Origin of the sequence: Coxiella endosymbiont of Dermacentor marginatus (assembly GCF_907164955.1) — a bacterium.
Classification (GTDB): Bacteria; Pseudomonadota; Gammaproteobacteria; order Coxiellales; family Coxiellaceae; genus Coxiella.
Window position 1 is genome coordinate 1 of record NZ_OU015521.1, and the last position, 57,671, is coordinate 57,671.

Consider the following 57,671-nt stretch of genomic DNA (forward strand, 5'->3'; position numbering starts at 1 on the left):
AAGTCTATAATAGTCCTTTTGATCAGTCAACCAAATAAAATGATGAGTTAAAGAATTCGATGTGATAACTGTGAATCTATCACATCGAACTAATCAGTCAAAATTTTAGGGTGATCAAAATGGAATATAAATTTTTGCTATAACATTTTCAGCTTCAATATGTCTAATTAAACAGATGCTTCAGGTCGAGAAGACAAGTACGATTGTTAAAATTTAAAGTTTGTAATCTACAGCGTGTGGAATAATACCGTACTAACAAGAGAGATCATGCACCCACTCCAAATTTTAGTAAAGATGCCCGATATCTGAATATATTACAGTACCTTATCGATCATAATAGTCTATTTTAAAACTATTCGTAAAAATCTCCCGAACGAGTTGAGATTCAATGATCTGAGCTTTACAATATAAAGCTTTTTCCATACTTTACTTAATCTTACTTACCTAAAATATTCGCGAACTCGTTGTAGATCTTCTGCTGTATCAACGCCGGGTAAGCATTTTTCTTTTATAACTACCATATGAATACGGCCACCGTGCCATAAGATACGCAATTGCTCTAAAGCTTCAAGATTTTCTGCAGGACAGCTATCCCAAGAAAGATATTCTCCTAAAAATCCAGCTCGATAAGCGTAAATACCGACGTGACGAAAATGAGAGCTGTTTAATTTAATACTCTCTTTACTATTATCTTTACTATTAAAGGTAAAACGATTCCATGGAATAGGGGCATGACTAAAATAAAGAGCATAGTTACGACGATTCAGAACCACTTTAGTGGTATTAGAATTAAATAAATCGTCGATATCCGTAATTGGTGTACAAAGAGATGCTACTTTTACATTATCATGTTCACAAAGATCCTCTGCTAGTTTTCTAATAGCTACTGGGGTAATTAATGGCTCGTCACCTTGTAAGCAAACTACAATTTCATCATCCTCTAAACCCAAGGCAACAACAGCCTCTGCAACACGTTCAGTTCCGGACTGATGATCAGAAGAAGTCATACAAACCGTTGCTCCGAAGTCTTTTACTACTTTACTTATACGGTTATCGTCAGTTGCAATAACGACATCTTCTGCACCACTTTTCAAAGCACAGTCGTAAACGCGCTGAATCATCGACTTACCAGCAATATCTGCTAATACTTTACCCGGTAACCGGCTGGAATTATAATGAACCGGTATGATGACTCGGAATTCCATCTTATCTCTCATTTTCTGTTAATAAATGGGCTTTGTCAGCTAACATTACTGGGATGCCTGCTTGAATAGGATAGGCTATTTTATCAAATCGGCAATGGAGTTCTTCCAACTCTTTCTTATATACCAATTTACCTTTGCAAAGCGGGCAAGCCAATATTTCTAATAGTCTTTTATCCATCAATAACTCCAACCCCTAAAAAGCTATGGGAAACAATTTATCATTTTTAAACTAAGAATCAATAGGTTTTAATCAGTAGCTTTTTCTTATATTACAATTAAGAGGATGGTATTTACGTAGTCATATAAAGAACGCTAAATTGAGTGATTATAATAATATGAAAAAGCAAAAAGAACGATAACTATAAAAAGATGAGGATCTAGAGAAAAGAAAAAATTCAAAAATCATTCGATTTACATATGAATAGTAATATCATACTTTTTACTTAAAACATCTGAGTTTTTTCTGCTTCCGAAAGATCCTGATAAAATCAACTACTAAAATGAAAAAACTAAATCACTAGTGAGTGGCTTTAAAAATTTTAATAAATTTAGAATTCTAATATACTCGTAGTAAATACAGATTCAATTACTTGGTGATTTATTTTATTCTTTGTTAAATTTTAATAGCCAAAATCATGTCTTTAAAATAATACAAATTTTCTTTCCATTTAATGAGTAAGATACGCTTAAGAAAAAATTGATGGTTATGATATGATGACTCAGAGATTCGCGGCATAATCACTGAATGATTTATTTTACTATAAATAGGAATTGCGAAGAAGAAATTTTTGTTAAGAGTCACACATAAAAAAGCATAACAGAAATAAATAATAAATACGTAATTAGTGCCTGATTAATACATGTTTGAGTTGATAAATTAAAAATCTTTACCTCTTTACTAAACTAAAAAAATTATCAATTAGTATTCCTAAAAAAGCGCGAAAAAGCGCGAACGATATGGGGGCTAAAGACTCAATTTCTTCCTTTCTCCCGATATTTATATTTTCAAAGTTTGAAATCCCGCCGCTTACCCTAACATATAACTTGAGTTAAAACAAGAGACAGTAGTATGGATTACTTTTACTATTTCTTTCTGAGTTATTACTTTTCTGATTCGAGTAATTACATTTTTTAATAAAATCTTTTGAGTGCTTGAAGGTCGCCAAGCTATTCCGATCGTTCTCATAGGTTTAGGTGAATTAAAAGGCAAGTAACAAATATTATCACTGGGATAACAAGATAATTTAGGCATCAAAGTCATACCCACATTAGCAGCTACCATATGCCTTAGAGTTTCCAAACTAGTCGCTTGGAAACTCTTTGTTTCTGAAGTAGTTAACCGACGAAAAACTGATAAGGCTTGATCACGCAAACAATGACCTTCCTCGAGTAAAAGCAAGGTCTTATTTTCCAAATCAGATAACGTAAGCATTTTATGCTTAGCTAATGTATGATGACGAGGTAAAGCCAAGAAGAACTCTTCTTCAAATAAGGGTAAGATTTCTAAATCTTCTTCTTCGATTAAGGGAATTGCCAATAGAACAGCATTTAATTTCCCTTGAATTAATTTCTCTATCAAAGTAGTAGTTTTTTCTTCTCTAAGATAGAGAATAAGATCTGGAAATGTCTTTATCAAATCTGGAATAATATGCGGTAAAAGATAAGGGCCTACAGTAGGAATGATACCCAAATGCAGCTCACCTCTAAAAGGATTCTTTGCTTGAGCTGCAATCTCTTGCATAGCAGTTACCTGCAGTATAATGCTACGTGCTTTTTCAGTAATCTTCTCACCCATTTCTGTTAAGAAAACTTTTTTATTGGTTCGCTCGATTAATTGAATACCTAGATTTTCTTCTAATTTTTTTATTTGCATACTCAGGGCTGGTTGGCTCACGAAACATGCTTTTGCTGCTTTGCCAAAATGGCAGTGGGCTGCTAAAGCAATCAAATATTCTAAATCTCGAAGATTCATAAATAGATTTTACTAATTTATCATACATTTTTCTAATCAAAATAAATGTTCAAACGATTTACAATTATTAATCAACTTAAAAATCGCTCTAAGTTAATTATTATTTTTCCTAAGATCGAAGATGAAACAGCAAGATACTCTAAAGTTTCTCTGCAAATATGGATCGATTGTTTTATTCCATATTTAAACTTTGGAAACAGAAAATTCTCATACGTAAGAATATGTTATGACTAGATTATCTCTATAATTTTTTTCATCATTATTTAAGAAAATACTTAAAAATATCTTCAAATTATTTCTAGTTTTTCTACTACTTTTTTGAATTTTTTTATCTAAGAAATAAAAATTCGAATCAAATTTTAAAGAATATTTTTCTAAAATCTTTTATTTTCCCTAAGAAAAATGAGGATATTTTGATAATTACAAATTTTTATAAGAGAGTATAATACTTCTCGCTAAGTTTTCGAGAAATATTGAGAATTATTTATTCTTCTATAGCCTCAATTGTATCCGTCAAAATTCTTTTCTTATTAAAGGATACATTCAAGATTTGCTAACTTATTTTTTTAATAGTTTTCTGACTGTTCTTTGCCTTTCTAAGAGCGAGCAGATTTGGGTTTTATCATTTTGATTCTGTCTAATTTACTTAATTTATGTGAATTAGACGCATTTGGTTTCAAAAATTAAACTTATCGGGACGGTAGGATTTGAACCTACGACCACTTGCACCCCATGCAAGCGCGCTACCAGGCTGCGCTACGCCCCGAATGAAAAGTAAAATTCGTATTATAAAATCATTAGCTTAATTTACAATGGAATTTTAAAAAAATGATGTTGTTTATACCTTTTCTTAGAGTTATTGAATTTCATTAAAAAAGTGTTTCTTTGACATCTCTGCTTTGTAGAGTATACAGGCATGTTTTAAAAAATTAATTTTCGTATAATCAACGCTTTTTTAAATTTATATTTAATTTTATTTTGATAGCAAGGTTTTCAAAGAAAGGGATGACGACTAAGCCATCTCTAAAACCATCATAGCTTTCTCAAATTCAGAAATCGCTTGATGGGATAGTACGACGGCTTTTTATGGATTTGTAGTTTTAGTGTCCTTGTTTATCTTTGGAAGCGTTGGCAGTTAGTTTCTGCTTAGTATCTTCGATGATATAAATTTTTAAAGAATAGAGAGCAAACTCACTTTTTTAGAATTCCTTGTAGTTTAACATTTTTCTCCACTCTGGATTTGAGTTTGTGGCCGGCACGAAATGTCACAACACGCCGTGCCGTAATAGAAATTGCCTCGCCAGTTTTAGGATTGCGCCCAGGACGTTGTTTTTTATCACGCAGATTAAAATTACCAAATCCTGATAATTTTACAGACTCTCCTCTTTCTAATGAAAAACGGATATCTTCAAAGAACAATTCAACTAATTCTTTCGCCTCTCGCTTGTTTAAGTGCACTAAATTAAACAAGTATCCTGTCAAGTCAGTTTTCGTAAGCGCCATCGGCTTTTATGCCCTCAATTTGGCATTGAACTTACGCTCAAGATCAGCGATTATGCGTTCAATGATCTGTTTAATGTCTTTGTCTATTAGAGTGCGCGATGGGTCTTGAAAGATTAATCCCAAAGCAACACTTTTTTTTCCAAATTCAATATGTTCATTGCTTTCGTATATATCAAAAATTTCACTCATGATCAATAAATGTCCGGCACTTTGAGCAATTTCTTCTTCGATTTGCGACGCTTCAACGTCTCGATCTACTACAATGGCAAGATCACGACGGGCAGCAGGAAATTTAGAGTTAGGTTGATAGTGGGGCAATTTTTTCTTCGTAATAGTCTTAAGTTCCACTTCAAAAAGATAAGGAGTACCCCATAGGTCTAACTTCTCTACCAGCATAGGATGTAAGGCACCCATATAACCAATACAAGTCTTTTTAAAGTACAAAGCAGCACATCGACCTGGGTGTAAGGCAGGATGCTCCGCACATATAAAACGAAAATCTTTTTTAGAGCAGCTAAGAGATAATAGAATACTGACATCTCCTTTCAAGTCATAAAAATCGACTGAACGTTCTTTTTCTCCCCATTGCAAGCTATGAACATCTCCTACAATTAATCCAGCTGCTTTAACTGGCTGATTCCATTTTCCCTCACTTTTAATAAAACAGTTACCGATTTCAAATAGTCTTACACGCTGAATTTGACGAGATTGATTGTATCTCGCTGTAGTAACAAGCCCAGGCCATAAACTGTTACGCATGACATTCATATCGTTCGTAATCGGATTAGAAAGGGTAAGAGATTCTACATTGGGATTAAGCTGACTTTGCAATTTATCATCGACAAAACTATAATTCATAACCTCATTATACCCCCGATCGACCATTAAACAGCGAATTCGGACTAGGTTTACTTCCGTCTCTGACAGAGGGGGTAGAGTCATTTTACAGTTCAAAATGGTTTGAGGAATACGCTCATAGTTATATAATCGTGCTATCTCCTCAATTAAATCTATTTCTTGAGTGATATCAAAACGATAACTGGGCACTGTCACTTGCCAACCATTTACTTTTAACTGAAGGACCATTCCTAAAGAACTTAAAATTTGATGAACTTCTTTATCAGAAATTTCTACACCTAATAATTTCTTAATTTGTTCACGACGTAAATCAACTGTTTTAATAGTAGGAAAAGTTTCTTTAATGAGTTGATCTTCGATAGGACCAGGTTTTCCGCCAGTAATTGCTAATAATAATTCCGTTGCACGTTCTATTGCTAGTTTTTGCAGTTTGAAATCAACACCACGTTCAAATCGATACGAGGAATCCGTATTTAAACCATAATATCGTGCCGTCAAAGCAATATTGCTTGGTGTAAAATACGCACTTCCCAAAAAGATATTGTTTGTTTTTTCATTAACGACTGAATTAGCACCCTCTATAACTCCAGCAATAGCATGTACTTGATTTTCATCTACAATGACTAAGGTATTATTATTTAAAGTGATTTCTGTTCCGTTGATTAAGACAATTTTTTCTCCGGAATTTGCATAGCGCACACAAATCTCACCAGATAATTGATTCAAATCAAATGCGTGTATAGGCTGGCCCCATTCCAACATTACATAATTCATAACATCTATAATGGGATGGATAGAATATAATCCACTGCGACGCAAGCGTTCTCGCATCAAAAGCGGTGTTTGAGCATTTCTATCAATATTACAGATAATCCGACTGACATAATGCGGACAAGCTTCTTTTGCTTGTATATAAATAGGAAAAATAGCATCGATAGTCGACTCAAAGCTGGCTACTTTGGGTGTTTTTACAGAAAGCCGTTTAATAGCGCCTATTTCATTAGCGATTCCTCGAACACTAGCACAATCACCTCGATTAGGTGTTAAATCAATATCAAAAATAGAATCTTTTAATTGTAAATAATCGTGTAAATCTTTTCCAACAGGGGCATTAGAGGGAAGCTCCATGATGGATCCGCTTTGATATTCAAACAATCCTAATTCCCATTCTGAACATAACATTCCATATGAAACTACACCCTGCAATTTGGTTTTTTTAATCTTCAGATCGCCTACTCGGCCGCCAATTAAGGCAACAGGAACTTTCAGACCAGCACGCACATTAGTTGCTTCACACACAATTTCTAAGATCTCAGTTTTTCCTACATTCACCTGACAAAGAGACAATCGATCTACATCGGCATTTTTCTTTGTAGATAGTATTTCTCCTACCACTACTTTTTTAAAAGAGTGAGCGACAGGATCAATAGAATGAACCTCCAAACCAAATAAAGTAAGTTGTTCTGCTAAGTGCTTAGTGTTAACTGGGGGATTTATCCATTCGCGAAGCCAAGTTTCACTTAATTTCATAAATTAAAACTGCCTCAAAAAACGCAAATCATTTTCAAAAAAGAGACGTAAATCGGGCACCCCATAGCGCAACATAGCTAATCGATCTAAACCAACACCAAAAGCAAAACCGTTATATTCATCAGGATTAATATTTACATTACGTAATACATTTGGATGAACCATACCGCAACCCAAGACTTCTAGCCAGCTTTTGGTAGTTGGTTGATAAATATTAATTTCAGCAGAAGGTTTGGTAAAAGGGAAATATGAAGGACGAAAGCACAAACGAAATTTAGTTTCAAAAAAACAATTTAAAAATTGTTGCAACAAACCCTTTAGATCCGCAAAAGTACATTGTTTATCTACTACCAATCCTTCCGCTTGATGAAACATAGGTGTATGAGTAGGATCAAAATCACGGCGATATGCCCGCCCTAACGCAATTAATCGAATTGGTGCGCATTTTTTCTTCATTTGACGTATTTGTACATTGGAAGTATGCGTTCGTAATAACTGGTTATCTGAAAAATAAAAAGTATCTACCATTGTCCGCGCAGGATGCTTAGAAGGAATATTTAATGCTTCAAAATTATGATACTCGTCCTCAACTTCTGGGCCATCGACAACCTGAAAACCTAGAGAAGTAAATAAGTTGGTTACTCGTTCAGAAACATGAGTAATAGGGTGGATAGTACCAAGACTGTCATAACGACCTCGAAGGGTAACATCAATTTTTTCTTGCGTTAACTTTTCATGCAAGACTTTTTCACGCAGCTGTACAAATTTTTTATTGAGTAAAATCTGAATTTCATGCTTAATTTCATTAATCGCTTTTCCAAATTTTGATCGCTCTTTGAAAGAAAATATCTCTAACGATTTTAGTAAGTCAGTTACTTTTCCCCTTTTACCAAGATAACTAACGCGAATTTTTTCCAGAGTGGATTCATCGGGCGCTTCTTCGATGAATTTTCTAGCGGTTTGCAATAAAGATCCTAACTGAGCCTGCATAATTCGCGTATTATGATGTGTTTAATGTAAGCTTGGCTTTCCCAGCTAATTTTCCAAAAGCAACTTTATCATTGACTGCTAAATCCGCCAATACTTTACGATCAATAAGAATTACTGCTTTATTTAATCCATTAATCAGACTATTATAGGAAAGACCGTGTTCTCGTGCACCAGCATTGATACGCATAATCCATAAAGAACGAAATTGACGCTTTCGCTGTTTGCGATCACGATAAGCGTATTGGGCTGCTTTAATTACGGCTTGTTTCGCCACACGATAGATACGACTGCGAGCACCATAATAGCCTTTTGCTTTGCGTAATATTTTTTTATGACGAGCCCTTGCGGTAACACCTCGCTTTACTCTTGGCATGTTATTTCTCCACTACAAACTCAAAAACTCCTCTCCATCTAATTCTTTCTCCAGAAAAAAGGATAGGAGACCATATGAAGAATTTAACCAAACCTTAAATTCCCAACATTTTTTTAATTACTCTAATATCGCTTTTAGCGATCCGATGCAGTTTTCGTAATCGACGTTTCCGTTTTTGCGATTTTTTAGTCAAAATATGATTATGATTAGCTGCAGCTTGCTTGATAGCATCCTGTCCTGTTTTTTTAAACCGTTTCGTAACTCCACGATTAGTCTTTAATTTCGGCATGACTTCCACCACTCTTTGTTTTATTACTCTCATCCCTTACCTTTCATAATCACCATCGTCATTTGACGACCTTCTAGCTTTGGTTCTTGTTCAATAACAATGTTTTCTAAGTCCCGCTTGACACGATTTAGCAATTCCAATCCTAATTCCCGATGTTGCATCTCTCGTCCCCTAAAACGCAGACTCACTTTTACCTTATCTCTACGCTCTAAAAAGGCTGCGATTTTACGTAACTTAACTTGATAATCTCCTGCATCCGTTCCGGGGCGAAATTTCACTTCTTTAAGCTGCATCAACCGTTGTTTTTTCTTTTGAGTTGCTTTCCTCTTGCTTTGTTCAAACTGGTACTTACCAAAATCCATAATACGACAGACAGGTGGTCTATCTGTTGGAGAAACCTCAACTAAATCCAACTCCGCCTCTTCAGAAAGGGCTAATGCTCGCTCAATTCTCATGATTCCCATCTGCTCACCCTTATCATCAATTAATCGCACTTCTGGGACACAGATTTGCTTATTGACGCGTGTTCGTTTCGATCTGATATGTTATCTCCTCAAATAGTTAGTGAATTCTACTGATGAACTTCTACTGCGCTGATTAATTTTCGTTTTTAATAGACGATAAAACTCTTCCAATGTGAGACTAATTAGTTTCCCATCATTCTCTAATACACGTACTGCTAGTGTTTTATCAGCAACTTCGCGATCACCAATGATAACTTGATAAGGCACACGCGCAATAGTGTGTTCGCGAATTTTAAAGCCGATCTTCTTATTTCTCAAGTCTGATGTGGACCTAATTCCTAAATTTTGAAGATTTTCTACGATTTCCTCAACATAATCAGCCTGCCGATCTGTAATGTTCATGATAACCACTTGAATAGGTGCTAGCCAGAGGGGCAATTTCCCAGAACACTCTTCTAATAAAATTCCTAAAAAGCGCTCAAACGAACCTAAAATGGCGCGATGGATCATTACAGGAGTTTTTTTAAACCCTTCTATGTCAATGTAATGCGCGCCCAATCGTTCTGGCATCGAAAAATCAACTTGTACTGTTCCGCATTGCCATACTCGCCTTAAGCAATCTTGCAAAGAAAATTCAATTTTAGGTCCATAGAAAGCGCCTTCACCTGATAAGATCTCCCAATTTACATCTTTTTTTTCCAATGCCTCTATCAAGGCTTTTTCGGCCTTAGCCCATTCTTCATCACTTCCAACTCGTTCTTTGGGCCGAGTAGAAAGTTTATAACTGACTGCATCAAAACCAAAATTAGCATATACTTCATGCAACTGATCGATAAAAGTCAATACTTCTTCTTGAATTTGTCCTTCCGTACAGAAAATATGTCCATCATCTTGAATGAAACCTCGCAGCCGCATTAAAGCATGCAGAGTACCTGACGACTCATTACGATGACAGGTACCAAATTCAGAGTAGCGAATGGGTAAATCACGATAGCTTTTTATACCTTGATTAAATATTTGAACGTGGGCTGGGCAGCTCATTGGTTTAATCACATATTGCTGTGGTTCTAGAGTCAAGCTAAAAATGCCGTCGCCAAATTTTTCTAGATGACCTGATTTATCCCATAATTTCGATTCAATTAGTTGAGGTGTGTTAACTTCTTGATAGTTGCACTTATGAGTGAGATTACGAATGTATTCTTGCATTTGAAGTATAATGCTCCACCCTTTAGGATGCCAAAATATATTACCAGGCGATTCTGGTTGAAAATGAAATAAATCCATTTTCTTTCCAAGTGCACGGTGATCCCGCTTTTCAGCTTCTTTAAGATAATGCAAATGACTTTTTAAGGCTTTGGCGTCCGCCCATGCCGTTCCATAAATGCGCTGCAACATTTCGTTTTTACTATTACCTCGCCAATACGCGCCTGCCAATTTTGTTAATTTAAAAGCTTTCAATAAACCTGTGCATGGTACATGCGGGCCACGACAAAGATCAATAAAATTACCTTGCTGATACGCTATTAATGTTTCCTCTTCTGGAATATCACGAATAATTTCAACTTTATACTTTTCACCCATTTTTTCGAAAATAGCTAAGGCTGCCTCGCGATCTAATATTTTTCCTTCAATCTTAAAATTGGCTTTAGTGATCTCACGCATTTTTTTCTCAATTTTTTTAAGATCTTCCTGGGTAAAAGAACGTCCGAAAGCAAAATCGTAATAAAATCCATCTTCAATTACAGGACCAATAGTGACCTGAGCCTTCGGAAATAATTCTTTAACAGCATGAGCTAAAAGATGTGCTGTAGAATGGCGAATAATTTCTAATCCTTGGGGATCTTTGTTAGTAATAATTTTAAGAGCAGTATCTTTTTCAATTACATAGGAAATATCTACCAAACGATCATCGACTTTTGCTGCCAAGGCAGCCCTAGCAAGTCCTGCACTAATAGACTCAGCGACTTTTTTAACAGTTACAGGTTCAGAAAATTCTCTTATTTTCCCATCTGGAAGTTTGATCGCTGGCATAATGGAACCCTTACAGTAAAGCACAAAAGATAATAACATCCTGCTGTTTTTTTAACAATTTAGGCATGCAAAGTATTAACTTTTTCCTAAAGTACATTTTTTCTTTTCTTAAATTTATGGGTTTTTCTAAAATTTAGAGAATACTTTATTAAAAAAGCCCATTTTTAGCTAATTTAAAAAAAATTAGCTTTCAACATTCATCACATTAAATTTGAATTAATTCAAATTTCAACAAGTTTATACTGAGACCATTACATGTATCTGAGATAAACGTGATGCGACACGTTTATTTATGTCATGCAATACCTTCTTCCCCAAGCTCTAGTAGAAGAAGCAAAGAATGACATCATGGGAAGCTCTATTTAATTTTAATTAAACTGAAAAGAAGAAAAACATTTAGGAAAAAAAAAGAATGTCTGAAAATAATTACTAAGCTCAGGAAATGATAAAAATAAAAAAATTTTTATTAAAATTCCCAAGAGAACATCAAGTCTCTTAGCAAAGTATCTGACGAAGAATGGCATCACTTAAAGAACTTTAAAGAATAGGCTGAAAGAAGTTTAAAAGTGAATCTTTGAATTCTTTGTTGATCGCTTTTTACAATATCACCTGAAAAAGACAGCTTCAAAATAAAATCTTAACAATAACCAATATTGTGAATATTGCTTCTATCCTTGCGAAAAATTAGGAAATTAATTTAATATACTCAATGGTATCTTATTTATCTTGACTGATATCAACAACGCTTTAAGTAGAATGATGGTTAATTACGCATCAGCTCAAGCAAAGATTTTTTATCCTGTGTTCAATTGTATTGTTGCATTGACAATATTATTAGCTGACATAAAGCAAATACTGATGAAATTTGGAAATAAAACTTGGAGCAACTAATGATCTTCAAAAATCCAGAAATTAATTCAGAAGCAATTTTTTGAATTTTTGGCTACACTGTGTTCTGTAGTATTTCCTCTTAATCAAAGAGGTCCACTAAGGTTCATCTGATTTAGGGTAGCAATATGCATCTTAATTTTAACTAGCTGTACTGATAAATTTTCCTTAACTAATAAAGGAAAATTTATCAGTAAGTTATATATGCACTATTTTTATCTCACAATGTTAAAAATCAGTAGATGCTTGTTCTTTTACATCTTGATAATTAATGCCTGCTTTAAAGCTGAAGCTTTAATAAGTGTCTCCTCATATTCTGCAAGAGGGTCAGAGTCTAACACAATTGCACCACCCGACTGAAATGTAACCATATAATTTTTAACAATATATGTTCGAATGAGAATTGAAGTATCCATACCTCCATCAAAACCAATATAACCCACACTGCCACAATAAGGGCCTCGCCGTGTAGGTTCTAGCTTTTCAATTACTTCCATAGATCTTATTTTAGGAGCACCTGTTACTGAACCTCCTGGAAAAGCAGCACATAACAGATTAACAGCATGAAAATTATCTTTTAATTTTCCTTCAATGATAGATACTAAATGATGTACTGTCTCATAACTTTCTACCTCACAGTACGCAGGTACTTTAATTGAATCGATAAAACACACCTTTGATAAATCATTTCGCATGAGATCTACAATCATCGTATTTTCCGCACGGTCTTTACTGCTTGTTGCTAACGTTTGGGCTAATGCAAAATCTTCTTTTGTATCTTTAGAACGTCTAATTGTGCCTTTTATAGGCCTTGTTTCTACTTTTCGGTTATGTAATTTTAAAAACCGCTCTGGAGAGCTCGAAATAATGGTTGTATCATTAAAACGAACATAAGCACCAAACGGTGCGGGATTTAATGCCCGGATTCGTTGATAAAGTATAAATTCAGAATTTTTTGGAAAACCGCCTTGAAATCTTTGCGATAAATTAACCTCAAATATATCACCGTCTAAAATATAACGACGACACTTTTCTATCGCCTCTATGTAAGTTTTTTGAGTAAAGCAGTTACTAATATCATTTTCTTTTATTAAAGGTTTCGCTGTTAACGATGGTATTTTAATATTTTTAATTTTTTGTAAACACCAAACAAGACGTAATTTTGAACGACGCAGCCTTCTTTCCTTATTTTTCTCAGGTAATCCTGAAGAAACAATCCATGCTTGTTGTTTCACATGATCAAAGGCAATAATTAAATCATAAAATCCCACCGCCATACGAGGATACTGCATATCATCTTGAGAATAATTGGGTAAATTTTCCAAATCCCTGATTAAATCGTAGCTAAAAAAACCAGCCACCCCGCCTTGAAAAGGCGGTAAATTAAGATTCAAGGAAAGCGAGAATGATTCTAATTTATTATACAATAAGGTGAAAATGTTTTTCGTCACCATCATCACTTGACCATTAAAATAAATATTACTATCTCGATAAATAAGTGTAGCAAACGGATCTATGGCAATATAGCTATATCTACCAAACTTCGAATTAAACTTCATACTGTCTAAAAAGACAAAATAGTCCAGTTTACTAAAAACTACAGCATAATCTAATGGATCTCGATAGGGGATGGAAACCCAATAAGGCTGCTTAATATTTAACATTTTCTTTCTCCATAACCATTAATATTTCTATTTATTGTATTGCAAAATTTTTTTTGAAATAGCTAAATATATTTTTCCTATCATATTATGTAAAATATTTTTCAGTTATGATTTTGCTTATCGACAATTATGATTCCTTCATTTATAATCTGGGACGATATTTTGAGATATTAGGTCATTCAATATTAATATGTCGTCATGATAAAATCACCCTTTCTGAAGTAGAAGCACTTAAGCCTTCTCACATTGTGATTTCTCCTGGCCCCGGGACACCAGATCAAACAGGCATTTCAATCGATATTATCAAAAACTTTTCACATCAGATCCCACTTTTAGGAGTATGTCTGGGACACCAAGCCATCGGGTATACCTTTGGCGCACAGATATGCCGTGCTCATTATCCCATGCATGGAAAAGCCAGTCAGATTTATCACAATCAACAATCTTTCTTTTTCAAAATCCCTAATCCTTTTTTTGCAGGCCGATATCATTCACTTATCATCAATAAAGACACGTTACCTAATTGTTTCGAAATTACAGCAGAAAGCCGAGAAGGCGAGATTATGGCAATTTGTCATCGAGTTTACCCTATATTCGGTGTACAATTTCATCCAGAATCTATTTTGACAGATCAAGGACTACAATTACTTAGTAATTTCATCAAAATAACTTATGAAAATCCTAGTAAACAATAATATTGTCGCAACAAATTCTCCAATCATTCATAGTAATGATCGAGGATTTTTATTAGGGGATGGTTTATTTGAAACTATTAAAGTTGAAAATGGACATTTTCTGTTCTTTCAGGAACATTACTATCGTCTTATGACATCTGCTTTAAAATTAGAAATTCCTTTTAAATTTTCGTTATTTGAACTTAAAAACCGATGTAAACGACTATTAGAAGTTAATTCATTCCCAAAAACAGCTTCCCTTCGCATCACCTTGACTCGTGGTATTTCCCAAAGAGGCATTCAGATACCTCTTAATCCATCCCCTACTTTAATGATCACAATTACACCTTATAATCCATCTAACTCAACGTCTTCATCTACTCCTACTCTATACATTACAAATATTAAACGAAATGAATTCTCTTTTTTAAGTCGATTAAAGACGTTAAGTTGTTTAGAATTTATATTGGCCAGGCAACAAGCTATAAAAGTAGGGTATCAGGAAGGTTTAATGCTTAATACAAAAGGTGCCGTCACTGAAACAAGTATTGGAAATTTATTCACTGTAATTAACCAAAAAATATTCACTCCTCGAGTTGAGGACGGCATTTTATCAGGCATTACGCGAGGTATAATCATCAAAATTGCTATTCAAATAGGAAATCCCATAATAGAGAAAACTTTATATCCAGAAGACCTTTTAAAGGCTACTGAAATATTTCAAACCAACAGCCTCGTTGAAATTCAATCCTTTTCCAAAATTAATGAACATGCACTTCTATCAAAGCAAAAGGCGATTACAGTCAATCGCTTTTTTGATCAATATCGCGCCTATAAAGAGAGGCATATGAGAACTCAATTAGATTAAAAATACTAACATGCTAAAGGACTCATATTTCTCTTTCTATAAAGGAAAGTTTATTTGTTATTAAACCATTTTGGGATTCTAAAAAGCTAATGGAACCAATACTAAAAAATATCATCTATCAACTCTATAACTTTCAGTTTCTGATTACTAAAAGAAATATAGCTTAATCTTTAATACTTTCCATGCATCTTTAATAAAATTTAAAAATCTGTAAAAATATTAATGAAGTTTTCTACTTCACGATGCTAATGAATTCTTTGCTATAATCCTTATATACATCTTTTATAAATGTATCAATTAAATTTTAATATGATCTCTCTATAAAAAATTACCATCTTTTATATAAATCCAATATACAATGCCATTTAAAAAAGAAATTTTGTATGAAAGTAACTTGATCTCGTTCTAAAAATTTATCATTCTATCTCGAATACAAGCATGTCTTGTGCTAATGACTGTGAAAAACCTATATTAATTTTAATTAATTAAAATTAATTAAATCATCTAATTAGATGAAGAAAATGAAGAATGCTCTAAAACTCTATTTTAAAACCCTATTTAGGGTGGGGGTGTTGTACGGGTCTACTTGCTATAACTTCAGGATAAGACATTTTAAAGAAATGTCGATACTAAAAGAAAATGCAAAACTTAACAACTATATGGAATTACTTGTAGGTGGTCAGGATCTAGTTACATGAAGCTTTTTTAAATACAACAAATATAAGAAAATTCTTTCTATTTTAATAAGGGTATTTGATCAGAATTGTATAGGATTTCACCATAATATTCTTATATACTCGTAGAAAAAAAACCAGATTACATTTCTGTTATTATCAAGATAGGAAAGACTAACTAATCTGGTAGGCACGATTGGTATCGAACCAACGACCCCCACCATGTCAAGGTGGTACTCTACCGCTGAGCTACGTGCCTATACGTGCCTAAGTTTTACAAAACTTAGCATTAGAAGCAAATTTGTGCAAATACTATCCTCTTTTGCTATTCTTTTTATGGGAAGAACCACACGATGGCATAAGTGATGATTCGGTGGAAAGTTTAAAAATTTTATTAAAGATCAGACATAATCAAAGCATAAAAAAGCATTTTGAGCACCCGATAAAATGACTACCAGAAATTAGCACTATTTTTATGTGAAGCAAGTATAAAATATAAGCACTCAGCCACAATACGTTACGATTAGCATGACATTTTATCTTTGAACAAAACTAAAAAAGAATATTAAGGTAAGTGCTTTCTTTTTGAATACCAAGATTGTCCAAACTATCTTAAATTTATCAAAAAATTTAACCACGTAATTTTTGAAGCTTAGGTGAATTTGGATAACTAATTTTAAATAACCGATAGCTGGAATCTGCCATTTTTGGCAGATCTAATGCACGGTAAGCTTGAACCATAATTATAAAACCTTGAGTTACCTCTTCTGGTGAATCTTGAAAATTTTGTACTACATAGGTAGCATGGTTAGCGGCCGCTACATAAGCATGTCGTTTCAGATAAAATTGGGCAATCATAATTTCGCGTTGCGCTATTAAATTTTGGATATGTTTCATACGCATCAGCGCATCAGGAGCATAAGGACTTTTAGGAAACACGTCTATAAGAGTAGCAAAAGCCTTATAGGATTGTTGCAAAATGCTTATATCAAGAGAGGCAGGATTTACGCCCACTAATTTTTGTATCCAAGATAATTCTGAGCCAAAATTAATAATCCCTCGCATGTAATAAGCATAATCCGCATAATGACCTCGTGGATAAAGACAAACATAACGATCGGCTGCAACATTTGCCGAAGCAATATCTCTACTTTTGTAATAGGCATAAATTATATCAAGCTGAGCTTGTTGAGTATAAAAGTCAAAGGGATAAATAACATCTAACGCTTCAAAATTTTTAATAGCTTCTGCATAATTTTTTTTCGTTAGAGCTCTTTCACCAGCTGTAAATAATTCGGTTGAAGTTTTTCCACGATATACTTGATAAGGATCGATATAAAGATCGACGTATTTTCCTGCACAACCAGTTAAAATGCAGAAATAGAGAAAAATAAAAATAAAAAACAACTTTTTCATGAGTTTTTTTCTACTGATCATTATTTTAAGATATAATTATTATAGAACAACTAATTCTAGAACGAAATTGTGGTTTTTATCTCTCTTGCCCATTTATCTAAGATTTTAAAACATAGAGAGTAGTTAGTTAAGATAAAGGATGTAGAATCTGATATCATCTTCCTATGAATTCCCAAAAAATTTCTTTAAAGGGTATTATCCCAGCCAAATTAGCAGGGACACGTTTGGATCAAGCTCTGGCTAAATTGTTTCTAGATTATTCTCGCTCGCAACTACAAAATTGGATTCGAGCTGGACATGTTCGCATCAATGGTACTAAAAAGATATTCACCCGTGAAAAAGTGCAAGTCAATCAATCGGTTGAAATAACCGCTTATCTTGAACCAAGTAAACGATGGGTTGCTCAAGCACTGCCTTTAAACATACTTTACGAAGACGAAATGTTACTTGTTATTAATAAACCAGCTGGGCTTACAGTTCATCCTGGTGCTGGTATGCCTCACTTCACACTGATCAATGCCCTCTTCCATCACGATCCACAACTTACCATCCTACCTCGCGCAGGAATCATTCATCGATTGGATAAAAACACTTCAGGACTTCTGGTAGTTGCTCGTAATTTAATATCCTACCATATACTAACCAAAGCTATAAAAGCGCATAAAATTATTCGAGAATATGAAGCTATTGCAAAAGGTGTGTTAACTTCCGGTCGCACAATCAACGCTCCCATAGGGCGTCATCCGACATGTCGTACTCGTATGGCTATTGTTGAAAATGCTCGAGAAGCAATCACCCATTTTTACGTTCTTCAGCGCTATCGGGCACACACACATATCCGCATTCGGTTAGAAACTGGTCGCACACATCAAATCCGCGTTCATATGGCTCACATTCATCATCCTCTTGTTGGAGATCCAGTTTATGGCAACCATATCAATACTCCTACTTTTCTTTCAAATTCACTTAAAATCGCTCTAAAATCTTTTCACCGTCAAGCTCTTCATGCAGCTACTTTGCACCTATCTCATCCTTTAACTCAGAAAATGATGGAGTGGCATGCCCCATTACCTAAGGATATTCTAAATTTACTAAAATCTTTAGGAGAAGATAATACTCATGTCAACTAACTTTATATTTTCTGATTAGCGCTGCCACTAGTTATACCAGACAGGCAACTAACTTAGCTACTCGTGTAAAAATAGCCTCATAATCATTCAAGCTAATCGGAAAAAAATTGATCAATTTCTTATATTTCTAATTATATTCTATTTCATATGGCTTAATTAATTCGTAAAAACTAAATCATTTCTCTTAATTAAACTTTTCTTAATTTCCTCAGTATAGTCGATTCTACTTACTGCCTTCGCTAGACGACTTTGTATCGTTCTATCGGTTGATTTCTTACTTTTTTAAATCATAAATATCAGAGATTGAAAGTTACCGTTATTCATTTATTTTAAGTATCATTAGGATAAATTGTACTTTAATGTCATTTAAACTCTGCTTGACAATTTTTTAATTTGGTTTGTGCCTGTTTCATTAGCTCTCTTGAGCTTTGATTAAAGAAAGGGTTTCGATTTTACGTGTTATCGATTACCAAAAGTCCTGTATCCTGCGTTAACTGCTTATTTTAACATATTAACTGACTAGCTATCTTTAATCTCATATAACTTTGATATCAATCGTATTTACGAAAGTTAATTTCATACTTATTTTTGACAGTAATCTTTTTTTTATTCCTATTGTTTAAATAAAAATAGCAAATTAACTGAACCTAACTGGACGGAAACGATTTATATGGATTAATTCTTCAGAAGGAGATAAACTCATGTGCCTATTGAAATTTCCTATCCTAAAAAAAGTGGTAAGTATGAAAAATGCATTAAGAGTTATTCTTTGTGGAATTGTCATGGCACTTTTTCTTCTTTCTTATAGCGGTTATGCACATTTAGCTTCTGACATCAATGGAAAAGTATTGACCAGCCTTTCGTCTATGTTGAGTAACACCATCCCTGGTGTCGTCAGTATTGCTATAGAAAAATTTATTTCAAACCCAGTTGATCCATTTCAACCAGAAACCGAGCAAGATCCAATATTTATGAAAGTTCCCGGTGTTGGATCAGGTGTTATTATCGACGCTCAAAAGGGTTATATTGTTACAAATGCTCACGTAATTAAAGACCAAAAAATTATGTTAGTAACCCTTAAAGATGGTCGTCGCTACCGAGCTAAAATTGTGGGAAAAGATGAAGGATTTGATCTATCTGTGATTCAAATTAATGCAAAACATTTGACTCAACTACCTTTTGGTAATTCTAACAAACTAAAAGTAGGAGATTTTGTGATATCAATCGGTAGTCCCTTCGGCTTAACTCAAACAGTTACTGCTGGTATCGTCAGTGCTTTAGATCGTCAAGAACCTTGTATCAATAATTTTCAAAGTTTTATTCAAACAGATGCCCCAATTAATCCTGGAAATTCAGGTGGAGCGCTGATTAATCTACAAGGTCAATTAGTTGGTATCAATACGGCGATTATCACACCTTCTGCTGGAAATGTTGGTATTAGCTTCGCCATTCCAAGTAATATGGTCAAAAGTGTAGTCGAACAATTGACTAAATATGGAACAGTGGAACATGGTATATTAGGTGTGAGCGCCCAAAATATTACTCCTGTACTAGCTGATGCCCTGAATCTAAAAAATACCGACGGTGCTCTAGTAACTAAAGTCGTTCCTGGTAGTCCTGCTGAGAAAGCTGGTCTTCAAGTAGAAGATATTATTGAATCTATTAATCAGAGCACTATTCATACGTCTGAACAATTACATAATATACTAGGATTAGTACGTCCTGGAACGACCGTTCATTTAATCATTCTGCGTAATCATAAGGTCAAAAGATTGACCGCCACAGTGGCTAATAATCCTAAAGAGATGTTCATCGAACATAAGATTCCTTTCCTGTTGGGCATGCGTTTGCAGAAATTTAGCGACCTCGAACCAGACGGTACGTTTTTAAACAGTGTTTTAGTCACTGGCATCAATGATGATAGTGAGGGTGCATTGGCTGGTTTACAGCCTGGAGATATTATTTTGAGTGCTAATGGACAAGTAACTTCTACAGTAAATGAATTAATCAGAATTGCAGAGAAAAAACCTAAACAATTACTACTAAAAGTAGTGCGAGGTTCCGGGCAATTATTTTTAGTGATTCAAACAAAACGCGGCAGCAACAATTGGTGAAAGAACATGTGAAACCTTTATGCCCAATCATTAGAATGGAGTGGCAGGAGATATTGCCAGTTCACAGCTACGAAAACAAATACTTGACGATTAATAATCAGACCAGACATTAAGCCTAAAATGATGAGATTAGGTTATCAAAATAGCTTTCATTCGAAGTACATTCGTTAAAGTCAGCTCCATTATTAATTAGATAACCGAAAATAATAAGATAATTTAGCCCGTAGTTGTAGACTTAGAATTAAGTCAGTTTTTATTTCAACAAGATTTAAAAATGCGTAAAAACAAAGCTTAATTTTGTAAGACAAACACACTCTATAACAACAAAGTTATATATAGAAATAAAGCAAACTCTTTAAAAAATAATCAAATAATCTATTGCAATGATATAATTTTAACGTGCCTTCATAGTAACAAGTCCGCTTTTTAAAGATAGAAAATTTATCTTAAGCAATTGTGTGAACCCTGGATAAAATTCGTAACGTTGGTTAATCAGCATGAATGAACATCAATTTATACTTTGCTAAGTTAGCAAGCTGACTTACTCAGTAAATAAAATTAGATTAACTAGGCACTATTTATCTAGACTTTTTTCGGAAAAAATCTTAAAGCTAAAATCAATATGTTGCTTTTATTCCGATAAATCAATAGAGAAATTTGATACGGTTTTAAAAACCTTAAGAATTTTTCAAATTTTGTAAGCCTACAATGGTTATTAAGTTTTCGTTAAAAACGATAAGACTTTTCCAGTACCAGTAAATAGACATGCATCTTTACAGAAAGTTAAGCATTATTGAAGGATTAAAAAAGACGACTAAATTATTATCGTTGAGATAGTAACAATAGAAAAATGAACATTATTCAATGAATTTCTCTAAAATCTCTATTTAAGCAAACGGTCCTGAACTTGTTGCCACACCTGTTTTTTCCAAAATTTAAAAAAACATTATCAATGATGACTACTTATTCCACAGAGCGTACAGGCGCTAACATAAAATTAATTGATTCAAATCACCATTCCATTATTGTGTGAGGGAAAGTAGTAGCGGTTAAAAGAACGATAATATCATATTCCAAAGCTTTCAAAGGCGAAAATTCTATTTAATTCAGATTAAAATCTGAATCCAATCCTTAGGTCAGTTAACTAATCAAATATGTGATAAAGTCGAACAATCTGTTCACATCTGTTCTGGAGTTGGACAACAACATCCATTTTCAAAGTGAGTGGCGTCATAACACGAGCAATGAATTTTTGAACTAACTTATCATCACACTAAATCAAAGGGTCAAAAATATCCAAGATTATTTTGAAACAATGTTTTAATCAAATCGGATAAACACCAAAATACTGTAAATAGAGGGTTACAGCACTAATCAGCATACTCCGTATTTAGTTAGATTTTAACAATGGTGGTACTAATATTAAGCATTAAAGATATATTTAAGCAGCCGTTTCAAAAAAGCAATATTAAACTTTCCGTCAGTAAAATTAAAGGAATTTCTATTCATTACTCCATTACTGCTAAAACTAAACTTCATTATAGTCAATAAATTTCAATAACATCATTGTTAAAATAATGATGTTCATCTTATTCGTGTTAAGAACATCAGAGGAAGAAAAATTAGGCAGTAACAGTTTGGATTAAAGATCGTATCTTCATAGTTACTAACATATCGCTTAGCATAAATAACACCATCAAAATTCTATTGAAGCTGAAAAATGCCAACCAATTGTTAATTACTGATAAGAGATGAAGATTATCATCTTCTTCGATATTTTTTACTAATATGTCAGCTTATGTGCAATCAGATCACCAGGATTTCCAATTTTTCATTCACCTTAAAGATGCTTGTACTAATTTCAGCCTTTAGGATAGAAACTAACTTAGCAAGTGATTTGAAATGCTCATTACGTAACAAAGACACTCGTCCGTACTTGAGCATAGATGAGGAAATTAATCAAAAGTGATGTGATTTTTTCTGGGAAAATCCCACCTTCAGTAAAAATTACTATAGCTTGTCTCTTCGAGTAGCAACACATTTAGTCTTATATACATGGAAAGAAACGCGACGAATTTCTGCTCCCAATTGTGCTAGCTTTTCTTCGATACATTCGTAACCTCGATCAATATGATAAATTTGATCTACTACAGTATTGCCTTGTGCCGTAAGACCAGCTAAAACTAAACCAGCTGAAGCACGTAAATCTGTCGCTATAACAGAAGCGCCTGTTAATTTTTCTTTTCCGCTGATAAAAGCTTTTCTGCCTTGCACTTTAATATTAGCTCCCATTCGTCGCAGTTCATCTACGTGCATAAATCGATTTTCAAAAACAGTTTCTGTTATAACAGCATTACCTTTTGCAATCACATTAAGTGACATAAATTGGGCCTGCATATCGGTTGGCATTCCAGGATAAGGAGCCGTAGTAATATCGACTGCTTTAGGTCTTTGCTCTTCCATATCAAGATCTACCCAATCGTCACCAATTTTAATCCTTGCACCTGCCTCATGTAGCTTTTCTAAGATAATTCCTAAGGTTTTTGGTAGGACATCTTTAATTCTGATATGACCTCGGGTCATTGCTGTAGCAACTAAGTAAGTTCCTGCTTCAATTCGATCAGGTAGAATGTGATAACATCCTCCAGATAAACGATCAATACCATCAATAGTGATGGTATCTGTTCCAGCTCCTGAAATATGCGCGCCCATTTTATTTAAAAAATTGGCCAGATCTTGAACTTCTGGCTCGCAAGCTGCGTTATAGATAATAGTTTGGCCTTCCGCTAAGCTTGCTGCCATAATAAGATTTTCTGTTCCCGTCACTGTAATTTTTCCTAAATTCAATTTTGTACCTTTTAAACGTCCATCTACACTGGCTCGAATAAAGCCATTCGATAACTCTACATTAGCACCCAACACCTGCATCCCATCAATATGAACATCTACAGGTCGAGAGCCAATGGCACATCCTCCGGGCAAAGAGATTTCTGCTTCTCCAAATCGAGCTAATAAAGGTCCTAGAACAAGAATGGATGCACGCATCGTTTTTACTAATTCATAAGAAGCATGCACATTCTGAATAGCCGAACAATTCACTTCAACACTCATCTGTTTATCAATAGTAATTTTTGCCCCCATCCGGCTTAATAACTCAAGCATAGTAGTCACATCGTTGAGATAGGGAATATTACTTAAAGTAATTGGCTCTTCAATTAATAGCGTGGCTGCTAAAATTGGTAAGACAGTATTTTTTGCTCCCGATATCCGAATAGCCCCGTTTAAAGGTATACCGCCCATAATAATTAATTTTTCCATAGTTATTCAATCCCTAGAATCTCTGTCATTCCATAAATGGCAGAGATTACACGCAATGAATGGAGGACCTTAACAAATTATATGGATTTATTAAGTCTTTTTACATGGTGTAACCATGTGTCATAATAGTCAACCCAGCACTATATTACATTGATCTACAGATTGAAAATCAACGAGGAGAATATTTTCCTCTTTTTGGATCCAGTGATCACTAATTTTCCGTAAAGCCAATTCTATTTCAAAATTGATTGCACTGTTAACCTTAAATACATTTGACGTCATTGAAATCTCCGATTTATGGGTAATCAAGTTCCAGTAAGATGACTAGCCCTTTCTGAGCAAGCACTTCTGAAAATTGGGAGTGATAACTTTGTATTAAACTAACTCCCTCAATACTGAAATCGTAGATCTTCCATTGGCCTCTATCGTTAACTAAATTATAGCTAATTAGAAACTTGCCACTCATTCTGATCAATAATAATACTTTCTACAATCACCTCCTTTTGATTAGTTGTTTCAGATCGAGCTGGATAAAACTTAATTTGATCCTCATCATAAGTAATGAATACTATTGAATAAATTGAAACAATCAATTTTTTAAATTCCCGAATAAACAATTTTCGTTGCTTAATAGTAGTCTTTTGCTAATAATAGCGTCCGATAACAGATCCAGATACTCGATCCACATCAATGTAAAGAATTAATTGTTGATTAACAATCTGACTGATTTAATTGCGGATTATTTTTTAGCTGAAGTAAAATCGCGATAGAATACCAAAACAATGAAAATAATATTTTTTATTAACTTAATATTTTTAATTAATTTTTTTAAAAAAATCACAGTAAATTCCTTAAATTAAAAAATTAAAAAGGTTTATTTTTAAGATTTTATAGATAAATTAGCCAATTAAATTTTTCAAGATTAGTGCAGAATGAGTAGTTTTGATCCAATCATCATTTTTTAAATTTACAGATCCAAAGCCTGGCGTTAATTCAATACAATTTTCCCCTAACAATCCTTAGTTGATATTGTCGCCGATGTATCAGAAGGTAAATTATTTATCTTTTCATTAAGTTGCATGACAACTAAAGCTCGAAAATTATTTCTATTTAATACAATTTCCAAGAGATCTTAGTCCACTCAATTTAAATCCTAAAATTATTAATGCAAAAAACCCAGATATCACAAAGAGGCTAGCTATACATTCAATCATTCAAGTATTCAAACTCCCCGTCAGTCATAAAACTATTAAAATAAAATCTAAAGCTAACACTATCATGGACAAATAAACTACTGTTTTTATTGTTGCTCGACTTATTCTAACAGCATTAGATTTCAAATCATATCCTTGATAAACTGCAATCCAAGTAACAATCAGTGAGAAAACTATGCTCTTAAATCACACTATTTAAAATATCCCCAAAAAAAACTTGCAGTTGCTTGCCATATTCGACCAAAAAACATTATTACTCAGCCCAAGTTAATTAAGAGCTACTATATAGCTACTATAAATAGCTGTCAGATTAAATAAAAGTGTCAAAAGTGGTGAAGCACACATAACCCCGTCCAAAATCGTGGTGTAATCGGGCGTCAAAGCGGATCTACTCTCATTGTTTCCATACTCCAATTGTTAATTAGTAGTCTACATAAGTTCAATCTCAGTTGTTAAAGCCGATCAGATCGACCGACAAACAATAAAGCTATGATAACTGGACCTAATGCTCGAATGATGATTAAAGCTAATAATAGTCCTAATTCTTGCAAGTCACTACATTTTAGTGAAACAAGATAGTCTTGTAGAGAAAAAAACCATATCAATGAATAAAGCGGACGACAAAATAATAATTAAAGATAATACATCCCAAATAATATAATTAAATAGCGAGTTAACGGCCAAATTCTTAACCAACGAGGGCGCTGCAAAATCACTTGCAATAAAAAAATCCAGATTGTCCGATACTACTGACAATATTCAAAGCCTAAAGCGACTCAAAAATTGAATTTGGATAATCACAACAATAAGTCCTATCGATAGTTGAATGCAGAATAACGAAATTGAACTGGGCCATCTGAAAAACCGCTCACAAATTTTTATATTTGAGAGTCTTGCGTGGTTTTCATTATTTGTAGAGCTCCACTGCCGATAATTTTTCCGCCCGCAATTATATCAATATAATCTGCGATGGTAGTTACTTCCATAAAATCACGTGAGACAAGGATACTAGTTATGTACCTAAGGAATTCATGAATTAATTTTGACAAAATACTACGGTTAATCGGAGCTTGACCCGAAAAAGGTGCATCATATAGTATCAATGCAGGATCTAATAAATCACTTAATTTAAGGCTCATCGAATTATACTTTCGGATAACTGATTGACGAAGAGAGGAACAGCCCCACATAATCCTACTGACTCTAATCTCATTAAAACTAAATCTCGAATCATGTCATTATAATCGCAATAAAGTTGTTTTACTTACTGATGCTCGACCCTATGATCTATAATTGTTGTTACTTTTTTACGAGCTATCTTGGAATTTATTTTGTTAAAGATGAGATTATTCTGTCTTGAATCACTTAAATTCTGCGCAAAAAAAGCTCATAGTGACCACATTATAACCTTGCCTTATAATACCAGGAACTCATATAGTGATTCATTAGTATTTTTATGAGCGAGAGTGAGAAATTTTACACGCTTGGAAAAGCCGTCATTGCTAAGGAATTGCGAGCAATCCAATCCTTACAAGAGCGTATTAACGAAGCTTTTGCTACAGCATGCAAGACTATCCTAGCTTGTAAAGGACGAATGGTTGTCTTAGGAATTGGCAAATCAGGTCACATTGCTCGAAAAATTGCAGCCACTCTCACTAGTACAGGCACGCCTTCATTTTATGTTCATCCAGGAGAAGCTAGTCATGGGGATATTGGTATGATTACTGCAGAAGATATTACCCTTGCGATTTCTTATTCAGGTGAAACCTCTGAAATTATTAATATTTTACCTATAATCAAAAGATTAGGGATCTCTCTTATTGCTTTCACTGGAAAACTTCAATCCAGTTTAGCCCGCATTTCTGATATTGTTATCGACGTAAGTGTCCAGCAAGAAGCTTGTCCTCTAGGTTTGGCACCTACTTCGAGCACCACGGCAATGCTGGTTATGGGAGATGCTTTAGCAATTACACTTCTTGAAACTCGCGGTTTCACGACAGACGATTTTGCTCGAATTCATCCTGGAGGTTCCTTAGGAAGACGTCTTTTGCTTCATATAGATAAACTTATGTATACCAGAGAACATATGCCTTCAGTAAAGTTAGATTGTATGTTAGATGAAGCTTTGGTTGAAATTACCAAAAAAAGCTTGGGAATGACCACTGTTATTGATAATAACGGTCTTTTAGTGGGAGTTTTTACAGATGGTGATCTGCGTCGGGCAATAGATAAAGGTTACAATATTCATCAGATACCAATCAAGGAAGTTATGTCAAACGGGGTTACTATCCGTCCAAAACTTTTAGCAACTGAAGCACTCAAAGTCATGCACGAACATAAAATCACTTCGCTTGTTGTTACAGATGAAGAACAACATCCTCTTGGCGTCATTCATATGCATGATCTTTTACGCGCAGGAATCATTTAGATTCATATGAAAGAAATATTACTCAATAAATTTCGCCAAATTAAGCTCTTGATACTTGATGTAGATGGAGTGCTTACAGATGGTCGACTTTGGTATAGCGCTGATGGAGAGATATTAAAAATCTTTCATGCCCAAGACGGACTTGGAATCAAACGCTTACTACAAGCAGGTGTTGAAATAGCAATTATAAGCAGTCGAGAAAATCAAGAAGCTGTTTTTCAACGAGCAAACGAGTTGGGAATTTCTCACGTCTTTCAAGGTGAGCACGATAAGTGTATTCCTTATGAGAAACTGCTTTTGCAATTGAAACTGAATCAAAAGGAAGTTGCTTATGTGGGAGATGACCTGCCTGATTTACCCGTAATGCAAAGGGTAGGTGTGGCGATTGCGGTTGCGAATGCGGTACCCTTAGTTCTCTCATCAGCACATTGGAGCACAAAAAAATGCGGTGGGGAAGGAGCTGTCCGGGAAGTCTGTGATTTGATTATACCCCCAATTTAGTCTACTGTGAATAAAAATTTTGGATTTGGCTTGATTTTAATTATTCTTACTTGCCTTACTATACTACTCATATTATGTAATTTTCCTTGTCACGAAAAACTCCAAAGGCCACAACTAGACCGTCGACCAAATGCTATTATGTATAAGGTCAATTACTATCAGTATAATGACAAAGGTGATTTGTATAGTCATTTAGTTTCCCCATGTGTTGTGCACTTCATCTATAAAAATTCTTCTCATTTTACTATGCCTCATTACTTCATTTACACTTCTCAACATGTGCCTTGGGTCATTAGCGCTGATCATGGTAAAAGTCAAAATGCAATTGAATGGATTTATTTATGGGGCCATGTCAAAATTCATAAGCTGCTTCAAGAAACGAAAGTAGAAACTACAATTACTACCAAAGATATCACTATCTTTCCTCATTGCTCCTTTGCTCGAACTGATCAGCCTGTTACCATTGTCTGTTCTAATTCAATAATAACAGCCATAGGTATGATCATTGATCTGAAAAATGGTGTAATTCATTTACTTTCATATGCTCAGGGTATTGATAAAACGAATATCAATCGAGCCGGAAAAATATTAAAGAGATAACAAAGAAGGCGGGTCTGAGCATGAAAAGTACAAAGTAGCCCTATTTATTTTATTAGGCAGGGCCTGATCTCCTCTCAGTGTTCCAGATTAAATACCGACTACGTAATGAAAATCACAGTGATTCTATATAACTTGTACTATATTAAATACCGACTACGTAATGAAAATCACAGTGATTCTATATAACTTGTACTATTCACAATGCATACGTACAATCGTTACAGGTTAAGATAAACCCTTTGCAATGGTTTTTAATTCTAGAGTAGTTCTGTAAAATCAATCTCATCACCTCTCATCCCTTCTTATGGCGCCAATTGAACGATTCTCCATTTTTGATTCTGTTTTAAATAACAAAAACGGTTATGAAGACGATGTTTTTGTCCAATCCAAAACTCCATTCGAGTCGGAACTAAACGAAAACCACCCCAAAATTTAGGACAATGTATTTCCTCAGAAAATTTTTTCCGATACTTTTTGTGTAGGTTAAGTAAATACCTTCGATTAGGAATTTCTTGGCTTTGTTCTGAAATCCATGCGCTAATTTGACTTTCGTATGGACGAGTTTTAAAATAGGTTTCTGATTCTTTTCGTGTTAGCTTTTTAACATGTCCTTCTCCACGTACTTGCTTATAGATTTTTGGCCCGTGTTAGCTTTTTAACATGTCCTTCTCCACGTACTTGCTTATAGATTTTTGGCCAATAAAACACCCAAGCTGCATAAGGATTTTCTGATAAATCACTAACCTTTCGACTATAATAATTTGTAAAAATAAGAAAACCACCTTTAGTAATTCCTTTATATAACACAATGCGTGCAGTAGGCTTTCCTTTTAAGTTAGTGGTGGCTAAAGTCATAGCTGCCGCTAGATCGTGCACTTCTTCTCGAATAGCCTCGCCGTACCATAACTTAAATTGTTCTAAAGGGTCTTCTAGGAGATCTTGTTGGAACATTCAACACTCCTAGTGATTAAGGGCATCTATTATGAAATAATCTCTTCTAATTTGCCACTTGCTTTTATTTAAGAGGATTACTGGTACAGTAATGAGTAAGAAATATCGAAATTTTCTAGTGAGGTCGATCGATAATATTTGGAATTAATTCTGAGAGCATAAAGGACTCTATTATGACCAACAAAAATTTATAGAAAAGATTTTCAATTTCGTAAACCAACCCCTTTTTTTATGAATAAATAGGTGATGCCAAATAAAATAATAACAAAAGTCGACATCAAAAAATAAGAAAGAGTAAGTCGGCTACTCATAACACCCAAAAAACCATATCGAAAATTATCGACAATATAGCTAATAGGATTGAGATAAGAAATATATTGCCATATAGATGGTAATAAGCTAATCGAATAAAAAACACCACCTAAGTAAGTTAATGGGGTTAAAATGAAAGTAGGTACAATTGAAATATCATCAAAACTTTTTGCATAAATAGCATTAATTAAACCAGCCAGTGAAAAAATACTGGATGCTAAAAAAGCTGCTATTAAAACGGTAATCAGTGAATGAATATGCAAATGTGTGAAAAAAAGTGCAACGATGGACACAATCATCCCCACAATAATCCCTCTTACAAGACCACTGCTCATAAAACCTAAAAGAATAGTTAGGCTAGAAATTGGAGAAACTAAGATCTCTTCAATATGTCTTTGAAATTTCGCTCCAAAAAAAGCCGATACCACGCTAGCATAAGAGCTGGTAATTATGTTCATCATAATAAGACCAGGAGCAATAAATTGAATGTATTTATATCCTTCTATAAATCCTACTTTGGTTCCGACGACTCGACCAAAAATAACAAAATAGAGGATGCTCGTTATTGCAGGCGGTAATAAAGTTTGGGACCAAATTCGCATAATACGCTTTAATTCTGCAACGACAATTGTTTGATAAGCTATTCGCTCTTTTTTGAAACCCATTATTTTTCTGCCGTCAATTTGACAAATAATTCTTCCAATCGGTTAGCTTTATTTCGCATACTGTTTACTTCAATTGCGTATTGTTTTAAGTTCTCAAATAAAGCACTTAAGCTTCGTTCTTTAGGAACTTCAACTTCTAGAGTTCGAGAGTCTTTTATCCAAAACGAATAACCTTCTATCGAAGGTATGATTTCTAGCGGCTGATCCAGATAAAGAATAAATCGTTCCGCATCAAGTTTAGTTAAAATATCTGACATAGAGGTATTTTCAATAATTTCTCCATTATTAATAATGGCAATATTGCGACATAAATATTCAGCTTCTTCAAGATAATGAGTTGTTAAAATGATTGTTATTTTCTGTTGATTTAATTCTTTCAAAAATTTCCACATAGAACGCCGAATTTCAATATCTACACCCGCTGTTGGCTCATCTAAAATTAATATGCGTGGCTTAGGAATAAGAGCTCGTGCGATCATCAATCGACGCTTGAGTCCTCCTGAGAGCTGACGAGCCATAATATTGCGTTTTTCCCATAGCCCTAGTTGTCTTAAATATTTTTCTGCTTGGAATATCGCTTCTTTACGAGCAATACCATAATAACCTGCTTGTTGAAGCACGATATCCATCACCGATTGAAAAATGTTAAAATTAAACTCTTGTGGAACAACTCCAATACAAGTCTTAGCTGCTGCAAAGTCTTTATCAATATCATTACCACAAACAACTACTTTTCCACTGGTTTTATTTATCAGGGAAGTAATAATTCCTATTATGGTTGATTTTCCAGCACTGTTAGGACCAAGTAGAGCAAAAAAATCGCCTTCATTTACCGAAAAATTAACACCTTTTAATGCTTGAAAGCACTTTGCATAAGTCTTTTTTAAATCTTCTATGATAAGTGCTTTCAAGTATAAGCGTGCTGTTCTTTTGATTTAGCAATTCGAACCACCAATGATCGTCCTTTTAAATCTTTACCATGTGCATTTAACGCTTTAATGGCTTGTTTTGCACTGGTATAGGTTATAAATGCATATCCTTTGGAATGACCTGTACGGAAATTCCTTATTATTTTAATTGCTTCAATAGTACCAAAACGGGAAAAATAATCATTTAAATCATTTTCTCCAACATGATAGGGCAAATTACCTATATAAATTTGATCTTTAGAAAAATCTTCGGAAGTTTGGTCTGATTCTATCCGATCTCTTCTTTTAAATATCGAAACAGCAATGATAAAAATTAGTAAGACAGAACATGTTAATGCTATAAGAATAATCGAACTTGCTGACATGGTATTCTGTCTCATTATTTTTAACATAAATGTAAATATTAAGCGATTGTAAAGAAGGTAGCATGGCTTGTAAAGATAAGAAAAGCGATCCTCTAATATTCTTCAAAGTGTGGCGTTCCTTTCGTGTTAAGAAAAAGTTAAAATTTGCGTAGAAAATTTATAATCAGGCTGAGATAATCAAGCTTCACAGCTCACACAACTATGTAAGAATGCAAATTATCGCGTTCACATAAGGTAAATTTCTTTACAAAGCTTAGTAACCTGTCTATGTTATCAGACAAGGTATTTAACATATGGCCTTTTAGTTAAAGACATTAACTGTGTGTAGTATGTATATTTAAGAATAAGAACAGCACGCTTTTCTAGGCGACAAACTCTGACATGCCCATTCTTCAATAAGTAAAGTCATTCACTCTTAAAAATGTATATTACATCTTTATTTATTATGTACTCGAAAAGTGAGTAGTATCCGCTTTCAATTAAGATAAAAAAATGTTTAATTAGTTTAAACCTAGTACAGATAAATAATAGGTAATGTAGTATAGGGGTTTATTCTTAGTTTTTTATCAAGAAATATTTTAAATAAATATTGCTTTGTAAGAGTACGCTGTGTTATACACGTCAATCGCAATTTTTACAATCCAAGAAATATTTTAAGAAATATCTGGTAATAGAGGTGACTTGTAACAAGGCTTGTGACCTCCACCTTTCTTGGATTTGCAAAAGGAAATAGAACAGTCAATGCTATCTAGATTTTTAGTTTCAATAGTAAGTTATTTATATGTTGCTAGTGTTTTTACCCCTTCGTTAGCAACAACGGGTGTATTGACTACTAAGACGGATCAGCAAATCAATGAGCAAATTAACTCTCTGCAAGCTCAAGTTAATCAACTTCAAATGCAGCAAAAACAAGCTCAAAAAAAACCCACCCACACTCATCATTATCGAAAGCATATCTGTCTAAATGATAAATGCATATATTACACTTCTCGCTTATGGATTGGCCCTTACTTAAATACCAAAGAGACTTTTAATGGGTCGAAACTAGTCATCAATATTCCTACAGTTCGTAAGGATGCTCGAATACTTCTTCAGCAGTATCAATTGGAACAAGAATGTCTTGAGTTAGGAATACCAGCTCTTTATCTACCTCGAGCAACCTTTAGTGGGAAACTGGAAGGCCAAGTAGCTTATGAGAGTAACGCTATAGGATCAAAGACTGCAAATATCAACTTTAGTGGCGCGGAATTAGATATCTATATTCAAGGAAATTCGTGGACATCTGGTTATATGGCCTTAGATTATGACCAAGATGAATTGGTACATGAATCGCATATATTGATAAATCATGCTTTTGTTACCATTGGGAGTCTAAATAGATGCCCTTTTTACGCCAGTATTGGTCAAATATATGTACCTTTTGGACGTTACAGCAGTTTGATGATCACCTCTCCAGTTACATTGGAACTCGGACGGACTCGGGCTCAGGCTTTGACCATAGGCTACCAACAAACTGAAAAGAACAGCTTGCATGCTGCGGTATATGATTATCAGGAGTTAGCTAATAATCCATCTCGTAGTAATCAAAATAATCAATGGGGTGTAGATGTTGGTTATGAATTTAATACTGATATTCGTCATCTTCGTATAAGCGGCGAAGTTGGAATAGGCTTAATTTCTAATCTCTCAGATTCGCAAAGAATGCAAACTACTGTACTTTTACATGATGAAATTTTGCACCATACCGTCCAAGCAATTGATTTATATGGTAGTTTTACCATTGATCCTATGATTTTCATTATTGAGTATATTGGAGCTTTAAGAAGTTTTGATATCGCTGATGTTTGCTTTGCAAACCAAGGTGCCCGTCCCACTGCTTTCCACACTGAGATAAGCTATACATTCCATACAAGTTCAAAATCTAACTCTATTGGTTTAGGATACGATCATACTACTCAAGCTTTAGCTCTAGTCCTTCCTCAAAATCGCTACAGCGTCTTCTACAACTTTAATATTTGGAAGGATACGAATTTTACTTTGGAATATCGGCATGATATTAATTATTTTCAGAGTATAACCAACACCAATACTCCTATCCATCTCAGCATTGCTACTGATTTAGGTAAAAGTGATAATGTTATAACCGCGCAATTTAATCTTTGTTTCTAAAATATCTATTGTATAAAACTATGGCTATTGTGTAAAATTTAATTCTTCCACCTTCTTCCATAGAAGAAGGATTTTCCCAGTTTGATAAAATTACCTACAGCTTATATCTGAAAATTCCTAATTTTATGTAGTTTTTCTGATGTATAGTTCGATGGTAAAATATAAGATTCTCAATCTTTTTAAAATGTAGGATTAAAAAGTGTAGGCTTAATTCTAATCTTCCGACTCTTTCCGCCTTTTTTTACCATGAATAATAAATCATCAAATAATATAAAAATTGTTTTCAATCACTTTCCAAAAAAGTCTACGATATCGATTTCTAACATCCAAAAGCTAATAAAACAGGCATAATTTGATTTTCCAAATTATGCCTTTCCAATAGAAGCTTGCACCAAATAGTGCTAGAAATGGGGTGGACGATGGGACTCGAACCCACGACAACCGGAACCACAATCCGGGGCTCTACCAACTAAGCTACGCCCACCAAAGAATTAATTATTTTTTTTGGGGTAACTTCAGTACTTTTTACTCCGCCTTAGTCTTCTGAAAACGCGCCCGACAGGATTTGAACCTGCTACCATCGGCTTAGAAGGCCGATGCTCTATCCAAAATGAGCTACGGACGCACACTGTTAAGTTAAATGATTACGCAACTACACTTAAGGGTCAAGTTTAAAATTTGGAGGTCGAACTCAAAAAAACCACCATGAGACATGAGACTAATTTCTATTTTTCATTTCTTAACTTCTGAAATCGGGGTAGAGGGATTCGAACCCCCGACATCCTGCTCCCAAAGCAGGCGCGCTACCAGGCTGCGCTATACCCCGCAAACTTGAAGAAAGCAAAGCCATCACATACTACTGTCGATATTCAAATGCGTCAACAGAGATTCTTATTGAACCCAGTCCTTATTTATTTTCTCCACGAGGAGATTACAGAGACATACAGTTAATATAGGATTTAAAAGAGAATATTTGCTACTATACAGCAATTCAGAAACTGAAACCAAAGGGTATTTTAATGAGTAAGATCCAATATCTTATCGAAGATGCTTATCGTAACAAAGATGCATTTACTAGCGATAATACCCCGAATAAAATTCGCGAGGCTGTACATCAGACCATTGAGCTACTTGATCGAGGAGAAATTCGTATCGCAGAAAAGTGTAATGGACAATGGAATATTAATAAGTGGATTAAGATGGCTGTTTTACTTTATTTTAAAATAGAACCTTATAAAACTTTCAAGTCAGGTTATGCTTCCTTTTACGACAGAATTCCTTTAAAGAATGATCACCAAGCTGAATTCAGTGGAAAAGGAATTCGAATCGTTCCACATGCAATTATACGAAAAGGTGCTTATTTAGCAAGTAATACAGTACTTATGCCTAGTTATATTAATATTGGTGCCTACATCGATTCAGGAAGTTTGATTGACACCTGGGCGACAATAGGTTCCTGCGCTCAAATTGGTAAAAACGTTCATATTTCTGGTGGAGTAGGAATTGGAGGAGTACTCGAACCCTTACAAGCACATCCCACTATTATTGAAGATAATTGTTTTATTGGTGCTCGTTCAGAAATTGTAGAAGGTTTTATAGTTGGAAAAGGTGCTGTCATTTCCATGGGTGTTTTTATCGGACAAAGCACCCCGATTTATAACCGACTCACTGAAAAAATTACTTACGGACAAATTCCTCCCGGTTCTGTAGTTATACCTGGAAGTCTTCCTTCTCCGGAAGGGAATTATAATCGATATAGTGCCATCATAATTAAACAGGTAGATAAAAAAACTCGAAATAGAGTTTCTTTGAATAGACTTTTGCGTGAAAATTAAAATGAGCGAAACACTAAAACTCTTAAAACAACTCATCGAGTGCCCTTCTATCACACCTAATGATGCTGGTTGCCAAGATATTTTAATTAAGCACTTAGCCTGTGCAGGATTTCAATACGAACGTTTACCTTTTAAAGGAGTTAACAATCTTTGGGCGTGGAACGGTAAAAGACCTCCGCTTATTATCTTTGCAGGACACACCGATGTTGTTCCGCCTGGCGATGAAGCACAATGGCAATCTCCCCCTTTTATGCCAACTGAAAAAAATGGATATCTTTATGGTCGAGGAGCTACTGACATGAAAAGTGGATTGGCTGCTATGATTGTTGCAGTACAAAAATTTATTAAGCAATACCCCAACCACAATGGTACAATTGGATTCATCATTACAAGCGATGAAGAAGGCCCAGCAAGAAATGGGACTTGTAAGGTGTTGGAATATTTAAAAAAAAATAATATAAAAATGGATTATTGTATTGTTGGTGAAGCTAGCAGTATCAACCTCTTAGGTGATGCCATTAAAATAGGACGGAGAGGATCTCTATACGGAAATCTCACTATCTTCGGAAAGCAAGGTCATATCGCCTATCCTCATTTAGCCTATAATCCCATTCATTACTGTTTTCAAGCATTCGATGCTTTAACAAAAACTATTTGGGATCAAGGAAATGATTTTTTTACTCCTACTTCTTTTCAATTTTATAACGTTGAGGCCGATAGCGGGGCTGATAATATAATTCCAGCAACATTAAAAGCCAAATTTAATTTTCGATTTATATCTATTCATTCTTTAAAAAGGCTTCAAAAAAAATTTGAAACTATTCTTGACCAACATCAACTCAAATATGATATCCAATGGAACATTTCTAGAAAACCTTTTTTCAGCGGTAACGGCAAATTGGTAGCCATTACTCGACAAGCTATTAAAGAAATTTGTGAACGTGAAACCAAACCTAACACTTATGGAGGTACCTCGGATGGTCAATTTTTTGCTGCTGCTGGCTGCGAAGTTGTTGAATTAGGGCCTATCAATAAGACCGCTCACCACGTTAATGAAAATACTTCTATTGCAGATCTCGACACTCTTTCTAAGATATATTTTCACACTCTTCGGCGAATTCTTTCTTAATAATATTTTAATATCAAATAGTTATACTGAGTCAAGATAAATCTTATATGATTTGTATAAATAGTTTTTTTCAGTTAAAAAGCTATTTTTCAAAAATGATTATGGATGAAATGTAGATTCTAAAGACGTCTAAATAAAATTGCACTTATGGACATTCTAGTTTAATCTGAATCACTTTTACGTTATTGTGGATTTTCAGTACTCTGAAAAAGTAATTAGGAGAGGTGCTCGAGCGGTTGAAGAGGCACGACTGGAAATCGTGTGTGCGCTAAATCCGTACCGAGGGTTCGAATCCCTCTCTCTCCGCCAAATAGCTAAAGAATCGTACTGGAAAAAAGTATAAATTCTTGTGTACCAAGGTTTAAAATTTCAGAATATGCTACTATATACCAGTTAGTAGTCACAGAAGCCCCCTCGCGACAAATTCCTGTGAACCCCGCCAGGCCCGGAAGGGAGCAACGGTGACGGTAAATTTGGGTGCTAGAGAATAGTTTTTGTGGCTACTTTTTTTTGCTATAGGAATGGATAATGATTCATCAAGTCTTGGCGCGGAAATGGCGCCCTCGATGCTTTAAAGAAATAATTGGTCAAGTATTTGCCGTTCAGGCATTGAGTAATGCTCTTAATCAACAATACCTCCATCATGCCTATTTATTCACTGGAACTCGTGGTGTTGGTAAAACAACTCTGGGACGTTTATTTGCAAAATGTCTTAATTGCGAAAAAGGTATTAGCGCCAATCCATGCAATATCTGTGGAAATTGTAAAGAAATCGACTCTGGGTGCTTTCCCGATTTTCTTGAAGTAGATGCGGCCTCACATACAAAAGTAGAAAGCACTCGGGATTTGCTTGATGATATCCAATATGCGCCAACGAAAGGCTGTTTTAAAGTTTATCTAATTGACGAAGTGCATATGCTTTCTAGACATAGCTTTAATGCTCTGTTAAAAACCTTGGAAGAACCTCCTAGTCACGTGAAATTCATCCTTGCTACCACTGACCATCATAAATTACCGATAACCATATTGTCGCGCTGTCTGCAGTTTCACCTTATGCCTCTTTTACCGAAACAAATTGTTGATCATTGTCAGCACATTTTACAGAAAGAGAATATCGAATTTGAAAAGGCCGCACTTGATTTGTTAGCTCGAGCCGCTAATGGGAGTGTTCGCGATGCTTTAAGTCTTCTAGATCAGGGGATAGCTTATGGTAACGGTAAAGTTCTTGTTAATGATATGAAAATTATGTTAAGGATTATTGAGCCAACCTTGTTATTTGATATCCTAGAGGCTCTTGCTCAGAAGAAAGGAAATAATTTATTGAATTATACTAATAAACTAGCGCAACAGGGTGCCGATTTTTATAGTGCCTTAACCGAATTATTAGCATTACTTCACCAGATTGCTGTTATCCAAGTAGTTCCTAATGCTCAAATCGAAAATGATAACGAACGATTGCGTCAGTTAGCGAATCTTCTTTATTGCGAAGATGTACAGCTTTTTTATCAAATTGGTCTATTAGGGCAACGAGATTTACCTTATTCTCCAAGCCCGCAAATAGGATTTGAAATGACATTGTTGCGAATGCTTGCTTTCTACCCCGAATCGACGTCATCGAAAATTAAATCGGCGATTAAAAACGAACCATCTTACAAAACCTTCACCACTAGTTCAATGTCTCCCCATTACTCTTTATTTAAAGAATTTCAGTGGTATCAACTGTTACCCCAATTAAATCTTACAGGCGCTGCCCTTGCTTTAGCACAACAATGCAGTCTTAGTCAAAAAACTGAAACACATTTGCATTTAACTTTAAATCCTAAACAAAAACCATTTCTGCAAAAAAAACAGGTTCAGAAAATATCTGAAGCAGTAAGTAAATACTTTAATCGCACTATCGACGTGAAAATTACTGTCAATGGTAATTTCAGAGAAACTCCTTCTGCAATTACTGAAAAAATAGCTCAAAATCGACAATCTGAGGCAGAAAAAAAAATTTTGCGTGATCCACAGGTTCAGCAGATAATGCAAACTTTTGATGCAACTATAATACAGGAAAGCATTGTTTTACATAAAGAATGATGACTACCCAAATTAAGTAGGAAAGATTTTAACAATGATAGTCTTACCAGAAATCGATAATTGTTTATTTTAATCTGGCTAATACAAAACTAGTTAGAAAATTATATAATAAAACAATTCACATTATGACAGTAGCGACTTATAATTTCGAAGATGTTTAATGTAATGAACGTACATTACAAAAGATGGTATTGAAGAATTTAAATAGTGTGTTTGTGGGAGTTTGAAAAATTTGAGAGAAGCTATTCAAAAAGTCATCCAAACAAAGAGAATTGAACTTCTTGAAAATAAGCGTATCCTTGACGATATTTTCAATATTTCCATAAAAAAAGCTGATAAGGAGAAGGTTGATCTTAGTACATGCCTTTACAAAACAATAACTCTCTATCAAGACCAAGGAATAAATATTGTTTAGTCCACTGATAAAACAGCTTATAATTGAGCTCCAAAGCTTACCCGGTGTGGGACCAAAGTCTGCACAACGGATGTCTTTTCATCTTCTTGCAAAATCCAGACGAACCAAGGGATTAGCCTTGGCTAAATCTTTACAATCTGCTATTAATCAAGTGAGAGAGTGTCAATTATGCCGAATTTATACTGAACAAAATTTGTGTGATATTTGTTGTAATCCAAAACGTAATCCGGCACTCTTATGTATTGCTGAAAGTCCAGCAGATTTAGCTGCTATAGAGCAAGCTCAGATCTATTCAGGCCGTTATTTTGTGCTTCAAGGATGCCTTTCTCCTTTAGATGGAATAGGCCCTCAAGAAATTGGGATTCCTATTCTTCTTAATCGATTACAAAATGAATTTATTACAGAACTTATTATTGCTACCAACGCAACCATGGAAGGAAAAGCCACAGCACATTATATTGCAAATCATGTCGATCAGACTAAAATAAAGTGTTCACGCATTGCCCACGGTGTACCAGTTGGTGGTGAATTGGAGTATCTTGATGGCGGTACCCTAAGTCACGCTTTCCGTTCCAGAGTGCCTATTAAAAATCAAAATTAATTGAAGAGACAACAATGATGAATGACGAATTTAATTTCAATAATTTAATGAAAAATGCAAAAAAAATTCAAGAAATGATGCAGAAAGCGCAAGAGGAATTATCAAAAATTGAAGTTACTGGTGAATCCGGCGCTGGCATGGTGAAAATCACTCTCACTGCTCAACATGAGGTCGTAAAACTTGTGCTCTCTGATGAACTTCTAAAAGAAGCAAAAGAAGTTGTTGAAGATCTTATAAAAGCTGCTTTTAACGATGCCAACCAGAAAGTCATTAAAATTACTAAAGAAAAAGTAATGTCCTCTAACAGCCGCCTTTTTGATAGCAATAATGAATAAAAAATGAGCAAAATGAGAAACAATTCTAAATTAAATTAACTCTAAATTAATAAAGAAGTTCTTAGAACCGTGTTTACTGATTATATTGTGGTGATATCCTCCACAAGTTTCTCCTACGCCGAAAACTTGGTACTTTCTGCTCATCTCTGGTAATTCTATTATCTTAGACTATCAACTCTTTGAGTTTTTGGCCATGCATTTAATACTTCTTTTACTAGTGTGGCTAAAGGAATGGAAAAAAATACGCCCCAGAATCCCCAACAAATTCCACCAAAAAATAGAACCGACAAAATAATTACAATAGGATGCAGATCCATGGCTTCTGAAAATAGGAGAGGAACCAATAAATTTCCATCTAAGGCAATAATTGTAGCATAAACAATCATTAAATAAGCAAAATGCGCAGAAAAGCCCCATTGCATTAATCCTGCTATCATAATAGGAACTGTAATAATCACCGCACCAATATAAGGTACAATCACAGAAAACCCTAATAGTATTCCTAGTAAAAAGGCATATTGCAATCCTAATACCGAAAAAGCAATAACTGAAAAAAAACTAACAATAATTATTTCAATTACCCGCCCTCGAACATAAGCACCGATCTTTTGATTCATTTTATACCAAACAATTTGAATAAGTCCACGACGTTCTGGTAAAAAACGACTGAGCCAAACGCTCATTACCTCACCATCTTTCAAAAAGAAGAATACAAGTAAGGGTACTAACACGAAATAAAGAACAATCTCAATAATACTAGGAATTGAGGCTAATGAGAAAGATAAAATAAATTGCCCAATTCGAGCTGATTGCTGATGTAAATAGACAGCGAAATCAGTGGTCGGATCAGCAGGAAATAATTTTGGGTAATGATGCGTGAGTTCAATTATCCACTCTTGGCCTTTAGTAATAGCTCGAGGAAATTCATGCACCATACTAGTCAGCTGTTTCCACATTAATGGCAATAAACCAAAAAGAGCGAGTATAAAAAGACCTAAGAAAAAGAGATAAACCACACTGACAGCAAGCCAGTGTGGAAATCGCCATTGTTTCAACCATCGCACTGGTGAGGAAAAGAGATAAGCAAGCACTATACTTATTGTTATCGGTAACAAAAATTTTCCGAAAAATTCGATTAATAAAAACCCGAAAACCAAAGTGAAAAACAACGCCAATGCTTCAGGATCCGAAAAATGACGGACGAACCAGTTAGAAATACCACGCAAAATGGGATTTTTATCACTATGCATCAACTTTTATCTCTCTCATACTTTCAAGCATCGCTATCGCTGCATTTACTGCTTCAACTCCTTTATTACTTCCTCTTTTACCGCACCCTGCTCGGGCGAAAGCTTGTGCTTTATTTTGCGTAGTCAGAATACCAAAAATAACAGGAATCTCATATTCTAAAGCTACTCGTTGACATCCCGAGCTTACTTGTTGACAGACGTAATCGTAATGGTTAGTTTCTCCTCGGATTACTGCTCCCAAGCATATAACGGCATTATACAATTTAATTTTTGCCAGTTGTTTTGCCATTAATGGAATTTCTACAGCTCCTGGTACCCAAATTTTTTTAATTTGATCTTCTTTAACTCCAAGCTCCACTAAACGGCCTAAGGCTCCAGATAATAATTTTTCTGTTACTACTTGATTAAATTGGCTAATCACAATAGCTAATTTAAGTAGATGTATCATTTAATCGCTTCCTCTGTTAAATTTAACAAGTGACCTAGTTTCTTTCGTTTTGCTTTTAGATAGCTAATGTTATCGCATGTCGGCGTTGCTTCTAAAGATACGCGTTCAGAAACTTCGATTCCGTAACGGCTTAGATCTGCTACTTTGTTAGGATTATTAGTTAACAAACGAACTTTCTGTACTCCAAGAATTCGTAATATTTGCGCTGCTAACCCATAATCCCGCAAATCCGCTTCAAAACCAAGGTGATGATTCGCTTCTACTGTGTCTAAGCCTTTCTCTTGTAAAGCATAGGCTTTTATTTTATTTCCTAAACCAATACCACGACCTTCTTGACGTAAATAAAGCAAAATTCCTCCTTGAGTAGAGATTTCATCTACAGCGACTTTCAATTGCCAACCACAATCACAACGGGAAGAGCCAAATACATCGCCGGTTAAGCATTCTGAGTGAATTCGTACTAAACAAGGTTTATCTATTGTCTTTTTCTGATTAATTAAGGCTACGTGTTCTAACTTATCGATCCGACCGCGAAAGATTTTAATTGTATACTTACCCCTATTTTTAAGAGGTAATGTTGAAGCAGAAATTTCATCAATCAAAATTCCATAATTAATACGATATGTGATCAAATCATGAATACTAACAAGTGGAATCTGATGGCGTTCGGCAAATATTTGTAAATCAGGCAACCGTGCCATACTACCATCTTCATTTAAAATTTCACATAAAACGGCAGCTGGTTTCAAATCTGCTAAACAGCATAAATCGATACTTCCCTCGGTATGCCCTGGTCGAGCTAAGACTCCCGCGTTTTTCGCTTTTAATGGAAAAATATGACCGGGCATGACAATATCATCAGGACCACTTTTCTCATCGATAGCGATACGGATTGTTCGAGCTCGATCTCGAGCTGAAATTCCTGTTGTAACGTCATAAGCCGCTTCAATAGACACTCCAAAAGGAGTTTGATAACGAGATCGATTTCGGCTAGTCATCATAGGAATATTCAATCGCTCAAAATCGCTAGCCATCATTGGTAAACAAATTAAACCTCTTCCATACTGAGCCATAAAATTAACCTGGTCAGCTGTAACATGTTCAGCAGCAACAATCAAATCGCCCTCATTTTCGCGCGATTCATCATCAACTAGAATAACCATTCTTCCTTCACGTAAGGTCCTTAAAGCTATTTCGATACTATCAAACGCTTTTTTCATTAGATATTATCTCCCGCGTTGTTTGAGCAACAATTTTTGCTATTAAATCAAATTCAACATTCACCCAACTACCTATTATTAAATCCTTTAAATTTGTTTTCTCCAAAGTGTGAGGAATCAACATTACCGAAAAAGTATCTCTCATCACATCGTTAATGGTTAAGCTCACTCCATTTATTGCTACACTACCTTTTTTTATTAAAAAAGGTTGAGTCTCTTTTAAGACGCCTTCAAAAGTCATCTGAGTGAATTTAGCCTGTTTTTCTTTAGAGTTTAGTATAACGGTTTGATCAACGTGTCCTGTAACAAAATGCCCACCCATTCGGTCCATTAACCGTAAAGCACGTTCCAAATTCACCCAACTACTCACCTTATAGAAGCGCGCAGAAGTACATTCTAAAGTTTCAGAAGATAATTCACAGAGGAAACTTTTTGATTTCGCTTCTACAACCGTCACACAAATACCATCTATTGCAATGCTTTCTCCGATCTGTAAATCGAGAAATTGCGTCTCGATATGCATCACTGCCCGTTTCGAAAACATCTCAATGGACTGTATCTTCCCGCAATGATCAGAAAGGCCCGTAAACATCTCTTCAATCACATCACCAAATTAAAATATAGAATAGTACTGATATTCAAGACAAGACGTATTAAAATAATAAACAGAGGACCCGCACAACGCTGGCTGGCACTTTATCGCCTCTTCCATTTTAACTCTAAATATAGATCGGGTTTTAGAATTTAATTTAATTATTTAATCATTTAACAATAGTACCGACTCTTATATTCTCTCAAACTAATATAGAACTGTGGAACTCACAGGCTCATTCCACTTTAGAGAGAAAACCGGGAGACTCTGTACCCCTTTTTCCCCTCTCCACTTTATAAAGACCTTTTTCCGCGTAATACAGTAACAAATCTGATTAGGAAGTCAACTATATTGATAGTATAGACTAAAATAGCATCTAGTACGCTAATGAAAATTTCAGATTTAACAAAATCTAATATCACATATCACATCATCTCCAATCTGACGCCATTGGATGTGATGTCCTTGAAAATTAAATGGAATTTGAAAAGCAGAGATCGCTTGATTGCCTAAAATCTTGGGAGTAATATAAATTAAGGCGCGCTGGATTAATTTTTTGTGTAAAAAGGACTGGAAACATTTTCCACCTGTTTCTACCCAGAGAGTGTGCATTCCGTGCATTCCAATCGTACTTAACACTTGATCAAGATCTAAACCTTCTCTGTTCTTTGTTATTTCAATGCAATGGATATTTTTCTTGGCGAGGGCTTTTTTACGTCGCTTCTCAGCAGATTTTTTATGAAAAATAAATAATTTTTCAGAAGATTGATGCACACGTGCATTTAACGGTAGTCGCAGGTTAGAATCGAGAATATAAATCGGCTTTTTTATTGTTTCATTGACAAGACGCACATTTAACTGAGGATTATCATATAATATTGTATTGATTGTGGTGAGAAGTGCATCGCTTTTTTTTCGAAATTCATGAGTATAAAAATTTAATTCTTTTCCTGTCAGAGAGATAGGCTTACCTTTGATCCCCGCAGTTTTGCTATCCAAACTAAGTGCCAACTTAGCAGTTATCCAAGGTCGCTTGTTAGTTATCCAATAGGAATAATTTTCATAAAAGGATTTGATTTCAGGTAGCTCTATTAAAAAACAATTGATTCCTGCCTCTTTTAGTGCTTGAGCTCCTTTATTAAAAACGTTTGGATTGGGATCAGAGAAACCATAGTAAACTTCTTTTATTCCAGTTTTTATAATTAACTCTGTGCAAGGTGGTGTTTTCCCGTAATGACAGCAAGGTTCCAAAGTTACATACAAATTTGCTCCTTTTGCATCTTTGCCAGCAGAATTAATAGCTTCTACTTCTGCATGAGGAAGCCCGCTCCTTTTATGGAAGCCTGTAGAAATGATTTTATTATCTTTAACTAAAACGGCTCCTACTGCTGGGTTGGGCGCACAAAATCCTTGTCGAATTGCAGCGAGCTTTAATGCTTGTTTCAGAAATGCAGGATTATCCATTAACATGTAAAGAAGTAGATAATAAAAACTCGTTTGACGATTTTATCCTTTCTGGATTCAATTTCTCACGTAAGCTTAGACAAATCAATATGTATTGATAAATCAATCAATACGGAATAATGTCTATCGTCTTTTTGCATTATTGCAGAAAGTAGACGAAAAAATAGGGATCTAAAGACTGTAGACAAATAGTTTTCTAAACCATAAAGCCATTTTTAGTTCAACATTAACGCCTAAATTTAATTCCCTTACTCAATTGAGTATATAGTTATTGTATACTTAAATTTATTTTATATATTCAATAAACCCTAATATGAACTTACAAGAAAAGTCTATATTGAAACTTCACCCCCTATATCAAACCCAAAAATATCTGTTTTCGTTAATTTTTTAATAAACCAAAGTAATTTACAGTTCATTTTATCAGACAAAAAAATATCAAATAATTGCTTTTCTATTGTTTGTTAAGAACACATTAAATTTTATCCATTTTATTCCTTAATCACTTAGTGTAGTGACTTCAAAGAAAAAGATAATATATTTTTTAAAGTATATCTAAAAGTATATCTAAGGGGCTTTTCCCAACGAGTAATTATTTTCGGAAAATAAATTATAAAAAATCCCTCTTACATATTATTAAAATCCTTGTTATTATTAATAAGTATACATTAATTAATGAGTACACTTTTTTCTAGGTACTTTAAAGAATTTTATCTATGCTACAAGCACGTAAACGAAGTCATCCTACGCACGAAGGCTTAATGCGTTATGCCAAAATGCTTGGCTTTGGTGATATTCATACTAAGATTGATTCCACGAGTGGACTGCAGGCCATCATTGCTATTCATAGCACTAAACGAGGACCTGCTATTGGGGGTTGTCGATTTTACCATTATGCTTTAATGAATTTAGCATTAAAAGATGCCTTACGCTTGTCCTACATGATGACCTTAAAAGCTGCTTTTAGCGATCTTCCTCATGGTGGAGCTAAAGCTGTTATTATGAAACCTTCCGTTGCTTATGATCGTGAAGCGCTTTTTCGTTCTTTTGGTGATTTTGTTCATGATATGAACGGGCGATATATCACAGCAATGGATATTGGAACAACAACAAAGGATATGGATGTCATTTCTGAACGTACACCGCAAGTTATCGGTGCTGCAGGAACTGACGCAGTTCAAGACGATCCATCTCCTTTTACTTCGAAAGGCGTTTTTCTCGGATTAAAGGCCGCTATTAAATTTAAATGGAATCGTGATGATTTGGAAGGCTTACACATTGCTATACAAGGTGCCGGAAAGACAGCTTATTATCTAGCTCAACTTTTGCACCAACAGGGAGCTACTATCACCATCTGCGATCTTAAACCAGAAGCAACCCAACGATTTATAGATGAATTTAAAGCAAATGTGGTCCCTCCCGAGAAAATTTATGATATAAAATGCGATATTTTCTCACCTGCTGCCATCGGCAGCGTTATTAATTTAAATACACTTAATCGAATCAAGGCGTTCATTATTGCAGGTCCTGCTAACAACCAACTTGCTCATCAAAAATACGGTGTCATTGCTCATCAACGCGGATTTCTCTATGTTCCTGATTACGTTATTAATGCGGGGGGCTTAATTCAAGCAGCTTCAGTCCATGATTATCATAACGTTAATATCGCTAATAAATTAATCGAAAAGTTATATGACCGTCTTTTAGAATTATTTACACGTTCTTTAAAAGAAAATAAACCAACTACGGAAGTAGCTGCTCTCATGGCTAAAGAAAAACTCACCGCTTTGAACTCTCATGGATTGGAGACGACAGTACGATGTTGAAAACAACAACTACTGCCAGTTTTACCGTTCAATATTTACAGTTTCTCGACGTCAACAGCCAGCCTTCTCAGCCTTTTCCCGAATTTGCAGATCCTGATACGCTATTGTATCTCTACCGTCAAATGTCTCTTATCCGTCATTTTGATAATAAAGCTGTTAACCTTCAACGCACTGGAAAGATGGGTACCTATCCTTCTTCTCAGGGTCAGGAAGCAGTAGGAGTTGGTATGGGAAATGCCATGCAGGTCGAAGACGTTTTTTGCCCCTATTATCGTGATCAAGGAGCATGTCTTGAGAGAGGAATAAAATTATCAGAATTTTTGGCTTATTGGGGAGGAGATGAACAGGGCAGTAATTATTCTAATCCTGGAGTTAAAGACGATTTTCCTAATTGTATTCCTGTTGCGGGACAACTTCTGCACGCTGCTGGCATTGCGTACGCTATTAAATATCGAAAACAATGTCGTGCTGTAGTAACGATTTGTGGAGATGGTGGAACTTCTAAAGGTGATTTTTACGAAGCAATTAATCTAGCTGGATGCTGGAAATTGCCGGTGGTTTTTGTCATTAATAATAATCAATGGGCCATTTCAGTAGGCCGTAATCAACAGACTGGCTGTCAAACATTGGCTCAAAAAGCCATCGCCGGAGGATTTGATGGATTGCAAGTAGACGGTAATGATGTTATTGCCGTCCGTTATGCAGTTTCCAAAGCTTTAGAGAGAGCACGAGCAGGAGGCGGCCCCACCTTAATTGAAGCTATCACATATCGATTATGCGATCATACTACCGCAGATGATGCGAGCCGCTACATGCCCTCTGAAGAGCTGAAAATGGCTTGGAAACGTGAACCAATTGCTCGACTTAGATATTATTTGGAATCCAAAGGACTATGGTCACGAGACAAAGAAATAGGACTGCAAATTGAGTTATCTAACGAAGTTGAGCAAATTGTAAAAGAATTTTTAGATAGGCCTCCATCAAAGCCGACAGATATGTTTGATTATTTGTATGAGGAATTGCCTCAATCACTTAAAAAACAACGTGATGAGCTAATCGGAAAAGAAGAATGATGGGAATTACATTGATTGAAGCTGTCAATCAAGCATTAGCTTATGAGATGACAAAGGATAATTCTGTTATTGTATTAGGAGAAGACGTTGGTATTAACGGAGGTGTTTTCCGAGCTACCATAGGATTGCTTGAGAAGTTTGGGCCAGAGCGAGTTTTAGATATGCCATTAGCTGAAAGTATGATTGCTGGAATTTCAATAGGCATGGCATCTCAGGGGTTAAAATCTATCGCGGAATTTCAATTTGAAGGATTTATTTATTCCGGTTTTGATCATATTTTGAGTCATGCAGCACGGTTACGGAATCGAACTCGAGGCCGATTGCATTGTCCTATCGTTTATCGTGCTCCCTTTGGAGGTGGTATCCGTGCTCCTGAACATCATTCAGAAAGTATGGAAGCGCTATTTGCTCATATTCCGGGATTAAGGGTTGTTATTCCTTCTTCTCCTGCCAGAGCTTACGGGTTATTGTTGGCTTCTATTCGTAAGCCCGATCCTGTTCTTTTTTTAGAACCGAAACGTATCTATCGCTTAGTGAAGCAAGAGGTTCCGGATGATGGGAAAGAACTTCCTTTAGATCAATGTTTCCTTTTACGTGAAGGTTCTGACGTTACTCTCGTAACCTGGGGAGCTATGCTTAAAGAGACTATGGAAGCGACTGATCAGCTCGCTCGGCAAGGTATCGAAGCAGAGGTGATCGATGTTGCTACCATTAAACCGCTGGATATGAATACTATTTTGTATTCAGTAGAAAAAACTGGACGCTGCGTGATCATCCATGAAGCTCCATTAACTGGTGGAGTTGGAGCTGAAATTGCGGCCGGTATTGCTGAACAAGGTTTACTCTCTTTATTAGCACCTATTAAACGTGTAGCTGGATATGACACTATAATGCCTTATTTTCAATTAGAAAAAAAATATATGCCAAGTACCAACCAGATTTTTAAAGCTGTACAATCGTTGATGGAATTTTCCTGATGAAAGTTTTTAAATTGCCCGACCTAGGAGAAGGCTTACCTGATGCAGTAATTCGTGAATGGTATGTGAAAGAGGGTGATGAAGTCATTGTGGATCAGCCATTAGTTGCTATGGAAACAGCAAAAGCACTTGTAGATGTTCCTTCTCCATTGTCCGATAAAATTGAAAAATTATTTGGTGAAGTAGGTGACATCGTAAAAACTGGTCATCCACTTGTTGGATTTGAAGAAGAGGCTGAAAAAGAAACTCCTAAAAACGATGCAGGGACAGTAGTTGGTGCTATTGAAAGTAGTGAAACTATTTTAAAAGAAGTTGCCACAGGCATTAAAGTGCAAAAATCCGAAGAAAGAAGAAAGATTGCTAAAGCAACCCCATTAGTTCGAATGCTCGCCAAGCAACTCAAGGTGGATCTTTCTATGATTAAACCTCAAGGTAAAATGATTACTACTGAAGAAGTTAAGCAATCTGCTCAATTGTACCAAACCTCTTCGAATAAAGGTCAAAAAATCGAAACAGAGCTTACTCCTTTATCCAATGTACGACGTGCAATGGTTCTCAGTATGAGTCAGTCTCATCGTAATATCGTTCCTGTTAGTTTAGTGGATGATGTGGATGTTCATGCCTGGAAGGGTCAACAAGATATTTCAATACGACTGATTCGAGCTATTGCACAAGCTTGTATAGAAATCCCTATTATGAATGCTTATTTTGATAGTGATAAAATGGGCTATAGGATAAAAAAACATATCAATATCGGGGTGGCAGTTGATACCCCTCATGGTTTATATGTTCCAGTTTTAAAAGATGTTGTGCATCGAAGTAATAACGAACTACGTCAACAAATTGACTACTTTAAAAAGATGGCTCAAACAAGGAGTCTCTCTTCTGAAGATCTTCGAGGTGCAACAATTATGTTATCCAACTTTGGGATTTTTGCAGGACGCTATGCAAATCCCATTCTCCTTCCACCGATATTCACAATCATTGGTGTGGGTCGCATACGAGAGCAGGTAGTGCCTGAAAATGGCCAGCCCTCAATTCATCGGATGTTGCCGCTATCCGTAACTAGTGATCACCGATTTATTACAGGCGGAGAAATTGCTCGATTCCTAAAAGTATTAATTGATTCTCTAGGAAAAGCTTAATCTTTAACTACTCAACACAAAATATTAATCAAGTCTAACATTTATAAACTACGACAGCATACTAGAATTACAGTAAGCCATTATTTCTCTGCTAGAAGCGCTAAAAGCTGTATGCATGGTGGTGTTTTTATTGTGGTGGTATAGGTGGGATTCTGGATCGGTGTATGTAAGACACTAACTGCGAAAAAGAATTGCAAGAATATCTTTTCACCGATTTTGAGTTTTCCCACAAATAACTTTAGTAATCACTTAAACTATAGTAGATTATAAACACTTCTTCTTATTTTAATTACTAAAACTTAATAATTTAGCCTAGTCAACTTTCCCATTGCTGCATATTCTACGGTAAGATCTGTCTTCAATCGTGAATATATAAAAAAGAATCAGGCTGTGACTTCTGAACAATGTCCTTATCAATATTAATTCTACCTGGGTTTTCTCCGGAAATTGGGTTTTTCAAAAAAATCACAGAAATATACTAAGTAAAAGTACTTCTTAATAACTCAACGCTTGACTCTAAATTGGCTCCAATAAAATAAAAAGGAGCAGAGATTATAATTAATTTCAAGATTAAGGCTGTATGTGACGTTGAGTTAAAATTCATTTCTTGATCTGGAAGCTCCTGCATATTGTAAATCTGTTCTACTAATAAGTTTTTTAGCCAATTTGTGATCCAGATTTTGTCATAAGACGTTGTAGTTTAAACATCGTCCTTGACGATCTTTCCAACAGAATCATCTTAGTTAGACGCCCTACCATATTTTGAAGAAAAATATCGATTTTTTTTACCTAAAGATGTCTAAAGTTTAAATAATTTTTTTAAAAAATCCATATTTTCCTTGTAATATTTTCTACGGATTATCATTGATAGGTCATTCGAAAAACAGCGCTCAAGGAAGATGTCGATTCAGTCAGTTTAATAAGAATCACTTTTGAGTTTTTCGTAATAAAACGAAAGGAAATCGTTTCCTCACCTTATTAAATTCAGTCATATTCATAATTAGCTCTGTTTTTTTCAGAAATATTAATCTAAGGTTAGGAAAAGAATAGCAGAGAAAAGATTCTAGCCGACTTTTTTACTGATTTTTAAAACTAAAAGATTCAGTAAGATATAAGTAATAAATTGGAAAATAGTTAGAATTTACTTACCAGTTAGAGAAAGAAAAAATTCATCAAAAGAATATAGTACAAGAATCTTTTCAATACTCTCATTTTCCTTGCAACTTCAATTCATGTTAAATGCAACTCACTATTCCTTTTTATTTCAAGTTTATCCCTACTTAAACTCAATTCATTATCGTATAAATAACGATTAATATAATTAATTCACCCATGCCCGCGCATTATAGAACATCCTCATCCATGGGCTCATTTCGTCCCATTCCTTTGGATGCCAAGAAAACTGCACTGTACGAAAAACTCGTTCAGGATGAGGCATAAGAATGGTTATACGACCATCTGGGGTGGTAAGTCCTGTAATCCCTGCTTTGCTACCATTGGGATTTGCGGGATAATCTATTGTAGGAATTCCAAAAGAATCAATATAGCATAACGTAATAAGTTTATTTTCTTTTACTCGTTGCTCTTTCCCAATCTCGAATACTGTATGTCCCTCGCCATGTGAAACTACAATGGGAAGACGACTACTTACCATTCCTTGAAAAAAGAGTGAAGGAGATTCTAGGATTTCCACAAAGGAAAGACGCGCTTCAAATTGCTCCGATGTATTACGTTCGAAAACAGGCCAATCTTCAGTACCTGGAATTATTGGTTTTAAATGAGAAAAAAGCTGACAACCGTTACAAACTCCTAAAGCAAAACGATCGCTACTTTGAAAAAATAAAGCGAATTCATCAGAAATTCTTGGATGCATTAAAATCGATTGTGCCCAGCCACGGCCAGCACCTAATACATCACCAAAAGAAAATCCTCCACAAGCAGTCAATCCTTTAAACTCTTTTAAATTGACGTGTTTATTTAATAAATCACTCATATGAACATCAACACTATCAAAACCTGCAAAATAAAAAGCGGCGGCCATTTCTCGATGACCATTACTGCCTTGTTCTCGTAAAATAGCAACACGAGGTCGAGTTCCTAAATTAATATAGGGGAAAAAAATATTTTTATTATTGTCAAAAGTATTTTGTACTATAAGTCCAGGATTATTTTTATCTAACAATTTATCATATTGCTGCTTAGCACAAACTGGATTATCTCGTAATGTCTGCAATCGATAACTTGTTTCACTCCACCATCGGTGTAGGTTGATACGACTTTCTTGAAAAATTGCTTTTCCTCGAAAATTTAAAATAAATTTATCTGCTTCATTTAGCTCTCCAATAATGTGTGTATATATTGCCAACTCATATCTTTTTAAAATCGTTAGCACGTCAACAATATCTTCTTTTTTAATTTGAACAACAGCTCCTAAAACCTCGGTAAATACACTAGCCATTGGATTGTTCCCTAATGAATTTAATTCGATGGTAATACCTGTGTGAGTAGCAAAAGCCATTTCACACAAAGTTGCTAATAATCCCCCATCAGAACGGTCGTGATAAGCTAATAATAATTTCCTATGATTGAGTATTTGAATTGCTCGAAAAAAATTAACTAATAAATGAGGATCATAAACATCAGGCGGTTGATCCCCTATCTCATTATAAACTTGGGCTAAACAAGAACCTCCTAACAAATGAACTCCTCTACCTAAATCAATGAGTAACAACTGAGTTTCGCCAACATCGGTTTGTAATTGTGGAGTGAGTGTATAACGAACATCTGAAACAGGTGCTGTAGCTGTAATGATTAAGGAAAGTGGTGATATCACACTTCGCTTTTGGTTATTATCTTGCCAAGAAGTATACATAGACAAGGAATCTTTACCCACCGGTATACAAATTCCCAACGCAGGACATAGTTCTTTAGCAACAGATCGAACGGCTTCATACAAATTTGCTCCCTCTCCTGGAAAACTTGCTGCTGCCATCCAATTCGCCGATAAAACCACCTGAGAAATTTCATCAATAGGTGCAGCAGCTATGTTAGTAATAGCTTCGCCGACTGCCATCTTGGCTGATGCAATAGGATTAATGATCGCTACGGGTGCTCTCTCACCCACAGCCAGAGCTTGCCCTTGATAACCGAAAAAGCTATCCACCATAACTGCTACATCTGCTACCGGTACTTGCCAAGGACCAACCATTTGATCGCGTACGACTCTCCCACCTACAGAACGATCACTAATGGTGATTAAAAAACTTTTATCTCCTACCGATGGATATTGTAAAACTCGTTTAATAGCATCTTCCCAATTGATACCTGAAGTATCGAAAGGTGGAATTTTAGGAAAGCATCGCTGATCGTCTTGTTGTATGGTTGGCATCTCATTAAATAATAAAGAAAACGGCACTTCGATAGGCCGAGTGTGAAAATAATTGTCATTTACTATCAACTTTTTCTGTTTTTTAGTATATCCAACAATTGCAAAAGGACATCGCTCACGTTCAGCAATAGCGCTTAATATTTCTAGCGATTCCGATTTAATAGCCAGAACAAATCGTTCCTGTGCTTCATTACACCATATTTCTAGGGGAGTCATTCCAGGTTCAGCATTAGGAATATCTCGTAACTCAAACTCTCCACCACATTGACTGGCTTTAATTAACTCTGGAAAGGCATTTGATAAACCCCCAGCTCCAACATCATGAATACTTAAAATAGGATTTTCTTCCCCCAAAGAAATACATTCGTTAATTAGTTCTTGTGCACGACGTTGCATTTCGGGATTCGGGCATTGCACAGATGCAAAATCCAAGTCCTTGATGGCTTTATTACTACTTCGAGAAGAGGCAGAACCACCTCCTAAGCCTATAGTCATAGCAGGGCCACCAATAACTATCAATAATACTTTTTCCTTAAAAGATTGTTTTTCAATTTGAGCATGATGAATTTGTCCAATTCCTCCAGAAATCATAATGGGCTTGTGATATCCATAAGAAATAGTTTCTCCTTGTGTATCGATTTCTAAACCAAAATTCCATTTATATTCCAATGTCCGAAAATAACCACAAACATTTGGACGTCCAAATTCATTATTAAATGAAGCCGAACCAATAGGCCCCTGTAGTATAATATCTAATGGAGATGCTAATGATTTTGGATTTTTAAAATCTTTCTCCCAAGGTTGAGAAAAATTAGGAATATGAAGATGTGAAACAGAAAATCCGGTTAGACCTGCTTGACTTTGCGCACTACGACCTGTTGCTACCTCATCCCGAATTTCACCTCCACTTCCTGTTGCCGCCCCCGCAAAAGGAGATATAGCAGTAGGATGATTATGTGTCTCTACTTTCAAAACTTTATGCAGATATTCTTTTTTTTTCTCATAACAATGAGTGATGAAATTAATTTCAAGAGAGTGACTAACAGAACCTTTAATAATTGCTGCATTATCGTAATACGCCACCAGGACTTGTTTCGGATTTATTTGGTAAGTGTAATAAATCATTGAAAATAAAGATTCTTCTTTTAATTGTCCATTAATTCGCCACCTTGCATTAAATGTTTTATGTCGGCAATGCTCAGAATTTACCTGGGCAAACATCATTAATTCAACGTCTGTAGGGTTACGATTTAATTGGTGGAAGGCTTCTAATAAATACTGAATATCTTTATCAGTTAGTGCAAGATTCAATAGTTGATTTGCTTGTAATAAGGCAACTTTTCCTTTTTCCAGTAAAGGAATGTATACAAAATTTAAAAGTGGTCGATGTTCAAATAATTGGTTTAATTCGTTTGAAGAAAGTAGAATTGATTCGATTAATGGATCATGTAATTCTAACAATATTTGAGAGTTACGCTTATTCCTATGAGTAATTCCGAAAAGACGATAGAAAATTCCTCGCTCAACCCGAGTAATAGGAAGTTTGCAATTACGCGCGATTTCAGTAGCTTTTGACGACCAAGGAGATAAAGTTCCTAAACGAGGAAATACCCAACATGAAAATTCTTCGAGTAATGTAGGACATTTAGAAAAATGGGCGTTTGGTAACAAGCATTCTAACCGTTTTCGTTCTTTAGAATGTAAAGGTTTTTCACATTTGACAAAATAGTTATAAGTAGCTTCGATAGCACAGACTTTAGGTTGTTTTTTTTGTAAGCGCTGTAAAATTTGCTGTTGACGAAACGTTGTATAAACTTGACAACCTTGAAAAAATAGCATGTCTGAATCCAAAGCCTACAACTTCTCTATTCATCTGCTTTCTTTAGAAAGATTTCTTTAGAAAGAAAAGAGGAGAATAAAGAGTTGCTAAGTACGAACTTAGAATTAATATCTTAAAAAACAACAATAATCAGGTCCTTCTTTGCAGAAGGTCATTTGTCTTTATCTAACTTAAAGACCTTATATTTTAAACCATTAATCGGAACTTTCACATCAAGATGTGTTTATTAACAATAAAAACTTACTCTCCTTTTGAGGATTTTGTTGAGCTTCTTACTCCAAAGTCTTTTTTTCAGTAGTAGTAAAAGATGTATCTTAACAAGAAAAAACTCTGAACTTACCCTGATCTTTAACTTGAAAGAACGATATTTTTAGTCTTTATTCACTTTCTCATTTTTATCATTTTTTCTCACCTACGGAAGAAGGACTGTTTTCTTTTTGAACATAGTTGAGGGTTAGGTATTAACAATATTATTAATCTTCCATCGTCATCAAAGCAGCATTTCCACCAGCTGCTGTCGTGTTAATCGTTAACGTTCTTTCTATACAGTAACGAGGCAAATAATGTGGGCCGCCGGCTTTAGGTCCCGTTCCAGATAACCAACTTCCCCCAAAAGGCTGAACACCTACGACAGCCCCGATTATGTTGCGATTAACATAGATATTCCCGGCATTAATACGACGCTGGATATAATCTACCGTTTCATTAATACGGCTTTGTATACCAAAAGTAAGCCCGTATCCCAAGCTATTAATGTCATCTATCACCTTATCTAAATCTTGACGATGATATCGGAGAACATGCAAAATGGGTCCGAAGATTTCACCTTTAATGAGGCTGAGGTTAGGCAGTTCATAAGCTTGGGGAGCAATAAATGTCCCAAGAACTGTAGCTGAAGGTAGATCGACTTCGTAAATCAGTTTCGCTTCTTTTTTCATAAAAGTGGTGTATTCTTGCAAGGCCGCTTGAGATTTAGCATCAATAACAGGACCCACATCGGTGGCTAATAACATAGGATCACCTACTTTAATTTCGGCCATCGCACCCGCCAGCATTTTGATTACATTATCTGCAACATCATCCTGAATATATAAAATACGAAGGGCAGAACAACGTTGACCCGCGCTATCAAAAGCAGAAACAATGACATCTTGAACTAATTGTTCAGGTAGTGCTGTCGAATCTGCTATCATGGAGTTAATACCGGATGTTTCCGCTACGAATGGGATGATAGGGCCAGATCGATTAGCCAACGTTTTTTGGATATGATGTGCTGTACTATTGGAACCCGTAAATATAATCCCGCTGATTTTAAGATTTTCGATTAATGCTTGTCCTATAGTCTCACCAGAGCCTGGCACTAATTGCAAAATTTCTGTGGGCACACCGGCTTCATGAAATAAACGAGTAACTTTAGCTGCTGTCAAAGGTGTTTGTCCAGAAGGCTTAGCAATTACAGCATTACCTGTTATTAACGCTGCAGCAATCTGTCCCGTAAATATAGCTACTGGAAAGTTCCAGGGACTGATACACAAGATAATACCTCGACCATTCATCCGCAGTATATTACTTTCTCCAGTGTAACTCGGTAATACTTTATCAATCAGCTGTTTTTTAGCCTGCTCAACATAATAGTAGCAAAAATCAACAGCTTCTCGCACTTCCGATAAAGCATTTTGAAGAGTCCTTCCGCCTTCACGCACAATCAAAGCTACCAATTCAGCTTGATTTTTTTCTAATAAGTCCGCCATTTTTCGCAGAATATTAGAACGTGCAACTACTCCCTTTTGATCCCATGTAGGAAAAGCCGAAGATCCTACTTTAACAGCTTGTTCCACTTCAGATTTATTTGCTAACTCGATTACACCAATCTGATGTTGATTATTAGCCGGATTAAAAACAGCTTTGCCATTTTTAATTTCACGTAAAAACGGTGATGCCTCCCACGTTTTTTCT

The 57,671-nt window shown here is 35.2% G+C and carries 44 protein-coding genes, 6 tRNA genes, 1 other RNA gene and 1 pseudogene (1 of these 52 running past the window's edge); 19 read left to right on the plus strand and 33 right to left on the minus strand.

Going from position 1 to position 57,671, the window contains the following annotated elements:
• Positions 1-440: 440 nt before the first annotated feature.
• The 12 genes from kdsB to pabB all read right to left on the minus strand — a co-directional run bounded on the left by kdsB (position 441) and on the right by pabB (position 13,767).
• Positions 441-1,217 carry a 3-deoxy-manno-octulosonate cytidylyltransferase gene (gene kdsB, locus ONG85_RS00005; RefSeq protein ID WP_264435549.1) on the minus strand — a complete coding sequence of 259 codons (777 nt, stop codon included), beginning with the start codon at positions 1,215-1,217 and terminating at the stop codon, positions 441-443.
• Positions 1,207-1,383 (minus strand): Trm112 family protein, encoded by a 177-nt coding sequence (locus ONG85_RS00010; RefSeq protein WP_264435550.1) that lies wholly within the window; start codon positions 1,381-1,383, stop codon positions 1,207-1,209. Before ONG85_RS00010 ends, kdsB begins: the two co-directional genes overlap by 11 nt.
• Positions 1,384-2,232: 849 nt before the next feature.
• Entirely contained in the window at positions 2,233-3,177 is a 945-nt protein-coding gene (locus ONG85_RS00015) for a LysR substrate-binding domain-containing protein (protein ID WP_264435551.1), read from the minus strand.
• 692 nt (positions 3,178-3,869) lie between these two features.
• Positions 3,870-3,943 (minus strand) — tRNA-Pro (locus tag ONG85_RS00020).
• A gap of 425 nt (positions 3,944-4,368) precedes the next feature.
• Complete coding sequence (locus ONG85_RS00025) at positions 4,369-4,680, minus strand: integration host factor subunit alpha (protein WP_264435552.1); 312 nt, start codon at positions 4,678-4,680, stop codon at positions 4,369-4,371.
• A gap of 6 nt (positions 4,681-4,686) precedes the next feature.
• Positions 4,687-7,068 carry a phenylalanine--tRNA ligase subunit beta gene (gene pheT, locus ONG85_RS00030; protein ID WP_264435553.1) on the minus strand — a complete coding sequence of 794 codons (2,382 nt, stop codon included), beginning with the start codon at positions 7,066-7,068 and terminating at the stop codon, positions 4,687-4,689.
• 3 nt (positions 7,069-7,071) lie between these two features.
• A complete protein-coding gene (gene pheS, locus ONG85_RS00035; protein ID WP_264435554.1) occupies positions 7,072-8,058 on the minus strand; it encodes a phenylalanine--tRNA ligase subunit alpha in 987 nt (328 codons plus the stop codon).
• A gap of 10 nt (positions 8,059-8,068) precedes the next feature.
• Positions 8,069-8,431, minus strand: coding sequence for a 50S ribosomal protein L20 (rplT, locus tag ONG85_RS00040; RefSeq protein WP_264435555.1), 363 nt, complete (start codon positions 8,429-8,431; stop codon positions 8,069-8,071).
• A gap of 94 nt (positions 8,432-8,525) precedes the next feature.
• The gene (gene rpmI / locus ONG85_RS00045; RefSeq protein WP_264435897.1) at positions 8,526-8,720 is read right to left on the minus strand and encodes a 50S ribosomal protein L35; all 195 of its coding nucleotides are present in this window, start codon (positions 8,718-8,720) and stop codon (positions 8,526-8,528) included.
• 29 nt (positions 8,721-8,749) lie between these two features.
• Positions 8,750-9,262, minus strand: coding sequence for a translation initiation factor IF-3 (infC, locus tag ONG85_RS00050; RefSeq protein WP_264435898.1), 513 nt, complete (start codon positions 9,260-9,262; stop codon positions 8,750-8,752).
• A gap of 3 nt (positions 9,263-9,265) precedes the next feature.
• Positions 9,266-11,215: a threonine--tRNA ligase gene (gene thrS, locus ONG85_RS00055; RefSeq protein ID WP_264435556.1), complete on the minus strand. Its 1,950-nt coding sequence runs from the start codon at positions 11,213-11,215 to the stop codon at positions 9,266-9,268.
• A gap of 1,142 nt (positions 11,216-12,357) precedes the next feature.
• Entirely contained in the window at positions 12,358-13,767 is a 1,410-nt protein-coding gene (gene pabB, locus ONG85_RS00060; RefSeq protein WP_264435557.1) for an aminodeoxychorismate synthase component I, read from the minus strand.
• A gap of 107 nt (positions 13,768-13,874) precedes the next feature.
• Here pabB and ONG85_RS00065 point away from each other — a divergent pair, with 107 nt between their 5' ends.
• Positions 13,875-14,462, plus strand: a complete 588-nt coding sequence (locus ONG85_RS00065; RefSeq protein ID WP_264435558.1) for an anthranilate synthase component II — start codon at positions 13,875-13,877, stop codon at positions 14,460-14,462.
• Positions 14,440-15,309, plus strand: coding sequence for an aminotransferase class IV (locus ONG85_RS00070; protein WP_264435559.1), 870 nt, complete (start codon positions 14,440-14,442; stop codon positions 15,307-15,309). The genes ONG85_RS00065 and ONG85_RS00070 overlap by 23 nt, the downstream gene beginning before the upstream one ends.
• Before the next feature lie 858 nt (positions 15,310-16,167).
• Here ONG85_RS00070 and ONG85_RS00075 read toward each other — a convergent pair.
• Together ONG85_RS00075 and ONG85_RS00080 are read right to left on the minus strand one after the other, a co-directional pair.
• Positions 16,168-16,242 (minus strand) — tRNA-Val (locus ONG85_RS00075).
• A gap of 371 nt (positions 16,243-16,613) precedes the next feature.
• A complete protein-coding gene (locus ONG85_RS00080; RefSeq protein WP_264435560.1) occupies positions 16,614-17,399 on the minus strand; it encodes an outer membrane protein assembly factor BamD in 786 nt (261 codons plus the stop codon).
• Between the two features lie 164 nt (positions 17,400-17,563).
• Between ONG85_RS00080 and rluD the strand changes: the two genes are divergently transcribed.
• Positions 17,564-18,529: a 23S rRNA pseudouridine(1911/1915/1917) synthase RluD gene (gene rluD, locus ONG85_RS00085; protein ID WP_264435562.1), complete on the plus strand. Its 966-nt coding sequence runs from the start codon at positions 17,564-17,566 to the stop codon at positions 18,527-18,529.
• A gap of 782 nt (positions 18,530-19,311) precedes the next feature.
• Complete coding sequence (locus ONG85_RS00090; protein WP_264435563.1) at positions 19,312-20,643, plus strand: Do family serine endopeptidase; 1,332 nt, start codon at positions 19,312-19,314, stop codon at positions 20,641-20,643.
• A 2,010-nt stretch (positions 20,644-22,653) separates the two neighbouring features.
• Here ONG85_RS00090 and murA read toward each other — a convergent pair.
• The 5 genes from murA to ONG85_RS00100 all read right to left on the minus strand — a co-directional run bounded on the left by murA (position 22,654) and on the right by ONG85_RS00100 (position 26,314).
• The gene (gene murA, locus ONG85_RS00095; protein ID WP_264435564.1) at positions 22,654-23,961 is read right to left on the minus strand and encodes a UDP-N-acetylglucosamine 1-carboxyvinyltransferase; all 1,308 of its coding nucleotides are present in this window, start codon (positions 23,959-23,961) and stop codon (positions 22,654-22,656) included.
• A gap of 295 nt (positions 23,962-24,256) precedes the next feature.
• Entirely contained in the window at positions 24,257-24,427 is a 171-nt protein-coding gene (locus ONG85_RS03510; RefSeq protein WP_406566709.1) for a Tgt2/MlaC family protein, read from the minus strand.
• A complete protein-coding gene (locus ONG85_RS03515; RefSeq protein WP_406566728.1) occupies positions 24,405-24,593 on the minus strand; it encodes an ABC transporter substrate-binding protein in 189 nt (62 codons plus the stop codon). The genes ONG85_RS03510 and ONG85_RS03515 overlap by 23 nt, the downstream gene beginning before the upstream one ends.
• Positions 24,594-25,199: 606 nt before the next feature.
• Positions 25,200-25,352, minus strand: a complete 153-nt coding sequence (locus ONG85_RS03520; protein ID WP_406566729.1) for an ABC transporter permease — start codon at positions 25,350-25,352, stop codon at positions 25,200-25,202.
• A gap of 701 nt (positions 25,353-26,053) precedes the next feature.
• A complete protein-coding gene (locus ONG85_RS00100) occupies positions 26,054-26,314 on the minus strand; it encodes an ATP-binding cassette domain-containing protein (protein ID WP_264435565.1) in 261 nt (86 codons plus the stop codon).
• A gap of 317 nt (positions 26,315-26,631) precedes the next feature.
• On the opposite strand from ONG85_RS00100, the gene ONG85_RS00105 reads away from it, so the two are divergent.
• From ONG85_RS00105 to lptC, 3 genes are read left to right on the plus strand one after another with little or no spacing between them, the layout of a single operon-like run.
• A complete protein-coding gene (locus ONG85_RS00105) occupies positions 26,632-27,603 on the plus strand; it encodes a KpsF/GutQ family sugar-phosphate isomerase (RefSeq protein WP_264435566.1) in 972 nt (323 codons plus the stop codon).
• Between the two features lie 6 nt (positions 27,604-27,609).
• The gene (locus tag ONG85_RS00110) at positions 27,610-28,104 is read left to right on the plus strand and encodes a KdsC family phosphatase (protein WP_264435567.1); all 495 of its coding nucleotides are present in this window, start codon (positions 27,610-27,612) and stop codon (positions 28,102-28,104) included.
• 6 nt (positions 28,105-28,110) lie between these two features.
• A complete protein-coding gene (gene lptC / locus ONG85_RS00115) occupies positions 28,111-28,704 on the plus strand; it encodes an LPS export ABC transporter periplasmic protein LptC (RefSeq protein ID WP_264435568.1) in 594 nt (197 codons plus the stop codon).
• A gap of 302 nt (positions 28,705-29,006) precedes the next feature.
• On the opposite strand, the pseudogene ONG85_RS00120 reads toward lptC, so the two are convergent.
• The 4 genes and pseudogenes from ONG85_RS00120 to ONG85_RS00135 all read right to left on the minus strand — a co-directional run bounded on the left by ONG85_RS00120 (position 29,007) and on the right by ONG85_RS00135 (position 31,953).
• Positions 29,007-29,655: pseudogene (locus ONG85_RS00120) on the minus strand (pyridoxamine 5'-phosphate oxidase family protein).
• A 203-nt stretch (positions 29,656-29,858) separates the two neighbouring features.
• Entirely contained in the window at positions 29,859-30,632 is a 774-nt protein-coding gene (locus ONG85_RS00125) for an ABC transporter permease (protein ID WP_264435569.1), read from the minus strand.
• Positions 30,632-31,543 carry an ABC transporter ATP-binding protein gene (locus ONG85_RS00130; RefSeq protein WP_264435570.1) on the minus strand — a complete coding sequence of 304 codons (912 nt, stop codon included), beginning with the start codon at positions 31,541-31,543 and terminating at the stop codon, positions 30,632-30,634. Before ONG85_RS00130 ends, ONG85_RS00125 begins: the two co-directional genes overlap by 1 nt.
• Entirely contained in the window at positions 31,540-31,953 is a 414-nt protein-coding gene (locus tag ONG85_RS00135; protein WP_264435571.1) for an RNA recognition motif domain-containing protein, read from the minus strand. Before ONG85_RS00135 ends, ONG85_RS00130 begins: the two co-directional genes overlap by 4 nt.
• A gap of 714 nt (positions 31,954-32,667) precedes the next feature.
• Between ONG85_RS00135 and ONG85_RS00140 the strand changes: the two genes are divergently transcribed.
• The gene (locus tag ONG85_RS00140; RefSeq protein WP_264435572.1) at positions 32,668-34,095 is read left to right on the plus strand and encodes an LbtU family siderophore porin; all 1,428 of its coding nucleotides are present in this window, start codon (positions 32,668-32,670) and stop codon (positions 34,093-34,095) included.
• A 408-nt stretch (positions 34,096-34,503) separates the two neighbouring features.
• On the opposite strand, the gene ONG85_RS00145 is transcribed toward ONG85_RS00140, so the two are convergent.
• From ONG85_RS00145 to ONG85_RS00155, 3 genes are all read right to left on the minus strand, one after another.
• Positions 34,504-34,579: transfer RNA gene (locus ONG85_RS00145), tRNA-His, on the minus strand.
• A gap of 66 nt (positions 34,580-34,645) precedes the next feature.
• Positions 34,646-34,720 (minus strand) — tRNA-Arg (locus ONG85_RS00150).
• A gap of 127 nt (positions 34,721-34,847) precedes the next feature.
• Positions 34,848-34,921, minus strand: a tRNA-Pro gene (locus ONG85_RS00155).
• 193 nt (positions 34,922-35,114) lie between these two features.
• Here ONG85_RS00155 and dapD point away from each other — a divergent pair.
• From dapD to ONG85_RS00190, 7 genes are all read left to right on the plus strand, one after another.
• Complete coding sequence (gene dapD / locus ONG85_RS00160; protein WP_264435573.1) at positions 35,115-35,930, plus strand: 2,3,4,5-tetrahydropyridine-2,6-dicarboxylate N-succinyltransferase; 816 nt, start codon at positions 35,115-35,117, stop codon at positions 35,928-35,930.
• 1 nt (position 35,931) lies between these two features.
• Positions 35,932-37,059 carry a succinyl-diaminopimelate desuccinylase gene (gene dapE, locus ONG85_RS00165; protein WP_264435574.1) on the plus strand — a complete coding sequence of 376 codons (1,128 nt, stop codon included), beginning with the start codon at positions 35,932-35,934 and terminating at the stop codon, positions 37,057-37,059.
• 218 nt (positions 37,060-37,277) lie between these two features.
• A tRNA-Ser gene (locus tag ONG85_RS00170) sits at positions 37,278-37,368 on the plus strand.
• A gap of 94 nt (positions 37,369-37,462) precedes the next feature.
• Positions 37,463-37,559, plus strand: an RNA gene (ffs, locus tag ONG85_RS00175) — signal recognition particle sRNA small type.
• Positions 37,560-37,587: 28 nt separating this feature from the next.
• A complete protein-coding gene (dnaX, locus tag ONG85_RS00180; protein ID WP_264435575.1) occupies positions 37,588-39,141 on the plus strand; it encodes a DNA polymerase III subunit gamma/tau in 1,554 nt (517 codons plus the stop codon).
• A 407-nt stretch (positions 39,142-39,548) separates the two neighbouring features.
• Positions 39,549-40,157 (plus strand): recombination mediator RecR, encoded by a 609-nt coding sequence (recR, locus tag ONG85_RS00185; RefSeq protein ID WP_264435576.1) that lies wholly within the window; start codon positions 39,549-39,551, stop codon positions 40,155-40,157.
• A 17-nt stretch (positions 40,158-40,174) separates the two neighbouring features.
• Positions 40,175-40,492, plus strand: a complete 318-nt coding sequence (locus tag ONG85_RS00190) for a YbaB/EbfC family nucleoid-associated protein (protein WP_406566710.1) — start codon at positions 40,175-40,177, stop codon at positions 40,490-40,492.
• 158 nt (positions 40,493-40,650) lie between these two features.
• Here the strand turns inward: ONG85_RS00190 and ONG85_RS00195 are convergent, their stop codons facing one another.
• The 5 genes from ONG85_RS00195 to ribD form a co-directional block, all read right to left on the minus strand.
• Positions 40,651-41,742, minus strand: coding sequence for an AI-2E family transporter (locus tag ONG85_RS00195; protein WP_264435578.1), 1,092 nt, complete (start codon positions 41,740-41,742; stop codon positions 40,651-40,653).
• Positions 41,735-42,190, minus strand: a complete 456-nt coding sequence (ribH, locus tag ONG85_RS00200) for a 6,7-dimethyl-8-ribityllumazine synthase (protein ID WP_264435579.1) — start codon at positions 42,188-42,190, stop codon at positions 41,735-41,737. Before ribH ends, ONG85_RS00195 begins: the two co-directional genes overlap by 8 nt.
• The gene (ribB, locus tag ONG85_RS00205) at positions 42,187-43,410 is read right to left on the minus strand and encodes a 3,4-dihydroxy-2-butanone-4-phosphate synthase (protein ID WP_264435580.1); all 1,224 of its coding nucleotides are present in this window, start codon (positions 43,408-43,410) and stop codon (positions 42,187-42,189) included. The genes ribH and ribB overlap by 4 nt, the downstream gene beginning before the upstream one ends.
• Complete coding sequence (locus ONG85_RS00210; protein WP_264435581.1) at positions 43,394-44,014, minus strand: riboflavin synthase; 621 nt, start codon at positions 44,012-44,014, stop codon at positions 43,394-43,396. Before ONG85_RS00210 ends, ribB begins: the two co-directional genes overlap by 17 nt.
• A 390-nt stretch (positions 44,015-44,404) precedes the next feature.
• A complete protein-coding gene (gene ribD / locus ONG85_RS00215) occupies positions 44,405-45,466 on the minus strand; it encodes a bifunctional diaminohydroxyphosphoribosylaminopyrimidine deaminase/5-amino-6-(5-phosphoribosylamino)uracil reductase RibD (RefSeq protein ID WP_264435582.1) in 1,062 nt (353 codons plus the stop codon).
• Between the two features lie 716 nt (positions 45,467-46,182).
• Between ribD and ONG85_RS00220 the strand changes: the two genes are divergently transcribed.
• The 4 genes from ONG85_RS00220 to ONG85_RS00235 are packed head-to-tail and all read left to right on the plus strand — an operon-like array spanning position 46,183 to position 50,487.
• Positions 46,183-47,292, plus strand: a complete 1,110-nt coding sequence (locus ONG85_RS00220; RefSeq protein WP_264435583.1) for a Leu/Phe/Val dehydrogenase — start codon at positions 46,183-46,185, stop codon at positions 47,290-47,292.
• Positions 47,286-48,365: a pyruvate dehydrogenase (acetyl-transferring) E1 component subunit alpha gene (gene pdhA, locus ONG85_RS00225; protein WP_264435584.1), complete on the plus strand. Its 1,080-nt coding sequence runs from the start codon at positions 47,286-47,288 to the stop codon at positions 48,363-48,365. Before ONG85_RS00220 ends, pdhA begins: the two co-directional genes overlap by 7 nt.
• The gene (locus ONG85_RS00230; RefSeq protein ID WP_264435585.1) at positions 48,362-49,342 is read left to right on the plus strand and encodes an alpha-ketoacid dehydrogenase subunit beta; all 981 of its coding nucleotides are present in this window, start codon (positions 48,362-48,364) and stop codon (positions 49,340-49,342) included. The genes pdhA and ONG85_RS00230 overlap by 4 nt, the downstream gene beginning before the upstream one ends.
• A complete protein-coding gene (locus ONG85_RS00235) occupies positions 49,342-50,487 on the plus strand; it encodes a dihydrolipoamide acetyltransferase family protein (protein ID WP_264435586.1) in 1,146 nt (381 codons plus the stop codon). The genes ONG85_RS00230 and ONG85_RS00235 overlap by 1 nt, the downstream gene beginning before the upstream one ends.
• A gap of 1,321 nt (positions 50,488-51,808) precedes the next feature.
• On the opposite strand, the gene purL is transcribed toward ONG85_RS00235, so the two are convergent.
• Together purL and putA are read right to left on the minus strand one after the other, a co-directional pair.
• Positions 51,809-55,714: a phosphoribosylformylglycinamidine synthase gene (gene purL, locus ONG85_RS00240; RefSeq protein WP_264435587.1), complete on the minus strand. Its 3,906-nt coding sequence runs from the start codon at positions 55,712-55,714 to the stop codon at positions 51,809-51,811.
• A gap of 474 nt (positions 55,715-56,188) precedes the next feature.
• Positions 56,189-57,671, minus strand: partial view of a bifunctional proline dehydrogenase/L-glutamate gamma-semialdehyde dehydrogenase PutA gene (gene putA, locus ONG85_RS00245; RefSeq protein WP_264435588.1) — the final stretch only. 1,661 nt of this gene lie beyond the right edge of the window; 1,483 of the gene's 3,144 nt are visible here — the last part of the coding sequence; the start codon falls outside the window, past its right edge; it ends in the stop codon at positions 56,189-56,191.

Excerpts from the sequence above, each read along its gene's own strand:
- kdsB (WP_264435549.1), bottom strand. The coding sequence starts at position 1,217 with ATGAGAGATAAGATGGAATTCCGAGTCATCATACCGGTTCATTATAAT.
- ONG85_RS00010 (WP_264435550.1), bottom strand. The coding sequence starts at position 1,383 with ATGGATAAAAGACTATTAGAAATATTGGCTTGCCCGCTTTGCAAAGGT.
- ONG85_RS00015 (WP_264435551.1), bottom strand. The coding sequence starts at position 3,177 with ATGAATCTTCGAGATTTAGAATATTTGATTGCTTTAGCAGCCCACTGC.
- ONG85_RS00025 (WP_264435552.1), bottom strand. The coding sequence starts at position 4,680 with ATGGCGCTTACGAAAACTGACTTGACAGGATACTTGTTTAATTTAGTG.
- pheT (WP_264435553.1), bottom strand. The coding sequence starts at position 7,068 with ATGAAATTAAGTGAAACTTGGCTTCGCGAATGGATAAATCCCCCAGTT.
- pheS (WP_264435554.1), bottom strand. The coding sequence starts at position 8,058 with ATGCAGGCTCAGTTAGGATCTTTATTGCAAACCGCTAGAAAATTCATC.
- rplT (WP_264435555.1), bottom strand. The coding sequence starts at position 8,431 with ATGCCAAGAGTAAAGCGAGGTGTTACCGCAAGGGCTCGTCATAAAAAA.
- rpmI (WP_264435897.1), bottom strand. The coding sequence starts at position 8,720 with ATGCCGAAATTAAAGACTAATCGTGGAGTTACGAAACGGTTTAAAAAA.
- thrS (WP_264435556.1), bottom strand. The coding sequence starts at position 11,215 with ATGCCAGCGATCAAACTTCCAGATGGGAAAATAAGAGAATTTTCTGAA.
- pabB (WP_264435557.1), bottom strand. The coding sequence starts at position 13,767 with ATGTTAAATATTAAGCAGCCTTATTGGGTTTCCATCCCCTATCGAGAT.
- ONG85_RS00065 (WP_264435558.1), top strand. The coding sequence starts at position 13,875 with ATGATTTTGCTTATCGACAATTATGATTCCTTCATTTATAATCTGGGA.
- ONG85_RS00070 (WP_264435559.1), top strand. The coding sequence starts at position 14,440 with ATGAAAATCCTAGTAAACAATAATATTGTCGCAACAAATTCTCCAATC.
- ONG85_RS00080 (WP_264435560.1), bottom strand. The coding sequence starts at position 17,399 with ATGAAAAAGTTGTTTTTTATTTTTATTTTTCTCTATTTCTGCATTTTA.
- rluD (WP_264435562.1), top strand. The coding sequence starts at position 17,564 with ATGAATTCCCAAAAAATTTCTTTAAAGGGTATTATCCCAGCCAAATTA.
- ONG85_RS00090 (WP_264435563.1), top strand. The coding sequence starts at position 19,312 with ATGGCACTTTTTCTTCTTTCTTATAGCGGTTATGCACATTTAGCTTCT.
- murA (WP_264435564.1), bottom strand. The coding sequence starts at position 23,961 with ATGGAAAAATTAATTATTATGGGCGGTATACCTTTAAACGGGGCTATT.
- ONG85_RS03510 (WP_406566709.1), bottom strand. The coding sequence starts at position 24,427 with ATGAGTGGCAAGTTTCTAATTAGCTATAATTTAGTTAACGATAGAGGC.
- ONG85_RS00100 (WP_264435565.1), bottom strand. The coding sequence starts at position 26,314 with ATGAGCCTTAAATTAAGTGATTTATTAGATCCTGCATTGATACTATAT.
- ONG85_RS00105 (WP_264435566.1), top strand. The coding sequence starts at position 26,632 with ATGAGCGAGAGTGAGAAATTTTACACGCTTGGAAAAGCCGTCATTGCT.
- ONG85_RS00110 (WP_264435567.1), top strand. The coding sequence starts at position 27,610 with ATGAAAGAAATATTACTCAATAAATTTCGCCAAATTAAGCTCTTGATA.
- ONG85_RS00125 (WP_264435569.1), bottom strand. The coding sequence starts at position 30,632 with ATGGGTTTCAAAAAAGAGCGAATAGCTTATCAAACAATTGTCGTTGCA.
- ONG85_RS00135 (WP_264435571.1), bottom strand. The coding sequence starts at position 31,953 with ATGTTAAAAATAATGAGACAGAATACCATGTCAGCAAGTTCGATTATT.
- ONG85_RS00140 (WP_264435572.1), top strand. The coding sequence starts at position 32,668 with ATGCTATCTAGATTTTTAGTTTCAATAGTAAGTTATTTATATGTTGCT.
- dapD (WP_264435573.1), top strand. The coding sequence starts at position 35,115 with ATGAGTAAGATCCAATATCTTATCGAAGATGCTTATCGTAACAAAGAT.
- dapE (WP_264435574.1), top strand. The coding sequence starts at position 35,932 with ATGAGCGAAACACTAAAACTCTTAAAACAACTCATCGAGTGCCCTTCT.
- dnaX (WP_264435575.1), top strand. The coding sequence starts at position 37,588 with ATGATTCATCAAGTCTTGGCGCGGAAATGGCGCCCTCGATGCTTTAAA.
- ONG85_RS00190 (WP_406566710.1), top strand. The coding sequence starts at position 40,175 with ATGAATGACGAATTTAATTTCAATAATTTAATGAAAAATGCAAAAAAA.
- ONG85_RS00195 (WP_264435578.1), bottom strand. The coding sequence starts at position 41,742 with ATGCATAGTGATAAAAATCCCATTTTGCGTGGTATTTCTAACTGGTTC.
- ribH (WP_264435579.1), bottom strand. The coding sequence starts at position 42,190 with ATGATACATCTACTTAAATTAGCTATTGTGATTAGCCAATTTAATCAA.
- ribB (WP_264435580.1), bottom strand. The coding sequence starts at position 43,410 with ATGAAAAAAGCGTTTGATAGTATCGAAATAGCTTTAAGGACCTTACGT.
- ribD (WP_264435582.1), bottom strand. The coding sequence starts at position 45,466 with ATGGATAATCCTGCATTTCTGAAACAAGCATTAAAGCTCGCTGCAATT.
- ONG85_RS00220 (WP_264435583.1), top strand. The coding sequence starts at position 46,183 with ATGCTACAAGCACGTAAACGAAGTCATCCTACGCACGAAGGCTTAATG.
- pdhA (WP_264435584.1), top strand. The coding sequence starts at position 47,286 with ATGTTGAAAACAACAACTACTGCCAGTTTTACCGTTCAATATTTACAG.
- ONG85_RS00230 (WP_264435585.1), top strand. The coding sequence starts at position 48,362 with ATGATGGGAATTACATTGATTGAAGCTGTCAATCAAGCATTAGCTTAT.
- ONG85_RS00235 (WP_264435586.1), top strand. The coding sequence starts at position 49,342 with ATGAAAGTTTTTAAATTGCCCGACCTAGGAGAAGGCTTACCTGATGCA.
- purL (WP_264435587.1), bottom strand. The coding sequence starts at position 55,714 with ATGCTATTTTTTCAAGGTTGTCAAGTTTATACAACGTTTCGTCAACAG.